The 56,592-nt window shown below is 62.6% G+C and carries 55 protein-coding genes, 1 pseudogene and 1 riboswitch (2 of these 57 only partly in view); of the genes and pseudogenes, 28 read left to right on the forward strand and 28 right to left on the reverse strand.

Annotated features, from left to right (window positions below):
* Nucleotides 1-509, forward strand: the 3' portion of a protein-coding gene (locus V1288_RS22000) for a TetR/AcrR family transcriptional regulator (protein WP_334359041.1). Its footprint begins 226 nt before the window's first position; the window shows 509 of its 735 coding nt (coding positions 227-735); its start codon lies beyond the left edge, outside the window; it ends in the stop codon at nt 507-509.
* 74 nt (nt 510-583) lie between these two features.
* Here the strand turns inward: V1288_RS22000 and V1288_RS22005 are convergent, their stop codons facing one another.
* Nucleotides 584-919 (reverse strand): hypothetical protein, encoded by a 336-nt coding sequence (locus V1288_RS22005; protein ID WP_334359042.1) that lies wholly within the window; start codon nt 917-919, stop codon nt 584-586.
* A 110-nt stretch (nt 920-1,029) separates the two neighbouring features.
* The gene (locus V1288_RS22010) at nt 1,030-1,623 is read right to left on the reverse strand and encodes a hypothetical protein (protein WP_334359043.1); all 594 of its coding nucleotides are present in this window, start codon (nt 1,621-1,623) and stop codon (nt 1,030-1,032) included.
* Nucleotides 1,624-1,806: 183 nt separating this feature from the next.
* Here V1288_RS22010 and V1288_RS22015 point away from each other — a divergent pair, with 183 nt between their 5' ends.
* On the forward strand, nt 1,807-2,649 hold the full coding sequence (locus V1288_RS22015; RefSeq protein ID WP_334359044.1) for an SET domain-containing protein: 843 nt from the start codon (nt 1,807-1,809) through the stop codon (nt 2,647-2,649).
* 42 nt (nt 2,650-2,691) lie between these two features.
* On the opposite strand, the gene V1288_RS22020 is transcribed toward V1288_RS22015, so the two are convergent.
* The 4 genes from V1288_RS22020 to V1288_RS22035 all read right to left on the reverse strand — a co-directional run bounded on the left by V1288_RS22020 (nt 2,692) and on the right by V1288_RS22035 (nt 5,062).
* Nucleotides 2,692-3,606 carry a haloalkane dehalogenase gene (locus tag V1288_RS22020; protein WP_334359045.1) on the reverse strand — a complete coding sequence of 305 codons (915 nt, stop codon included), beginning with the start codon at nt 3,604-3,606 and terminating at the stop codon, nt 2,692-2,694.
* On the reverse strand, nt 3,603-4,196 hold the full coding sequence (locus V1288_RS22025) for a TetR/AcrR family transcriptional regulator (RefSeq protein ID WP_334359046.1): 594 nt from the start codon (nt 4,194-4,196) through the stop codon (nt 3,603-3,605). The genes V1288_RS22020 and V1288_RS22025 overlap by 4 nt, the downstream gene beginning before the upstream one ends.
* A gap of 117 nt (nt 4,197-4,313) precedes the next feature.
* On the reverse strand, nt 4,314-4,637 hold the full coding sequence (locus tag V1288_RS22030; protein WP_334359047.1) for a DUF6522 family protein: 324 nt from the start codon (nt 4,635-4,637) through the stop codon (nt 4,314-4,316).
* Complete coding sequence (locus tag V1288_RS22035; RefSeq protein WP_334359048.1) at nt 4,634-5,062, reverse strand: RrF2 family transcriptional regulator; 429 nt, start codon at nt 5,060-5,062, stop codon at nt 4,634-4,636. Before V1288_RS22035 ends, V1288_RS22030 begins: the two co-directional genes overlap by 4 nt.
* 87 nt (nt 5,063-5,149) lie before the next feature.
* Here V1288_RS22035 and V1288_RS22040 point away from each other — a divergent pair, with 87 nt between their 5' ends.
* Both V1288_RS22040 and V1288_RS22045 read left to right on the forward strand, forming a co-directional pair.
* Complete coding sequence (locus V1288_RS22040; RefSeq protein WP_334359049.1) at nt 5,150-5,620, forward strand: group III truncated hemoglobin; 471 nt, start codon at nt 5,150-5,152, stop codon at nt 5,618-5,620.
* Nucleotides 5,620-5,754: a hypothetical protein gene (locus V1288_RS22045; RefSeq protein WP_334359050.1), complete on the forward strand. Its 135-nt coding sequence runs from the start codon at nt 5,620-5,622 to the stop codon at nt 5,752-5,754. Before V1288_RS22040 ends, V1288_RS22045 begins: the two co-directional genes overlap by 1 nt.
* A 105-nt stretch (nt 5,755-5,859) precedes the next feature.
* On the opposite strand, the gene V1288_RS22050 is transcribed toward V1288_RS22045, so the two are convergent.
* Nucleotides 5,860-6,258, reverse strand: a complete 399-nt coding sequence (locus V1288_RS22050) for a hypothetical protein (RefSeq protein ID WP_334359051.1) — start codon at nt 6,256-6,258, stop codon at nt 5,860-5,862.
* Nucleotides 6,259-6,300: 42 nt separating this feature from the next.
* The gene (locus V1288_RS22055) at nt 6,301-6,522 is read right to left on the reverse strand and encodes a hypothetical protein (protein WP_334359052.1); all 222 of its coding nucleotides are present in this window, start codon (nt 6,520-6,522) and stop codon (nt 6,301-6,303) included.
* 100 nt (nt 6,523-6,622) lie between these two features.
* On the opposite strand from V1288_RS22055, the gene V1288_RS22060 reads away from it, so the two are divergent.
* Nucleotides 6,623-7,447 (forward strand): helix-turn-helix domain-containing protein, encoded by an 825-nt coding sequence (locus V1288_RS22060; protein WP_334359053.1) that lies wholly within the window; start codon nt 6,623-6,625, stop codon nt 7,445-7,447.
* 144 nt (nt 7,448-7,591) lie between these two features.
* Here the strand turns inward: V1288_RS22060 and V1288_RS22065 are convergent, their stop codons facing one another.
* A complete protein-coding gene (locus V1288_RS22065) occupies nt 7,592-8,029 on the reverse strand; it encodes a MarR family winged helix-turn-helix transcriptional regulator (RefSeq protein ID WP_108519843.1) in 438 nt (145 codons plus the stop codon).
* A gap of 172 nt (nt 8,030-8,201) precedes the next feature.
* Here V1288_RS22065 and V1288_RS22070 point away from each other — a divergent pair, with 172 nt between their 5' ends.
* From V1288_RS22070 to V1288_RS22110, 9 genes are all read left to right on the forward strand, one after another.
* Complete coding sequence (locus V1288_RS22070; RefSeq protein ID WP_334359054.1) at nt 8,202-9,380, forward strand: substrate-binding domain-containing protein; 1,179 nt, start codon at nt 8,202-8,204, stop codon at nt 9,378-9,380.
* 146 nt (nt 9,381-9,526) lie between these two features.
* Nucleotides 9,527-11,041 (forward strand): amidase, encoded by a 1,515-nt coding sequence (locus V1288_RS22075; RefSeq protein WP_334359055.1) that lies wholly within the window; start codon nt 9,527-9,529, stop codon nt 11,039-11,041.
* Between the two features lie 49 nt (nt 11,042-11,090).
* A complete protein-coding gene (locus tag V1288_RS22080) occupies nt 11,091-11,948 on the forward strand; it encodes a branched-chain amino acid ABC transporter permease (protein ID WP_334359056.1) in 858 nt (285 codons plus the stop codon).
* 3 nt (nt 11,949-11,951) lie between these two features.
* Nucleotides 11,952-13,172, forward strand: coding sequence for a substrate-binding protein (locus V1288_RS22085; RefSeq protein ID WP_334359057.1), 1,221 nt, complete (start codon nt 11,952-11,954; stop codon nt 13,170-13,172).
* Nucleotides 13,173-13,244: 72 nt separating this feature from the next.
* Nucleotides 13,245-14,294, forward strand: a complete 1,050-nt coding sequence (locus V1288_RS22090; protein ID WP_334359058.1) for a branched-chain amino acid ABC transporter permease — start codon at nt 13,245-13,247, stop codon at nt 14,292-14,294.
* Nucleotides 14,281-15,015, forward strand: a complete 735-nt coding sequence (locus tag V1288_RS22095; RefSeq protein WP_334359059.1) for an ABC transporter ATP-binding protein — start codon at nt 14,281-14,283, stop codon at nt 15,013-15,015. The genes V1288_RS22090 and V1288_RS22095 overlap by 14 nt, the downstream gene beginning before the upstream one ends.
* Complete coding sequence (locus V1288_RS22100; protein ID WP_334359060.1) at nt 15,008-15,712, forward strand: ABC transporter ATP-binding protein; 705 nt, start codon at nt 15,008-15,010, stop codon at nt 15,710-15,712. Before V1288_RS22095 ends, V1288_RS22100 begins: the two co-directional genes overlap by 8 nt.
* 196 nt (nt 15,713-15,908) lie before the next feature.
* Nucleotides 15,909-16,574, forward strand: a complete 666-nt coding sequence (locus tag V1288_RS22105; RefSeq protein WP_334359061.1) for a DsbA family oxidoreductase — start codon at nt 15,909-15,911, stop codon at nt 16,572-16,574.
* 76 nt (nt 16,575-16,650) lie between these two features.
* On the forward strand, nt 16,651-17,289 hold the full coding sequence (locus V1288_RS22110) for an NIPSNAP family protein (protein ID WP_334359062.1): 639 nt from the start codon (nt 16,651-16,653) through the stop codon (nt 17,287-17,289).
* A 538-nt stretch (nt 17,290-17,827) separates the two neighbouring features.
* Here the strand turns inward: V1288_RS22110 and V1288_RS22115 are convergent.
* The 5 genes from V1288_RS22115 to V1288_RS22135 form a co-directional block, all read right to left on the reverse strand.
* Complete coding sequence (locus tag V1288_RS22115; RefSeq protein WP_334359063.1) at nt 17,828-18,982, reverse strand: IS110 family transposase; 1,155 nt, start codon at nt 18,980-18,982, stop codon at nt 17,828-17,830.
* 85 nt (nt 18,983-19,067) lie between these two features.
* Entirely contained in the window at nt 19,068-20,012 is a 945-nt protein-coding gene (locus V1288_RS22120) for a cupin-like domain-containing protein (protein WP_334359064.1), read from the reverse strand.
* Nucleotides 20,013-21,209 (reverse strand): GNAT family N-acetyltransferase, encoded by a 1,197-nt coding sequence (locus V1288_RS22125; RefSeq protein ID WP_334359065.1) that lies wholly within the window; start codon nt 21,207-21,209, stop codon nt 20,013-20,015.
* A gap of 175 nt (nt 21,210-21,384) precedes the next feature.
* Nucleotides 21,385-24,081 (reverse strand): EAL domain-containing protein, encoded by a 2,697-nt coding sequence (locus tag V1288_RS22130; RefSeq protein WP_334361368.1) that lies wholly within the window; start codon nt 24,079-24,081, stop codon nt 21,385-21,387.
* A gap of 107 nt (nt 24,082-24,188) precedes the next feature.
* Nucleotides 24,189-25,259 (reverse strand): FecR family protein, encoded by a 1,071-nt coding sequence (locus V1288_RS22135; protein ID WP_334359066.1) that lies wholly within the window; start codon nt 25,257-25,259, stop codon nt 24,189-24,191.
* A 223-nt stretch (nt 25,260-25,482) separates the two neighbouring features.
* Between V1288_RS22135 and V1288_RS22140 the strand changes: the two genes are divergently transcribed.
* Entirely contained in the window at nt 25,483-27,183 is a 1,701-nt protein-coding gene (locus tag V1288_RS22140) for a ShlB/FhaC/HecB family hemolysin secretion/activation protein (RefSeq protein ID WP_334359067.1), read from the forward strand.
* 130 nt (nt 27,184-27,313) lie between these two features.
* On the opposite strand, the gene V1288_RS22145 is transcribed toward V1288_RS22140, so the two are convergent.
* The gene (locus V1288_RS22145; protein WP_334359068.1) at nt 27,314-27,523 is read right to left on the reverse strand and encodes a hypothetical protein; all 210 of its coding nucleotides are present in this window, start codon (nt 27,521-27,523) and stop codon (nt 27,314-27,316) included.
* 316 nt (nt 27,524-27,839) lie between these two features.
* Between V1288_RS22145 and V1288_RS22150 the strand changes: the two genes are divergently transcribed.
* The 3 genes from V1288_RS22150 (at nt 27,840) to V1288_RS22160 (ending at nt 30,706) form a co-directional block, all read left to right on the forward strand.
* Nucleotides 27,840-28,960 (forward strand): IS630 family transposase gene (locus tag V1288_RS22150; RefSeq protein WP_334359069.1). Its coding sequence is split into 2 segments (ribosomal slippage): nt 27,840-28,044 and nt 28,044-28,960, totalling 1,122 coding nucleotides; the frame shifts between segments, so codons are not numbered across the junction.
* 566 nt (nt 28,961-29,526) lie between these two features.
* Nucleotides 29,527-29,784, forward strand: coding sequence for a hypothetical protein (locus tag V1288_RS22155; protein ID WP_334359070.1), 258 nt, complete (start codon nt 29,527-29,529; stop codon nt 29,782-29,784).
* Nucleotides 29,785-29,818: 34 nt separating this feature from the next.
* Nucleotides 29,819-30,706, forward strand: a complete 888-nt coding sequence (locus tag V1288_RS22160) for a calcium-binding protein (protein WP_334359071.1) — start codon at nt 29,819-29,821, stop codon at nt 30,704-30,706.
* 21 nt (nt 30,707-30,727) lie between these two features.
* Here the strand turns inward: V1288_RS22160 and V1288_RS22165 are convergent, their stop codons facing one another.
* Nucleotides 30,728-31,114 carry a hypothetical protein gene (locus tag V1288_RS22165; RefSeq protein ID WP_334359072.1) on the reverse strand — a complete coding sequence of 129 codons (387 nt, stop codon included), beginning with the start codon at nt 31,112-31,114 and terminating at the stop codon, nt 30,728-30,730.
* A gap of 238 nt (nt 31,115-31,352) precedes the next feature.
* Between V1288_RS22165 and V1288_RS22170 the strand changes: the two genes are divergently transcribed.
* The 3 genes from V1288_RS22170 to V1288_RS22180 all read left to right on the forward strand — a co-directional run bounded on the left by V1288_RS22170 (nt 31,353) and on the right by V1288_RS22180 (nt 36,450).
* Complete coding sequence (locus V1288_RS22170; RefSeq protein ID WP_334359073.1) at nt 31,353-32,792, forward strand: caspase family protein; 1,440 nt, start codon at nt 31,353-31,355, stop codon at nt 32,790-32,792.
* A 54-nt stretch (nt 32,793-32,846) separates the two neighbouring features.
* On the forward strand, nt 32,847-34,886 hold the full coding sequence (locus tag V1288_RS22175) for a pyrroloquinoline quinone-dependent dehydrogenase (RefSeq protein WP_334359074.1): 2,040 nt from the start codon (nt 32,847-32,849) through the stop codon (nt 34,884-34,886).
* Nucleotides 34,887-36,273: 1,387 nt separating this feature from the next.
* Nucleotides 36,274-36,450, forward strand: a complete 177-nt coding sequence (locus V1288_RS22180; RefSeq protein ID WP_334359075.1) for a hypothetical protein — start codon at nt 36,274-36,276, stop codon at nt 36,448-36,450.
* Between the two features lie 107 nt (nt 36,451-36,557).
* Here the strand turns inward: V1288_RS22180 and V1288_RS22185 are convergent, their stop codons facing one another.
* On the reverse strand, nt 36,558-36,689 hold the full coding sequence (locus V1288_RS22185; RefSeq protein WP_334359076.1) for a hypothetical protein: 132 nt from the start codon (nt 36,687-36,689) through the stop codon (nt 36,558-36,560).
* Between the two features lie 112 nt (nt 36,690-36,801).
* The gene (locus tag V1288_RS22190) at nt 36,802-37,263 is read right to left on the reverse strand and encodes a PaaI family thioesterase (protein ID WP_334359077.1); all 462 of its coding nucleotides are present in this window, start codon (nt 37,261-37,263) and stop codon (nt 36,802-36,804) included.
* A gap of 235 nt (nt 37,264-37,498) precedes the next feature.
* Between V1288_RS22190 and V1288_RS22195 the strand changes: the two genes are divergently transcribed.
* The 3 genes from V1288_RS22195 to V1288_RS22205 all read left to right on the forward strand — a co-directional run bounded on the left by V1288_RS22195 (nt 37,499) and on the right by V1288_RS22205 (nt 38,659).
* Nucleotides 37,499-37,783, forward strand: a complete 285-nt coding sequence (locus tag V1288_RS22195) for a hypothetical protein (RefSeq protein ID WP_334359078.1) — start codon at nt 37,499-37,501, stop codon at nt 37,781-37,783.
* Between the two features lie 79 nt (nt 37,784-37,862).
* A complete protein-coding gene (locus tag V1288_RS22200; protein ID WP_334359079.1) occupies nt 37,863-38,093 on the forward strand; it encodes a hypothetical protein in 231 nt (76 codons plus the stop codon).
* A 230-nt stretch (nt 38,094-38,323) separates the two neighbouring features.
* A complete protein-coding gene (locus V1288_RS22205) occupies nt 38,324-38,659 on the forward strand; it encodes a PilZ domain-containing protein (protein WP_334359080.1) in 336 nt (111 codons plus the stop codon).
* 138 nt (nt 38,660-38,797) lie between these two features.
* On the opposite strand, the gene V1288_RS22210 is transcribed toward V1288_RS22205, so the two are convergent.
* The 4 genes from V1288_RS22210 to V1288_RS22225 all read right to left on the reverse strand — a co-directional run bounded on the left by V1288_RS22210 (nt 38,798) and on the right by V1288_RS22225 (nt 40,846).
* Nucleotides 38,798-38,977 (reverse strand): hypothetical protein, encoded by a 180-nt coding sequence (locus tag V1288_RS22210; protein ID WP_334359081.1) that lies wholly within the window; start codon nt 38,975-38,977, stop codon nt 38,798-38,800.
* 862 nt (nt 38,978-39,839) lie between these two features.
* Nucleotides 39,840-40,019 (reverse strand): hypothetical protein, encoded by a 180-nt coding sequence (locus V1288_RS22215; RefSeq protein WP_334359082.1) that lies wholly within the window; start codon nt 40,017-40,019, stop codon nt 39,840-39,842.
* A 226-nt stretch (nt 40,020-40,245) separates the two neighbouring features.
* Entirely contained in the window at nt 40,246-40,398 is a 153-nt protein-coding gene (locus tag V1288_RS22220; protein ID WP_334359083.1) for a hypothetical protein, read from the reverse strand.
* Between the two features lie 250 nt (nt 40,399-40,648).
* Entirely contained in the window at nt 40,649-40,846 is a 198-nt protein-coding gene (locus tag V1288_RS22225) for a hypothetical protein (protein ID WP_334359084.1), read from the reverse strand.
* 486 nt (nt 40,847-41,332) lie between these two features.
* On the opposite strand from V1288_RS22225, the gene recA reads away from it, so the two are divergent.
* Nucleotides 41,333-42,424, forward strand: a complete 1,092-nt coding sequence (gene recA / locus V1288_RS22230; RefSeq protein ID WP_057848592.1) for a recombinase RecA — start codon at nt 41,333-41,335, stop codon at nt 42,422-42,424.
* A 203-nt stretch (nt 42,425-42,627) separates the two neighbouring features.
* Here recA and gcvP read toward each other — a convergent pair whose 3' ends face one another.
* The 3 genes from gcvP to gcvT form a co-directional block, all read right to left on the reverse strand.
* On the reverse strand, nt 42,628-45,501 hold the full coding sequence (gcvP, locus tag V1288_RS22235) for an aminomethyl-transferring glycine dehydrogenase (RefSeq protein ID WP_334359085.1): 2,874 nt from the start codon (nt 45,499-45,501) through the stop codon (nt 42,628-42,630).
* 182 nt (nt 45,502-45,683) lie between these two features.
* Nucleotides 45,684-46,049: a glycine cleavage system protein GcvH gene (gene gcvH, locus V1288_RS22240; RefSeq protein WP_334359086.1), complete on the reverse strand. Its 366-nt coding sequence runs from the start codon at nt 46,047-46,049 to the stop codon at nt 45,684-45,686.
* 9 nt (nt 46,050-46,058) lie between these two features.
* On the reverse strand, nt 46,059-47,204 hold the full coding sequence (gcvT, locus tag V1288_RS22245; RefSeq protein WP_334359087.1) for a glycine cleavage system aminomethyltransferase GcvT: 1,146 nt from the start codon (nt 47,202-47,204) through the stop codon (nt 46,059-46,061).
* 138 nt (nt 47,205-47,342) lie between these two features.
* A riboswitch (glycine riboswitch) is annotated at nt 47,343-47,433 on the reverse strand.
* 212 nt (nt 47,434-47,645) lie between these two features.
* Between gcvT and alaS the strand changes: the two genes are divergently transcribed.
* Nucleotides 47,646-50,321: an alanine--tRNA ligase gene (gene alaS / locus V1288_RS22250; RefSeq protein ID WP_334359088.1), complete on the forward strand. Its 2,676-nt coding sequence runs from the start codon at nt 47,646-47,648 to the stop codon at nt 50,319-50,321.
* A gap of 1,714 nt (nt 50,322-52,035) precedes the next feature.
* Here alaS and V1288_RS22255 read toward each other — a convergent pair.
* Nucleotides 52,036-52,476, reverse strand: coding sequence for a hypothetical protein (locus V1288_RS22255; RefSeq protein WP_334359089.1), 441 nt, complete (start codon nt 52,474-52,476; stop codon nt 52,036-52,038).
* A gap of 331 nt (nt 52,477-52,807) precedes the next feature.
* Between V1288_RS22255 and V1288_RS22260 the strand changes: the two genes are divergently transcribed.
* Nucleotides 52,808-53,500 carry a response regulator transcription factor gene (locus tag V1288_RS22260; protein WP_334359090.1) on the forward strand — a complete coding sequence of 231 codons (693 nt, stop codon included), beginning with the start codon at nt 52,808-52,810 and terminating at the stop codon, nt 53,498-53,500.
* A 430-nt stretch (nt 53,501-53,930) separates the two neighbouring features.
* Nucleotides 53,931-54,866, forward strand: a pseudogene (locus V1288_RS22265) (sensor histidine kinase); the annotation flags it as partial.
* A 97-nt stretch (nt 54,867-54,963) separates the two neighbouring features.
* Here the strand turns inward: V1288_RS22265 and V1288_RS22270 are convergent.
* A complete protein-coding gene (locus V1288_RS22270; protein WP_334359092.1) occupies nt 54,964-55,470 on the reverse strand; it encodes a DUF3455 domain-containing protein in 507 nt (168 codons plus the stop codon).
* Between the two features lie 49 nt (nt 55,471-55,519).
* Nucleotides 55,520-56,592 carry the 3' portion of an NADP-dependent isocitrate dehydrogenase gene (locus V1288_RS22275; RefSeq protein WP_334359093.1) on the reverse strand. Its footprint extends 139 nt past the window's final position, so 1,073 of the gene's 1,212 nt are visible here — the last part of the coding sequence; its start codon lies off the right edge, out of view; it ends in the stop codon at nt 55,520-55,522.

Here is a 56,592-nt window from a genome sequence, read left to right on the forward strand (position 1 = left end):
TATCGCATGCCGCGCCGACCCATCATTTCGGCGACCTCACCGGGCTACTGAGCGAACTCGCCGCCATTGGCTTCCGCCGCTTCAATGCCGCCATGACGGCCGCAGGCGAGAGTGAAACGCACCCCCTGATGAAGGCGATGGCGCGCGCCAAGGCCTACGTCGCCTATGCGCAGGCGCGTCCCGGCATGTACGGGCTGATGTTCCGCACCGAGCGGCTCGACATGACGCGGCCCTCGCTGCACGAGGCGGCGACCGCCTCGTTCCAGGGACTGGCGACCGCGGCGAGCCTCAGCCGCAACGAAAAACTCACCGGCGAGGCGCTGGAGTCGCTGTCGCTCGACCAGGCGGCGGCGATTGCGCGGGCGTGGTCGCTGGTGCACGGCTTCACCATGCTGCTGCTCGATGGACGGCTGAAGGATATTTTGCACCGGCTGCCGGAAGGCACCGGCGTCGACCAACTGCTACATGCGATGCTGCTCTCGACCGTCGCGCGGCCGCCGGCGCCGTAGGACGGCGGTTTGGGGGCGAGTTCGCTCACGCCGGAATGGACCCTGCGCGGCGACGGCTGCGGCTGGCGTGCCGCTCAGCAACCCCTGCAAATCTTGGTTTGCCGCGCGAGCCTTGCGTCGGCTTCCGCGTCTTCGTTGGGCTGCCGCGTCCAATCGTCATACCGCGCTTTGGCGTCCGATTGGGGCGGGGCGCCATTCAGCGGGCCGAGAATGATCTCGCGGTTGCGGGCTGTTCTTCGCTTTTGCGGCCGATTTTCCTCGCTCGGCGCGTCATTTGCTGTCGGTGGTTCACCCAACCCGTCCCAGGCGATCGGCGCGCCGGCCGTCTGCGTCGAGCAGCCGGTGCCGGAGGCGCAGCAGCCGGTGAGGGCCGTGCCGGCGATGAGGAGAGCCAGAAGTTTGGTTTGCATTACTGCCCCGCGTGACGCCGCCGTGAATATCATGACCTGATAAGGTTTAAGCACTCAAGCTTCAACCTTTGACGTTAATACGGCGAAAACGCGCCGGGTCGCCGGCTTCATCAGCGCTTCGCCAGGCTCGCGGCCGTGCCCTTTTCGCCGACCACTTTCACTTCGTCCTTCCCGCACTTGAAATCACGCGCAAATTCGTCCGCGGCCTGGCGCGCAAGCTCGTTGGCATTGCGGTTGGCCTGGCCGTCGATATAGGCGACATGGCAGACCGCACCCGGCGGTAGCCGCGTCACGGCGAGCATCGGTTTCGAGGTCGGGCTTCCGGACTTGTCCGGGTCGTTGTTGTCGGCGATCAGCCAGCGCTGAATGATCGCGAACGGCCTGCCGTCCATTGCGCGCCATTCGATGGTGTGCGCGGTGGAATTGAAGGGGGCAAACCAAGTCTCCGCGGCCGGCTCCTTGGCGGCGGCTGCTTGGTTGGGCCCGACAGAGACGGTCTGGCGCAGGTCCTCCTCGCTGATCAGCACCACCAGCCCGGATTTGCCGGGGCATACCTGAGTCGAGCTGCCGTTGGGGTCTCGGGGCTTGTCGATGGTGCGGCAGTCCTTCGGCGCTGATGACGTGTAGCTGCTGCTGAATGTTTGGGCGTCGGCCGGTGAAATCGGGCCAAACGCAGCCGCCAATAGGGTCGTGGCGGCCGGCATTATGAGTTGCCGATGGGAGACGCGTTTCGTCTGCATTTCTCGCATGGAACCTCCAGGATCAGACGTGTGCAATCTGGGGAAGGTTCATGGCAAAGGTGCGAAACACCTGACATTGCCGCGGAATCGTCCTAGAAGGGCGGCTTCGCAATTCTCCTTCAGAAGCGTGCAGTTCATTCAATCGTCATGGCCTCCATACCCTCGAATAAACCCTATCGCGTCGGCCGTTCGCGCACCGGACTTGGCCTCTTTGCCACCAAGCCGATCAAGAAGGGCACCAAGATCATCCGCTATTTTGGACCGCTTCTGGATTCGAAGAAGAAGAAAGACGACGCGATCGAGAACAAGTACCTGTTCGAGCTGAATGACCGCTGGACCATCGACGGCTCGGTGCGCAAGAACATCGCCCGCTATATCAACCACGCCTGCAAGCCGAACGCGGAATCCGACGTTCGCCCACGCAAGCGCAAGGTGTTCATCCGCGCCATCAAGAACATCGAGCCGGGCGAGGAGATCAACTACGATTACGGTACCGACTACTTCAAAGCCTATCTGAAGCCGATCGGCTGCAAATGCACGGCCTGCGAGAAGAAGCGCAAGAAGCAGCGCGCGGAAGCGCGGGCTGAAAAGGCCCGCCTGAAGGCCAAGGCCGAGCGCAAGGCGCTGAAAAAGGCGGAGAAGCTCGCCAAGGGACAGCAGAAGGCGGAAGCCAAGCTGAAGGAAAAATTGAAGGAAAAGGCGGGGCGGAAGTCGAAAAAGAAGCTCAAGCTGAACGGCCATTCCCTCGATGGCAAGGCCCGCAATGGCAAGGCCCGCAATGGCAAGGCCCTCAACGGCAAGGCCCGCGCCAACAAGTCCCGCGCCGATGTGTCCCTTAATGGCAAGCACCTGACCCGCAACGGCCGCGTCGGGGTTGCCGGCAAAAAATCGAACGCCAGGAAGCCGCCGATTTCTGTGCCTGCGCCGGTCCTCGCGCCTGCAGCTCAGCCCGCTGCAATATCCCTTGAGGCTCAGCCCACCGCTATCTGAAGTCTCATCCACCAGCCTTGTGCAGGGCTGCCCGCGCGCCGTTCAAGCCGCGTTTCCTTGCCGCTGTCCGCTTTCGATTCTGGCGATCCAGGCCGCGGTGGTTTTGCCGATCGTCTCGGGATGATCCTCCTGGAGATAATGGGCGCCCGCGCCGAGGCGCACCAATTCGCAATCGTGCAAGCCGGAAGCAAAACGCTCGGCAAAGCCGGGCGAGACGAGGGCGCCGGGATCCCCGGCGAAAAGCAGCTTTGGATAATGGGAAGATGCCAACGCCGCATGCGCCTGCTCGAGGCTGGCATAGACGTCTGCCGGCTCGCCCGCGATCGGCAGTTCGTTCGGCAGCCGCCAGGTCGGGCGCCGCGATTCCGGAGAGGGGAACGGCGCGCGGTAGACGGCCATCTCTTCCTCGCTCAGCTTTCGCAGGATGGAGCCCGGCAATATCCGTTCAACGAAGGCGTTGCCGTTGAGGATCATCTGTTCGCCTTCGCCCGGCGTCCTGAACTTACGAAATGTTTCGCGCGCGGCCGGCACCTGATGGAAGTCATCCCACGTCGGCATCGGCCGGATAAATTCCATGAAGGCGAGCCCGCGGACGAAGTCCGGCCGGCGCGCCGCCAGATGGAAGGCCAGCGCCGTTCCCCAATCCTGCGCCACGAGATAGGCCGACCTGATATCGGTAGCAGTGATGAAAGCGTCGAGATAACGGACCTGATCCTCGAAGCGGTAGTCAATGTCGGGCTTGCCGGATTGGCCGTAGCCGATCAGATCCGGGGCGATGCATCGCGCCACCGGTGCGACGAACGGGATGATGTTGCGCCAGATGTAGGACGACGTGGGATTGCCGTGCAGGAAAAGGGCGACCGCGGCCCCCGGCCGGCCCATCTCGCGATAGGCCATCGTCGAATCGAGTACGGATCGTTGTGGCAGCGTGAAGTCGGCGATCATCGTGGTCGTCATTTGCCGGGCTCCTTGAAAACGGTTGCGAAGGCGATCCGCTTGAATCGTTGCAGCGGCTCTGCGGTACGCGTGACTTTCATGCGGAGGATTGCGCCTTCCCAGGAGGCAAGGAGGAAATCGGCAAGTTCGTCAGGCGCGAAGGTGTTATCGATCTCGCCGCTGGTCTGGGCTTCGTGGATGCAGGCGGCGAAGAGGCCACGCCATTCCATGAAAATGGCAACCAGGCGCTCTCGCAGCATCTCGCTGACCGGCGCGGCCTCGAGACTGAAGTCGCCAATGAGACAACCGCGCGCGAACTCGTCCGCTTCGAGGCGCTCCGTGATGATGTCGAGATATCGCATCAGGCGTTGACGCGGCGATTGACCGATATTGTCCAGAGCCCCGGCCACAAGCGCCTTGGTGTGATCGAAATAGCGGTCGAGGACCTCGCCGGCGAAGGCCTCCTTCGAGCGGAAATGGTTGGTGAAGGAGCCTTGCGGGGCGTCCGCCTCGAGCACGATGTCGCGCACACCGGCGCCGACATAGCCCTTGCGGAACATGACCTTGAGGCCTGCGTCGAGAATGCTGTCGCGATGGGATGCCTTCGCCATGAGCAATCAATACGTACGTACGTATTATTTGTCAAGGTAGTTTTTCGGACCGAACGAAGGTTGTCCGATTTTCTGAAGGTTGTCCGATTTTCTTGTGTCGGGGTAGTTTCGAGTGTTTTAGCCGCCGGGCATCCGCACCGATTTCGGCAGCGCTGAATCGCCGAAGTCGACCGCCGAGCGTTGAATGATCGCGCCGGTTTCGTCGATCACGACGCGAAACCGCCGGTGTTCGGAGAAGAAGGTCAGGCGATGCCGGCCAGCGTCGGCGTCGACCCCGCGCTCGGCAAGGCTCGTGATCCTGCCCGCGCGCATCTCTTGCTGCAGCAGGGCAGGCGCCAGGCCGAGACCTTCGGCGACGATGGCGGCATCGATCTGCACAGTGCCATTTTCGAACGCGATCGGTTTCATGCGCTGCACCTGATGCTTCGTGGCGACGGTCATGCGGGCGCCGGGCGCCGCCGGGCCGTCGCTGGATAGGCGCATTCCGCCAGCGTGGTGGCGTCGAGTTCGCGCATGAAGGCTTCGCGGGCGGCGGCGAGTTTTGCTTTCAGCCGGCAGCGCGGCTTTAGCACGCAATTGCCGCCATCCTCGCGAAAACATTCGACCAGCGGCGGCCCTTCCAGGGCGCGCACCACCTCGCCGATCGTGATTGACTGGGCGGGGCGGGCCAGCGTGAAGCCGCCACCGACGCCGCGCTGGGTCGTGATGAAGCCGCTGTCGGCGAGGTCGCGCACCACCTTGGCCAGATGGTTGCGGGAAATGCCGAACTCGGCCGCAATTTCATTGGTTGCGAACGAGCGACCGGGGTCGCCCGCCAGCCGCATCAAGGCGCGCAACGCGAAATCCGTGAACGACGTCAGGCGCATGGGAGCTCTCTTGAAAGATCTGCTTGCAAAACATCTATAGCCGTCTAAATAGGCATTTGAAATACCTATTTAAGGGCAGGCCGATAAATGGAAGCGATCGTGGCAGGGCCGGCGCGGCGTGAGCGGTTGACAGCCGAAATCATGGAGCGGACGGGCATCGACGAGGCGATGATCGAGCGCCTGGTGCGCGGCTTCTACGCCAAGGTTCGCGAAGATGCGGTGCTGGGGCCGATCTTCGAGGCCCGCATCAGGGATTGGGAGCCGCATCTGGCGCAGATGTGCGCGTTCTGGTCGTCGGTCGCGCTGATGACGGCGCGCTACCACGGCACGCCGATGGCCAAGCATCTGCCGCTGCCGGTCGACGCGCGGCATTTCGACCGCTGGCTCGAACTGTTCGAGCAAACCGCCCGCGAGATCTGCCCGCCCGAGGCGGAAGCGCATTTCGTGGAACGGGCGCGGCGCATCGCATCAAGCCTCGAACTCGGCATCGCCGGCGCCCACGGCGTCATGCTCGGTAACGGGGAACGATTTCGGCGCAATCAAACAGGAGCAGTGTGATGGCTTATCGCGTGCATGTCGTGACCAACAAGGAACAGGCCGATCCCTATTCCGGCAGCAGCCTGGTGCCGATGCTCGTGATCGGGCTGGTGCTGACCTTTGCGGGGATGATCGCGGCGTTGATGCTGAGCTGAGGCTCTTTCCCCCGTCGTTGCGAGGAGCGAAGCGACGAAGCAATCCGTCTATCCGCTATGCCGCGATATGGATTGCTTCGCTTCGCTCGCAATGACGGTTGAAGCTTATGCCGTTACCGTCTCGCCGCTCTTGCGCAGGCCGATATACTGCAACTCGGCAAACACGCCGGTCGCAATCGCCTGCGCGACGACGAGGACCTGGCCGAGCAGGTTCGGGCTCACCGCGCCGGAGAACAGCAGCGCGATGCTGCCCAGCGTCCATGTGGCGTTGCCCACGATTACGAGCAATACCAGCGCCTTCGCCGCCGTCGACCGCGTGCCGAGCCAGCCGACCAGCGCGGTATAGGCGATCAGGAACAGGCCGGTCTCCCGCAGCAACGCTTCCGGCAGGTTGAGGAACGGCGCCAGCATGCCGGCGCCGAGCGTAAGCCCGACGGCCGATACGCCGCTGAAGATAGCGTCGGCGAGGAGGGCGCGGCTCAGGAATGTTGATGGACGGATCATAACAGTTCTCCTTTGCTTGGGGGACTTTGCGTGAGACAGGGATCAGCGCTGCAGCAGCGACCGGAGTTGACGCATCAGCCGCACCGGACAGAGCGCCTTGCCGACCTTGTTCTCGATCGTCTGCACCTGCGCGAACACGAAGACGCCGGTGTCGTGCACCAACGGCTGCGGCATGTTCAGCGAACGCGCTAGTAACCAGGTAGCCAGATTGACCACCCAGGGGACCACGGCGGCGACGAGGCGGAAGAGGGAAAGCATCAGCATGGGTCATCTCCTGTGCCCCCAAAATGACCCGGCCCGTGACCCGTTTCGATTACCTCGGACGTAATGGAATGGGTGAAATTCGCATGGTAGGTTTTCCACCATGAACGCACATGCTTCCGCGGCGCGAGCCGAACGAACCCAGCCCGTCCATATCGGGGATCACCTGCGCGAATGGCGTCAGCGCCGCCATCTGAGCCAGCTCGATCTGGCGGGAGATGCCGAGATATCTGCCCGTCATCTCAGTTTTGTGGAGACCGGCCGCGCCGCGCCGTCGCGCGAAATGGTGCTGAAGCTCGCTGAGCGATTGGAGGTTCCCTTGCGTGAACGCAACGTGCTGCTGGTCGCGGCGGGGTTTGCCCCGGCCTTTCCGCAGCGCTCGCTCGACGATCCCGCGCTCAAATCAGCCCGTCAGGCGATCGATCTCGTGCTCAAGGCCCACGAGCCCAATCCGGCGCTGGCCTATGACCGGCACTGGAATCTGGTGACGGCCAACCGCATGGTGGCGCCGCTGCTCGAAGGCATACCGCCGCATCTGCTCGGGCAGCCCTTCAACATTTTGCGTCTGGCCTTTCATCCCGAGGGGCTGGCGCCGCACACGGTCAATCTCGCCGAATGGAGCGCGCATCTCCTGGAGCGGCTGCACCGGCAGTGCGAGGCGACGGCCGATCCCGAACTGCTAAAGCTGTATCAGGAATTGAAAGCCTATCGAATGCCGGCGCGTTCGGGTCCGGTCTCGGCCGATAATGTCGCGATTCCATTCAAGCTGCGGAGCGCGAGCGGAGAGGTGCTGAGCTTCATCTCGACCACCATGGTATTCGGTACGCCGGTCGATATCACGCTGCAGGAGCTGGCGCTGGAGACCTTCTTTCCCGCCGACGATCTGACCGCCGAGCGGATGCGGCAGATGGCGGCAAAGCTGCCGTAGGATGGGTGGCGCGACTTGTCCGCCGTAGCTAATCAACGAGCGAAGGCGGAAGCGATACCCATCAATACTGGGTACCGGCTCGCGCAAAGAAAACGCGTCAAACAAAAAATGGAGCGCGGTTCTGATGATTAATCAGAACCGTGGTCAGTTCGCCTTCTCGATCAGGCTTTCCAGCAGGCGTTTCAATTCAGCCGTGGCCTTGTCGCCGTAATTCTCGGCGATAAAGGCTTCCTGGCTCAGCGCCAGCGAGTTCAGGCGCTGGGTCAGTGCCTTGCCGCGATCGGAGGAGAACATCAAAACCTTGCGCCGGTCGTCGGCGTCCTGGACCCGGTAGACGAGCGCATCGGACACCATTCGGTCGACCATCTTGGTCAGGGTCGGGTGATTAAGCAGTACCGCCTCGGCGAGTTCGCCCATCGAATGGCCCTTGCCATCCGAAAGCACCTTCAGAATACGCCATTGCTCGACCGGCACGCCTTCCTTGCGAAACCGCGCATCGAGCTGACGATTGATCTCCCGGTTCGCCTGCGCAAGCAGATAAGCCAGATGCTCGGTGATGGGTTTGCTGGGCGATTTGGCCAAGGGTTTGAACTTCATAACGGGGGTTGGATGAATATTTAGCGCTCTTGCTTGTTCTATATGCATGGGAATCGTTGAATATTCAATATTTTCCACTAGGATATTTTTTGTTGCCGATCACCTTGCCGATGGTAGTCTGATCGCGCCGGACTAAAGAAGCTGAAAGGAGAGCGAATTGCTCTCGCTAACGCAATTTGGAAAGTTCGGCGCGCCGTTCATGCCGCCGGAATGGCTGCTCAGGGGATCCCCGGAGTTCGGTTCGAGAAGCTCCGGGCCATCGCCGCGCCTGTTTCGTGAGCGCCGCGACCGCAGGAAATTGCGCATTGCCAATTTTGTCGGACTGTCGGGTCCGTCGGGAATCTGGGGGCCGGCCTCCATCAACAGTACGCTGCTGGGCGTTTCCGAGATCAACCGCCGCGGCGGCATTCTGGGCCGTGAGATTGAAGTCGCGTTCCATGACACCGGCGGCGATATCAACGACGTGACGCAGACGGCTTGCGACATTGTCGCGTCCGAAGACGCAGACCTCGTGATGGGCTCGCATATCAGCGCGGTCAGGGTGGCGTTGCGCAAGGTCGTCGCCGGACAAATTCCCTACCTTTACACGCCGGTATATGAGGGCGGCGAGCGAACGCCCGGCGTCATGGCCATCGGCGAGACGCCGCGCGCGCAATGGCGCCCGGCCATCGAGTGGCTCGCCAACACCAGGCACGCGTCGAACTGGTATCTGATCGGCAGCGACTATGTCTGGCCATGGCTCTCGCACAAGGCGATCAAGAAATACATCGCGGATGCCGGCGGGCGTGTCGTCGGCGAAGAATTCGTGCCCATCGGCGAGCACAGTCACAGCGCCCAGCTCGCGCGGATCCAGGCCGCCAAGCCCGATGTGGTTCTGATCACGTTGATCGGCGCCGACAGCGTCGTCTTCAACCGTACCTTTGGCGAGCAGGGGCTCGGCTCCCGAATGCTCCGTCTGGCCGGCGCGATGGACGAGACCGTGCTGCTCGGGATCGGCGCTGACAATACCGAAAACCTGTTCTGCGCGTCCGGCTATTTCATTGACACGGCCTCCCGCGACAACGATGCCTTCCGCAGCCAATACGAGGCGTCGTTCGGTCGCCACGCACCGCCGCTCGGCTCAATCGCACAATCGAACTACGAAGGGCTGCGGTTTCTGGAAACGATCGCGTCGCGCGCAGGATCGCTGGCAAGGAAGCCGCTACTCTCGGCTGCCGCGAATGTGGACTATCAGGGCGCGCGAGGCACCATTGGCATCCGGCGCGGCAGTGCCAGCATGCCGATCTATCTTGCGGCGGCCAACGGGCTCGACTTTCGTTTGATCAAACAATTCTGACGGCCGCACGTATCGCTTCAGCAAAAGGAAGGTTGCGAAATAATACTTGAAAAGGAAAACATTTCCGTTTCTAGTGATGTGAACGGGACCGGCCTTTCATCCGGCAACTTGCCCACAAGCATTCAGAAGAAACAGGAGAAACCATCGTGACAGTAGCGCTTCCAACCCCCGATCAACTGCGCGCGGTGGCCGACCAATGCGGCCTGGCATTGACCGACGAGGATGTCGTCTCGTTCCGCGGATTGATGCAGGGCTCCGTCGATGCCTATAACGCCGTGGCTGCGATGCCCGACGAAGTCCCGATCGTCAAATACCCGCGGACGCCGGGCTATCGGCCTGGCCCGGAGGAAAATCCGCGCAACGCCTGGTACCGCAAATCGACCGTCAAGGGTTCCGCGAGCGGCAAGCTGAAAGGCAAGGTCGTGGCGCTGAAGGACAACATCATGCTGGCCGGGGTGCCGATGATGAACGGCTCCGCGACGCTCGAAGGCTACGTGCCGGATTTCGACGCCACCATCGTCACACGCATGCTCGATGCCGGCGCCGAGATTGCCGGCAAGACCCATTGCGAGTCGTTTTGCATATCCGGCGGTAGCCACACCAATTCGACCGGGCCCGTCCACAATCCCCACAAGATGGGTTACTCCGCCGGTGGATCGTCCTCGGGGAGTGCGGTCGTTGTCGCTCTCGGCGAGGTCGATATGGCGATCGGTGGCGACCAGGGCGGATCGATCCGGATGCCGTCCTCGTTCAGCGGCACCTACGGCATGAAGCCGACCTGGGGACTGGTGCCCTATACCGGCGTCATGCCGATCGAAATCTTCGTCGATCATACCGGGCCGATGACCGCGAGCGTTGCCGACAACGCCCTGCTGCTCGAAGTGCTCGCCGGGGACGACGGCTATGATCCGCGGATCAAGGCACCCACGGTGCAGGAATATACCAAGGCGCTTGGCGGCGGCGTCAAGGGCATGAAAATCGCCATCGTCAAGGAAGGTTTTGAGCAGGTTGGCGCCGAACCCGCTGTCAACGAAAGCGTGCGGGAAGCGGCAAAGCGACTCGCGAGCCTCGGCGCCACCGTCGAGGAAGTCTCGATCCCGATGCACATGGTGGGACCGGCAATCTGGACACCGATCGGAGCGGAGGGCATCGCGCAGACCATGATGTTTGGCGACGGCTATGGTCTCAGCCGTTCGGACCTCTACTCGACGTCGCTGATGGATTTTCACCGCGGGTGGCGCGGGCAGGCGGACTCGCTCTCGGAAACGACAAAACTTTTTCTGATGCTTGGCGTCTACATCAACAATAATTTCGGTCCGCGTTACTACGGGAAGGCCGTTAACATCTCCCGTCGCCTGACTGCGGCCTATGACAAGGTGCTGGAGAGCTATGATCTGCTCCTGATGCCGACCACGCCGATGAAGGCGACGCCGTTGCCTGCGCCGGGCGCTCCCCGCGAGGAGGTGTGCGCGCGGGCGTTCGAGATGATCACCAACACCGCGCCGTTCGACATCACGCACCACCCGGCGATGTCGCTGCCGTGCGGCATGGCGGACGGACTTCCCGTCGGCCTGATGCTGGTCGGCCGGCATTTCGATGAAATGACCATCTATCGCGCGGCACATGCCTTCGAGCAGTCCGGCGACTGGAAGAAAATGTAGGCAGCCGAACGCCGCAGGGGACTGGTGACAAGGGTGCTGGTGATGCCACATGGATAATCTGTTCGTCGCACTGTTCGAGATCCTGAGTTTCGGCGCGATCGTCGTCCTGGTCGTGCTGGGGCTCGGGATTATCGCCAGCATGATGGGTATCTTCAATTTCGCCCAGGGCGAGTTCGTCCTGCTTGGCGCCTATGTCACCTATATCGTCTACAGCGCGGGCCTGCCGGTCTGGCTTGGAATGCTGGCTGCGCCCTTTGTCGTCGGCGCTCTGGGGTTTGTCCTGGAGCGGAGCATCGTCCGGCGATTTTACGCCGCACCCGTCGTGGCGATGCTCGGTACCTACGCACTCGGGCTCATCATCCGCGAGATCGTCCGCGGTTTGATCGGCGGGTTGTACCTGTCGGTCCCGGAGCCGCTCGGCGGTTCGGTCAGTATCGGAACCATGCATTTTTCCACCTGGCGGCTTGTCATCATTCTCATTACCGCACTCGTGATGATCGGCAGCTATCTGCTGCTGGCGCGCACTGCCTTCGGGTTGCGAATTCGGGCGTCGCTGGAAAATCCTGCGCTCGCCCGCGCATCCGGCATTTCGACCAACGCGATCTATGGCGCGACGTTTGCGTTCGGCGCCGCACTCGCAGGCCTTGCGGGTGCGCTGATCGTGCCGGTGTTCTCGCTATTTGCCGATCTCGGCCTGCGCTTCCTGATTCAGGGGTTCGTCGCCGTCATGGTCGGCGGGGTCGGCTCGTTCGCAGGGCCGGTGGCGGGCGCCGGTGTGATCGGAACGCTCGCCGCAGCGCTGCCATGGATCATTCCGCCTGTGATCGCCGACGTCCTCGTGTTCGTTCTCGCCATCATCTTCATCAAGTTTAGGCCGCAAGGCCTGATTTCAACAAAGGGGATTTAGTACATGTTCAACGACCGCAGCCATCTCAGTCGCCGGCGATTTCTCTCCAACCTCGCTTTTGCCAGTACCGCCATTGCCACAGGCGTCGGCAGTTGGGTCGTCCGCCCCGACTGGGCGAACGCGGCTTCGGATCCGATCAAGGTTGGCATCGCGACCGACTTGACCGGTCCGATCGGCTACGCCGGCAATGCGGACGCGAATGTCGCGAAAATGGTGATCAAGGAGATCAACGACGCCGGTGGACTGCTTGGTCGGCCGCTGGAACTGTTCATTGAGGACACCGCGTCGAATGAATCCGTCGCCGTCGGCAACGTCCGCAAGCTGATTCAGCGCGACAAGGTCGATCTGGTGTTGGGAGGTATCACCAGTTCGATGCGCAACGCCATCAAGGACGTGATCGTCGCGCGCGGCAAGACGCTCTACATTTATCCGCAGCTATACGAGGGCAAGGAATGCACGCCCTACCTGTTCTGCACCGGCCCGACGCCAGCGCAGCAGTGCGACGAATTCATTCCCTGGCTGATCAAGAACGGCGGCAAGAGGTTCGCGCTGCCGAGCGCCAACTATGTATGGCCGCACACCCTCAACGTCTATGCACGCAAGGTGATCGAGGCCAATGGCGGCGAAGTCATCTTCGAGGAATACTACCCGCTCGACCAGATCGATTTCAGTGCCACTGTAAACCGGGTCATTTCCAACAAGGTCGATGTGGTGTTCAACACCGTAATCCCGCCGGGGGTAGGGCCGTTCTTCAAGCAGCTTTACGAGGCGGGATTTCTGAAGAATGGCGGCCGGCTGTCGTGCGTCTACTACGACGAGAACACGCTCAACATCAACCAGGCCGCCGAGATCGAAGGCCTTGCGAGTTGCCTCGATTATTTCAAGGCGCTGACGCCGGAAGATCCGTTCAGCGCCAAGCTTCAGGCAACCTATGAAAAGCAATTCCCGGGCACATTCCTGTTTGCCGCGGGAAGTGCCGCGACCGGGACCTATCGTGGCCTCAAACTATGGGAAGCAGCCGTCAAGGAAGCCGGCAAGGTCGATCGCGACGCGGTTGCGGCTGCGCTGGACCATGCAAAGATCGCCGAAGGTCCCGGCGGGCCTGCGGAAATGGTTCCCGGCAAACGGCATTGCAAGATGAAGATGTATACGGCGGTTGCCAAGGGCGGCAATTATGAGATCGTTGCGCGCAGCGCCGGCCTCGTCGATCCCAAAGAATGCTAACGCAATGCTGAGCGTCCTGCAGCGGCGGCAACCTGCCGCTGCGAACCCTGGAGCGGATTTACTGGCAATTTGATGACAGAAACGACACAGACGACCGCCTTGAGGATTCCGCTTCGCGTGAGCCGCTCGCGCCAATTGCAAGTGCTGCCGATCATCGAAATCGTGGTGCTGGTGATCGGTGCGTTGCTGCCGCTCGTCCTCAAAGACTACCTGACGGTCTATGCGACCCGGGTCCTGATCCTGTGCCTGTTTGCGCTCTCGTTCGATCTGGTGTGGGGATATGCCGGGATCATGAGTTTCGGGCAGGCCGTGTTCTTTGGCACCGCCGGATATGGCGTTGCGCTGCTTGCCCGCGATCTCGGCGTGACCTCGATCCTGCTCGTATTGCCGGCCGGTCTGCTGATCGGGCTGGCATTCGCGCTGCTGCTTGGCGGCTTTCTTCTGCTCGGCCGCCATCCGTCCAGCGTGATTTTTGTTTCGCTGGGCACGCTCACCGGCTCATACGCGGCGGATCGCGTGGCGCGGGGCTGGTATTATCTGGGAGGCCAGAACGGCATTCCATCAATCCCGCCGATGTCGCTCGGCAGCTACGATATCACCGAGGGGCCGGTCTATTATTATCTGGCGCTCGGCATTCTCGTGCTGGTCTATCTCCTGTGTCGCTTTCTGGTGCGATCGCAGTTCGGGCTTGCGTTGGCAGGCCTGCGCGAGAACGAGCAGCGGATCGCCTTCTTCGGCTATCAGGTGCAACGCCTCAAGGCGATCATCTTCTCCTTCGCCGGCGCCATCGCAGGGCTAGCAGGCAGCCTTTATGCCTTTCATGAAGGTTTTGTCTGGCCCAACATGCTGGGCGTGGTGATGTCGACGCAGGTGGTCCTCTACGTGTTGTTCGGCGGCTCCGGCACGCTGATCGGAGCCGTGATCGGAACGGTCGCGATCGAGGCGGTCAGTTTCTGGCTATCGAACAGCTATCAGGACATCTGGCCGATCATCCTCGGCGCATTGTTGCTGCTTGTCATCCTGTTTCGCCCCGCCGGCCTGATCAGCCTGATCCTCAGCGAGCGCGAGCGTGTCGGAAATTTCGGCCGGCCGCCCGGGAAGGGTGATCATGGCTCTTCTTGAGGCGCGAGGCCTAATCAAGGTATTCGGCAAGCTGACAGCCCTGAACGGTGCCGATCTCACGGTCGCGGAGAGCGAATTCCACGGCTTGATCGGGCCCAACGGCTCGGGCAAGAGCACGCTGATGAAATGCGTCGCCGGTGCGGAAATCCCGACATCAGGCACGGTGACGTTTGGCGGCCGCGATATCTCGCAAGCTTCTCCTGCCGAGCGGGCGCGGGCCGGCATGAGCCTCAAGTTCCAGATCACCAGCGTGCTGCCGGCATTGACGTTGTACGACAACATTTTGCTGGCGCTGCAGGCTCAGACGTCGCTCCCCCGGCTGGTGTTCTCGCGCTCCCGCGGGATCCTGCACGACCGCGCCATGGCCATGCTCGAGCAATTCCGTCTGGTGGACCGGGCGGCGGATCCAGCCTCCACACTCTCCCACGGCCAGCAGCAATGGCTTGAAATCGCGATGGCGCTGGCGCCCGAGCCAAGGCTCCTGCTGCTGGACGAACCGACCGGCGGCATGAGCCTCGAGGAACGGCGGGTTACCGGTGAATTGCTGCAGCCGATCAAGCAGCGCTGCTCCCTCGTCATCGTCGAGCACGACCTCGACTTCATCCGCGATATCTGCGACCGGCTGACCGTACTCGATCAGGGAAGCGTACTCGATACCGGTTCGGTGCAGCACATTCAGTCGAGTGCCCGGGTTCAGGAGGTCTATCTCCGCCGTGCCTAACGAGGACAGCTATCTCGATATCCAGAATGTTGACGCGGGCTACGGCCGCAGCCAGGTGCTGTTCGGTGTCACGCTCGGCGTTCCCTGGCGCGGCGGCGTCGCCATCCTTGGCCGCAACGGCGCCGGCAAGACCACCTTGATGAAGGCGATCGTCGGAGAATTGCCGCTGCTGGGCGGCTCCGTAAGCCTCGACGCGCGCAGTGTCGGACAGTTGCCAACGGAGAAGCGCATTCGCCTCGGGTTGGGATACGTGCCCCAGGAGCACTCCGTGTTCGGAAGGCTTTCGGTGCGGGACAATCTAGCCGTCGGCGCGCTAACCAACCGGGACAGCCAGGCCGTCAATCGCGTGCTGGAGATATTTCCAAAGCTCGGTCAGCGGATGGATCAGGTCGCCGGCACCCTGTCCGGCGGCGAACGCAAGATGCTCGCGATCGGCCGCGCCTTGTTGTCGGACCCGCGGGTATTGTTGCTGGATGAGCCGACCGAAGGCGTCTGGATCGGTGTGATCGAGGAAATCACCGAACGTCTGATCCTGCTGACCAGGCAGATCGCCGTCGTGATCGTGGAACAGCATCTCGATCTCGCGCTGCGCGTCGCAGATCGGGCCTTTGTGCTCGATCGCGGAAGAGTCGCGCTCACAGGATCGGCGCAGGAGGTTCGCAATGATCCCAGGCTGTTGCAGTATCTGACACCTTAATCCCCGCGGTTAGTAGCGCCGTCGTGGCGCTGCCCTGCAGTATGTCCGGCGACCAGGCCCGCCGGCATGCTCGGTGGCGCGAAACAGGGCCTTCCGGCCTGAAAATGCCGGTAGTGATACGAGACATGCGGCGATTGCCCTTGTCTCCTCGCCCGATCAGACTACCTTCCGGGCATCATTCTGCGAGGAGACCCCGATGAGCACCCTGAAACCCCTCAAGATCGACATCGTCTCCGACGTGGTCTGCCCGTGGTGCTACATCGGCAAACGCCGGATCGAGAATGCCTTGGCCTTGGTGCCCGACGTTCCCGTCGAAGTGCGCTGGCGGCCGTTCTTCCTCAATTCCTGGGTGCCGCGCGAGGGCATCAGCCGCGACGAATATCTCACCGCCAAATTCGGTTCGGTCGAGGCCTATAAGGGCATTGCCGGCCGCGTCGTCGCCGCCGCAGGCGAAGAGGGGCTGACCTACCGGCCCGAACTGGTGAAGCGCCAGCCCAACACCATCGATTGCCACCGCCTGATCCACTGGGCGGATGCGCAGGGCAAATCAGCCGAAATGAAGCAGCGGCTGATGGAATTGTATTTCCGCGATGGCGGCGACCTGACCGACGTCAACGTGCTGGTGCAGGCCGCGGCCGATGTCGGCCTCGACGCGGACGATGTGCGCGGGCGGCTTGCCACCGACGAGGATGTCGCGCTGATTTCGGGGCAGGCGCAGGAGGCCTCCGACAAGGGCATCTCGGGCGTCCCCACTTTCGTCTTCGCGCAGAAATACGCCGTCTCCGGCGCGCAGCCTGCCGAGCAGCTCGCCCGCGCCATCCGTCAGGTCTCCGGCGAAATCAACGCCCAGGCGGCGGAGTAGGGCGCGGCTGCTCGTCGTGCCCGGCCTTGACGATCGGACCGAAATCATCGGCAACAATAATCTTTGGGGAGGCATCATGATCTATGAACTGCGCACCTACACCGTAAAGCCGGGTACGGTTGGCGACATGATCAAGGCCGCGAGCACGGTGTCGCGCGACATCCGCAAGGACGATTACGGCAAGCTCGAAGGCTATTGGTCCACCGAGATCGGGCCGCTCAATCAGGTCCTGCACATGTGGAGCTACAACAGTTTCGACGAGCGCGCGCGGATGCGGGCCGAACTGGCGAAGAACCCGCGCTGGACCGGCGAGTACGTGCCGCTGATCCGGCCCCTGCTGGTTCGGCAGGACGTCCGCCTGATGAACGCGGTGAGGCCGCCAGTTGCGCCGGCATCGACGGGCAATGTCTACGAACTTCGCAACTATCGCGGCAAGCCTGCCGGCGGCCTGAAGCAGTGGCTCGACGCGTTCACCGCGGTGCTGCCGGAGCGTGAGAAATATTCAAAGATCGTAGGCCTCTGGACGACCGAAGCGGGGCAGCCGAACGAGGCTTGCCACATCTGGGCCTATCCGAGCCTGAACGCCCGCGCCGAAGCCCGCGGCAACGCGATGAAGGATCCAGCCTGGCAGGAATTTCTCGGCAAGGGGCCGGGCTTCCTTGAGGAGATGCACTCGACCATCATGCTGCCGGCACCGCATTCGCCGCTGCAGTAAGGCATTGATGTAGCCCGGGATTACGGCGTCTCTCTTGACCGGCCCCGGGTTGCGCTGCGCTTCACCCGGGCTTGTATGGGGTAGTAGTTGTCAAGGGGATTGATCGATCAGGGCATGGCTTTGCCTTTGGCATGTTCGGTGGAGGGCGATGCGCCCTTTGATCCCGATGGATAGCCGCTGCGCCGGACGCAGCCACCGTCAAGGTTGGCCGCAGGCCACCGCCGGAGGCGGCGCGGAGCGGCCTTGACGGTGGCGAGGCCGGAGCAAAGCTTTCGGATCGGGACGTTTCGAGGCGCGCGATTGACGGCTTGACGTGATGTCCGGGACTGGGCCGTGACGTCGTTATGCGGCCAACACCGCATCAACTTGTATCCGGTCGGGTGTGGTGGCCCGAACCCTGATCTTTCATGCACGGGTGAAGGTAAGGCCCAGAAGAGACGGGACCCATCTACGAAAGCGGAATCCGAAGACCCAAGCCCGGGTTCGGTCACACGTCTGTCCTGGGTCACGTCGGTCGTCATTGGCGCACCGGCGTTGCTTAAAAGCTCGGACGCATGACGGCGCCGCTCGGCACGAGGCCGGTCTCCAGATAGCGCCAGAGGGCCACCATCAGCTTGCGCGCCAGCGCCACGATGGCGATCTTGCGGATGCGGCCCTTGAGGTTACCAACCCGCTCGCGGAACCAGCGGCTCAGCTCGGTGTCGGGCTGATGCCTCAGCCACAGCCAGGCGAGCTCGATTGCGGTGGTTCGCGCACGGCGGTTGCCAGCTTTGCTGATGCCCTGTTGTCGACGGCGGGCGCCGCTGTCGTAGGGCACGTCGGTTAGTCCGACGCAGCTGCCGAGCTGACGGCGGTTCTTAAAGTCACGGTAGAAGACCTCGTTGGCCAGGAGCTGGGCGATGTGCGGGCCAATCGCCTTGAGTTGGGCAAGCTGAACCGCCTTCGCCTCTGCCGAGTCCTTTGCCGGGGTCCGATGCGCGGCCGCATTCGCTGCCTCGAGCCCCTTGATCTGCTTGTGTACCAATACCAGCCGCTCATGCTCGCGACGGATCTCGTCCTTCAGCCGTGGCGGCAGAACGCGGCCATCGCCGGTACGCATCGCATCCAGACTCGCCAAGAAGCCCGGCTTCAGGGGCATGACATCGCGGATGCCCTGGCCATGCAGCAGCCCCTTGATCCGGTTGCTGTGCCCGGTGCGCTCCTGCAGCAGCCGCTCGCGCTCGCGCGTACGCCGCTTGCGATCCTCGTCCTCAGGCGTGGGAACCCGAACCATGCTGCAAACCCGCGGTTCGCCGCGCAGGTAAGCCAGAAACGAGCGCATCAACTGCGCCAAGTCGATCCGATCGGTCTTGGCCCGCCGTGCCCGCCGGTTCACCTCGATGCTCGACGCATCGATCTCGTGATTGAGCACCTCGTTGTCGGCCAGCCAGCGGTGCAGCCAATGACCGTCGAGACCGGCTTCATAGCACGACAGAATACGAACCAGCTTCCCCGTCTGCTTCGCCTTCGATCGAGCCTTGACCAGCAAAGCTGCCAACGCCGCCAAGTCGCCACCGTCAATCCGGTAACGGCTCATCTTCTCGGTACCGGGCAGCATGATGCCTAGCTGCCATTTCGCCTTGCTCAGTTCGAAAGCAACGTAAACTGTGGCATACTTGCAGCCGGCGGGTGTGTCAGCGTGATCTGTGCACATCGTGGATCCTCTGGGTGAGTGGGTGGTCGCAAACTCAACTTACCCCCTGACCACCTGCCACCCCATAGGATCTACGCTGCTGCGGCTACGCTCCCTTCAAGTAATAGTTCGCCTGCTTGCCGAGCGCGATCCGCCGCAGCACGCGGCGCATCGCCATCGAGACGCGCAGCGGCTTGATGGCCTTCGTCACCGTGCGATAGAACGCGAGCTTGAGCGCATCGAGCACCGGCTGCTTGCCCGGCGCCTGTTGCGGCATACCGATCCCGCGCAGCATCGAATTGAAGAAGTGCAGATCGTTCAGCCGCCGCACTTCGCGTGTTTTCCAGGTGATCGCCATCGAGATCGAGAAGGAACCTGCGGTGCGCACCCAATGCGGCCATTGATAGGGCACGTAGCAGCCGTCGCCCGCGAACAGGTGGAATTCCGTGCCCCGCGGCGCAAAGCTCTCGTCATATTTCAGGTTGCGATGCTTGGTCATCGACCGCTCGATTTCGTCGTCGGAGACGATCGAACGATCGGTATTGTCAAAAATCGTGAAGAATTTTTCGCCGTGGATGTGCACGAAGAAATTGTCTTCGCTATCGAGATGGAACGGCGTGGTGGAGTTCGGCGAGGACACGAACAGAAAGCCCTCGACCTGCTCGAAGCCGGCATCGAGCAGGCTGTTGAAGCCGCGCGCGCGGGCAACCGACAGCAGAGTGTCCTCGAGCAGGCGGCGATACTCCGGCGAATTCTCCACGCGCTTGAGCACCATCCAGGCGCCGGCGGTTTCGATACTCTTCACCACTTCGACCGGATCGAGGTCGACGGTGGGAATCGCATCCGGATCCTGGCTGATCGCGACCTTGCCGGAATTGTACTCGATCAGATCGCGCGGCAATTCGGCGGCGAGCTGCGCGATGCGGGGCAGCGTCAGCAGCGGATGACCGGCGAGCCTGTGGCGGATCGCGAACGGCTTCAGCGGAAAGTCGCGACGAAGCGCGTCCTGATCGGCCGTAATCACGGGCGCGATGGCGGTGAGCGTATTCATTTAGGATTTCTCCTGCCGGGCTCGGACGAAATGAACGATGCGGCGTACCGGCTCGCGGATCGCGCCGCGCACGCCGAGCGCGGCGCGGATCAGCGACACGAGCGGATCGCGCCGTCGCAGCGGGATCAAGACGTCGCCGATCGCAAGGCGTCCGCGCCAGACCGGGTTGATCATGGGATGGTCGGGGGCCGCGGTGGAATCGACCAGCCGAATGGCCGGATCGGCGCAGAGATGCCGGGTCAATTCCAGCGTCAGTTGCACGCCCGGCGAAAATTTTGCAAAGCGCTCGTCGACGCCGAGCTTGAAGTAGAAGGCGCGGTCCTGATGGCGCAGTACGATGGCGGCAGCCACCGGCGTCTCTCCGGCCCGCAGCGTCACGAGCTCGCACTGGCCGGTCTCGGCCAGCGCCGAGGTAGCGCGGCGAATGAAGGCCGTATCGCCGTCGTCCTGGCCGAGTGCGGTGCCGCGCTGGCCTTTCCACCCGCTGGCTTCCAGCATCAGGAATGTCTCAATCGCGGCAGCAACGTCGGCAGGCGTCCGCGCCACGTCGAAGTGGACAGCGCCGTGTTCGGCGAGGCGATTGCGCTGACGGCGCAATTCTTTCAGTTTCTTGGCGCCCAGTGCATCGCGGAGCATTTCGTCGGCGTCGCAAGTGGCGTCAAGGCAGGCGCGGACGTGCGATTGCAGCACCACGGGCCGCATGCCGCCGCGATGCAGCACTTCGGTAAAGGCCTTCATGGCTGCGCCATCAAGCGAGGTGGCGCGGAAGATCAACGCATGCGCGCCGGCTCGCCGGGCGCGCCGCATCAGGCTCATCACGGCTTCCTCGGCCATGTCGCGATCGAGCAGCGGCGTGCAAAGGGTGCCGTAGGGATCGGCGCTGACCAAGGCGGGCAGCGGGATTTTGTAGGCCCGCCACATCGAGATCACAGGCATCAGGCCGATCAGGGTGGATGCGTCGCGCCACGCGCCGAGCGCGGCTGCATCGAGGCGGCCTCGCGCCGAAGCGTTCACCGCCAATTCCCATTCAGGCAGGTAATAGCCGTTAGGCTCGGCAGCGCGCTCGGAAAGCGCGCGCCAATGGCCTGCGGAAACGTCGGCGAGCGGCGTCAGCGCCCTGCCGGCGCTTGGCGCGTGTGCGTTCGCAGCCTTGCTCGATGCACGGCGAGCCGTCGATGTGTCGGCAATGTCAGCCACTTCCCCTAGTCCCCGTTCGCGATTTATGTGGCCGACGACACCATGAGGGTGCCGCCTGACCGTCGCGTTCACAAGGCAACGGTAATGGAAAGAGATGGAAAATAGCGTTGTTACGAAGCTCGGATTCGAGCAGTCGTGTTAACGGATCGTTCAGCCTGATCAGGCCGCTCAGGCGTCACGCCACCTCGGCGGTGGCGGGGATAGCAAGGAATTTGGCTTCGAAATCGCGAGCCGGCATCGGCCGTCCGAAGAAGTAGCCTTGTCCCTCTTCGCAGCCCATCCTGACCAGGAAGTCGGCCGTTGCCCGATCCTCGATGCCTTCAGCGATGACGGACAGGCCCAACTGCTTGCTGAGCCCGATGGTCGAATTGACGATCGCTGCGTCATCGGGATTGGCCAGCAATCCGAACACGAAGGAGCGGTCGATCTTCAGCCCGTCGAGCGGGAATTTCTTCAGATAGCTCAAGCTGGCAAATCCGGTGCCGAAATCATCGAAGACGAGACGAACGCCAAGCTCCTGAATCTCAAGGAACGTATTCAGCGCGCCCTGCTCGTCGTGGAGCAGGATGTCTTCGGTGACTTCGAGCTCGAGGCTGGTTGGACTCAAACCGGTGCTGGCGAGCACCTGCGCGACCGAGATAGCGAGGTCACCGGACTCGAACTGCGAGGGCGAAAGATTGACTCCGATGCGGAGCTTGTGTCCCGCGCGTTCCCAGGCGGCGCCCTTGGCGCAAGCGGTTTGGAGAACCCATTCGGCGATCCGCTCGGAAATCGGAGAGGTGTTGACGACCGGCATGAATTCCGCCGGCGAAACCAGGCCGCGCTCGGGATGACGCCAGCGGATCAGGGCTTCGGCGCCGATCAATCGGCCGTCGGCCAGATGAAATTGTGGCTGGTAGAACAATTCGAACTCATGGCGTTCCGCCGCCAGCGCCAGTTCCGCTTCCAGCGTCAGGCGCGTCTCCAGTTCGCGGCGGATCGAATCTTCGAACAGCACGTAGCCGCCGCGGTTGGTCGCCTTGGCGCGGCTCAGCGCCAGATGGGCGTTGCTGAGAAGCTCGTCCGCCGTTCGTCCATCGCCCGGGCTAATGGCGGCTCCAATGCTAACCTTGACGCGGAGGTGGCGGCTTCCGGCCAGCAGCGGCGCGTCGAAGCTGTCGCCGATCCGCTCGGCGAAGCGGCTGAGGTTTTCGCTGATGTCGTGCGTCGGAACTGCGATCGCGAATTCGTCTCCGCTCAAACGAGCGACCAGACCGGCCGGCGGAAGGACGCCCGCCAATCGCTGCGAAATGGCGCGAAGCACCAGATCCCCACAAGTGGTGCCGAGCATATCGTTGATCTGCTGGAAGCCGTCGATGCCGATCACAAGCAGTGCCACGTTGCGGCAGTTTACTTCGGCCGCGGAAATTTTCGCCTCAAGTTGGGCATGAAGCGTGTTGCGGTTGATGAGGCCCGTCAGCGTGTCGTGTTCGGCGAGGTATCGAATTCTCTCGGCTTCGCGCTTGCGCACCGAAATGTCGCGCAGGATCGCACCGAACTGAAAGCCGTCGGTGCCCTGCCAGCCGGAGAAACTGGCTTCGACCGGAAACACCTCGCCATTGCGGCGGCGTCCGTCGAACTCGACCACCGACCCGGCCGCGAGACGTGCGCCGTCCCTGGCAGAGAATGATGACGTGGCAACGGTCTCGTCACGTGCGCAAATCTCGTCGAACGAGCGGCCGATCATCTCCTCGGGCAGATAGCCGAAGATCGCGGTCGCGCCGGGATTCCACACTGTGATCAGGTAGTTGGAATCGGTGCAGATCAGGCCGTCGCCGAGCGACATCGCCACGCGCTGAAAGCGACTCTCGGCGACCCTGCCGAGCAGATCGCGGATGTCGATTTCGTCGAGTGCGATGGCGGCGATGTAGACGATGATGGCGATCTGGAACAGCGATGTATCGAGGATGAGCGGGAACGCCGCCTGCAGGGCAAACGCGCCTGTCTCGATGGCGACCGAAGTTGTGGCGAGAAGTGCCACTCTGCTGCCGGCGGAAAGGCGGCGCCATGAGATCAGTATGATCAAGGCGAGCAAGGCGAGGCCGGCCAGCGTGACGACGGGCGAGGTCCATTGCAGCGCGCGGTTCTGCAGCAGCGATTCCGCGGCCAGCGTCTGCAGCACGGGGCCGGACACGATCGCGCCGTTCGGGACGCTGAAGCGATCGCCGAGTTCGAGCGCCGTGCCGCCGATGACAACCTTCTTGCCCTGCAGTTTTTGCAGTGTAGCCGGGTCGCCGCGCAGGACGTCGGCAAAGGAGACTTTGGGGATGCCCGCAGTCCGGATGCTGAAGTCGATCAGAAACGGCGTGCGTTTTTCGGCGTATTGGCCGGCGAGCACGGCAGCCATCGAGGGCACGAATTTGCCGTCCAGCTTTTCGCCGAACGGATAACGGCGGACGAGGCCGTCGGGTCCGACCTCGACATTGACGACCGCCTGCCAGGAATGTTCGGCGAATTGCGGCAACGGGCGATTGACGTGAAGCGTCGTCCTGTCGGTGCGGGGCTGCTGGAAGGAGGGCAGCACGACCGACCCGCCGGCGCTCTGCAGGGCTTCGGCAAAGTTTCGGTCCGACGACGCGTCGGAGGGTGTGGAGAAGTCGACGTCGAGCGCGATGTCCTGGACGTCCGCCTTCTGAAGCTGCCGGATCAGCTCGGCGTGGAGCAGGCGCGGCCATGGCCAGACGCCGATCCTGTCGATCGACGATGCGTCGATCGCGATCACCACAATGTCGCCTGAGGCTTGTCGCGACTGCCAGGCGAACCGCAGGTCGGCCAATGCGTGGCGAAGCGAGCTATGCCAGCCGCCCGCCAGGACGATTGCCAACGCAATCATCACGAAAATATGTGGCCGATACTGTTTCACGTGGGCACCATTCTGGTGGTTGGAAATGTGGTGTCGCTGCGCCTGATGGCTGTTAGCGGTGCAATTGACGCCGCAAACTAGTTCCTGCCACGGCCGTTGCCATTTCCATTGCCGTTATTGGCATGGCCGCTTCCGTTGCCATGACCATTGCCGTTGGCCCCGTTTCCATTGCCGTTACTGTTGCCATTTCCATTTGCGCCGCCACCTGAGCCACTGACGGCCGCAATCGTGCTGCTTACGCTTGACGCGGCGCTGGTACTGTTCTCCGCGTTGCCGTCTCCGGAACCGGGACCCCAGATCGTGTCCTTTTTCGCGGCGTTGCGGGCACCGCCATGCGCTGCCGACTTGTCGTGGGCGAGGCCGTTGGTCACGCGGTGGACGTTCAACCGGACTTCACCGATCGATGACGAGATGCGGGTGACGCCAAGCCTTGCGGGCTGCGCGCTGGTATGCCGCAACGGCTGGACGCCCTGTCCATTCGCGGCGTGGCGGATCGCGGTAAAGCCTCCGCGCGGCACCGGAACGCGCTCGACCGACGGCGCGCGCGGCTTGCCTTGCTCGATCGGGGCGAGGGTGCCCGAACCGCCCAGCGAAAGGCCGGTTTTGCCGGTGGCGAACGCCGTTGCATGTTGGCCCGCCATCACCTGGGCGATCTGACCCGACTTGAAATCTGCGACCTCAACCTGACCGCGGACCACGTCGACGGTGGTCTTGCCTGCGTTGACGGTGACGCGGAACTGCGTGCCCTTCACCACGGCTGCGAGGTAGGGAGTCTCGACCTCGAAATGCTTGACGTTGCGCTTCTCGACGTCGAGCAGGATCGAGCCGGCCTGCTGCACGATCGTCGTCGAAAGGCCTTCCTTTTTCTGCGCGGGCATGCCGACAACCGAGTTCGGTGCGACCAGGATCATTTCCTCGCCGCGCTTCAGGAGGACGCGTCCGGTACGGCCAGTGCGAACGGTATCGCCGGGCTTCAATACGTCTTCCTGTTTCAGCGATGCCTGCTGCACGCCGCTGCCGGTGAGCCATACCTCGCCCGAGGACTTATGGACCGTCCAGTCGCTGCCGTCGGCAGCGAACGCGGCGGAAGCCATCGCCAGGATGAACGCTGCCGCGAGGGCTCGTGAGACGTGAGGGATCGCACGCATGAAACTCTCTCCGATTGCCGCTTTATCCCGAAGGCTTACCGGCAATGTTTCAACATTGAGTGAGCGAAAGTCGTGCATTGCAGGAGACGCATTAACCATTCGTTCACCATAAATTTCTATTAAAAATCATATGGCTAGCGGTTTCTCTCACAGGCATCGGTTCCTCTCCGTAGATGTACGGACGAGCACACGCCCAACAGTCGTCGTCCGATATTGCCTGCTGATGGTTAGCCTCGGGCTGGGCACCATCGGCTGCCTTCCGGCACAAGCGCAGCATGCGAACCAGCCGGGCTATGATCCGCGGCAGATCGAAAAACGTTTCGACGACCAGCAATCGAGCCAGGGCGCCAACGGGCAGCCCCGGTTGCCGACGCTGCAATTCGCCCGGCCGGAGGGGCAGGGGGATTCCAAGCCGCTGTTCGTGCTTCGGCACGTCGCGATCACCGGCGCGGTCGCGATACCGCAGGAGCGGCTGGTGACGACGTATCAACCCTATATCGGGAAAAAGGTATCGCAGGCCGACCTCGCGGCCATCTCGGCTGCGGTCAGCGACGTCTATCGCGCCGAAGGCTTTCACCTCAGCCGGGCGATCGTTCCGCCGCAGGACATCCAGGGCGGCCAGCTTCGCATTCAAGTCATCGAAGGCAGCATCACCGAGCTGACGTTGAAGGAAGACGGCGCCGAACAGTTCGGCGTCCGGCCGATGCTCGATGCCGTGATGGCCGAACAGCCCTCGCGGCTCGCGACGCTCGAACGGCAATTGCTGCTGATCAACGGGCGGCCCGGCGTGCGGATCGAGGACACCGCGATCGAGGAGATCGGCGCCGCCAGCGGCCATTTTCGCCTGATCCTTTCGCTGAAGACCTGGCACGTCTTCACCTCGTTCGGCGTCGACAATCTGGGATCTTCGTCGGTCGGACCGTGGCAAAGCTATGGGACGGCGGCGTTCAACTCTTATCTCGCGCCCGGCGATTCCCTGGTGTTGAATCTGTCGACCACGCCCGGCGATCCGCGGCAGCTCGCATTCGGCCGTCTGGCCTACGACGTGCCTGTCGGCACCGACGGCGCGCGCATCGGCGCGTCGGGCTACTACAGCGAGGTTTGGCCCGGCGATTACCGCCATCTCTACAGCGACAACATCAAGACCTATTCGTTCGAAATTCGCGGCAGCGTCGCTCCGCTGCAATCGCAGAAATCGAGCCTGACACTCACCGCGGCTGCCGGATTCACCAATTCCACCGAAAACGATGTGTTCGGCCCGATCTACGCCGACCACATCCGCACCGCCAGCCTCACGTCGGACTACCGGTTGCAGGACAATTTCGGCGGCACCAACTATCTGACGGTGAATTATCGTCAGGGTCTCGACATTTTCGGCGCCTCGCACCGCGGCGACGACGATCTGTCGCGCGAGGGGGCGTCCGGCAAATTCTCCGCGCTGAATTTCTGGTTCACGCGCTACCAGACGCTGTCGGATGCATGGTCGCTGAAAATTGCCTCGGCTGCCCAGATAGCGTCCGGCCCGCTGTTCACCTCGCAGCAGTTCTATCTCGGCGGCATCGCGTTCGGGCGCGGCTATGGCAGCGCCGAGATCAGCGGCGACAACGGCCTCGCGGGCTCGCTCGAACTGCGCTTCGACCAGAAGACGAACCTGCAATATCTGAGCGGCTACCAGCTCTACGGCTTCGTCGACAGCGGTGTCGCCTGGAATGACGGCTACCGCCTGAGCGACGGCCTTTCGCTCACATCGGCGGGCGGCGGCGTTCGCCTCTTCCTTGCCGACGGCCTGCAGGCCGACATCGGCGCCGCCGCGCCGCTCACCTATCGCGCGCCCGACAACCCCACCCGCGGCGCGCGGGTGCTGTTCTCGCTGACCAGCGCGCTGAAGCTCTGCCCGGTGCGGGCGACGACGCGGTGTTTGTAGAGGCGTGATCTCCGGGTGAAAGCTTTGCCCATTTTCCGAGGGAAAATCGACTGGTACTTGCAGTAGCGTAAGCAAGCGAACCTTCGCGCGCCCCCGAGGGCGGCAAGGCCGAGGCTGCCCGTCACCACTATCACAGCGGCAGCTTTCCGTTGCGTTTGCGATGATCCGATGAAGGCAGGAACAGTTTGCCGTCGATCGCAAGCTTCGGCAGGTCGGCGGAATTGCTGATGACGTGGAAATAGTTGAGCGGGTTTGCGGTGGGAATTTCGAGATTCTGTCCCTTGCTCTGTCCGTTGGCGCCGTTGAAGACGATGTCCTGATCGCGAAATCGCAAAGTCATAATCCTCCCGCGGCCGCTCTTTTTCGGCAGCCATCGGGGGCATAGTAGAGCCAAGTCCCCGGCATGTATCGGCCCTAGTGGCTCTGCACAGTGATTATGACGGGTTGCGTTCGGCGATCAGATTAGCTCCGGGAGGAGTTTGGGATCAACGAGGACCTCGATGCTGCGCGGGGTTCTTGGCTGTCTCCTCAGCCGCGTGTAGAGGTGGATAAAGGCCAGGTATTGCCCCTGCGTGGGCGTGAAGGGTTTTGCCGAAGGACTCACGCCGGCCATCCGATTCAGTTGTTTGTGCGTGCCTCGAACATGGAGGCACGCCATGAATGTACGCTATCGGGTCGACCTCAGCCAAATCGAGCGCACGGAACTCAGGGCGCTGCTCAGCAGCGGCAAGCATGCGTCGCGCAAGCTCAAGCGAGCACAGATCTTGCTGGCTGCTGATGCCGGTGCCGGCGACGAGGAGATCGCAAGGAGCGTCGGCGTGGGCGGCTCGACGGTGTACCGGATCAAGCGCCGCTTCGTGGAGGCAATCTGGAACGGGCGCTGAGCGACGAGCCGCGTCCCGGGGCGGAACGCAAACTCACGGTCAAGGAAGAAGCCCTGCTGGTAGCGACGGCCTGCGCCAGTCCCCCGGAAGGCCGCGCCCGCTGGACGCTCGATCTGCTGGCAGGCGCGATGGTCAAGCTCACCGAACACAAGAGCCTGTCGCACGAGACCGTTCGGCGGCGCCTGGCCGAAAATGGCCTCAAGCCCTGGCGCAAGGACATGTGGTGCATTCCGCAGGTCGATGGCGAATACGTCGCCCGCATGGAGGATGTCCTCGACCTCTACGCCGAGGCGCCCGATCCCAAGCGGCCGGTGGTGTGCTTCGACGAAAGCCCGGTGCAGCTTATCGGCGAGGCGCGTCAGCCCATCCCGGCCAGGCCGGGTCAGCTCGAACGTTACGATTACGAGTATCGTCGCAATGGCACGGTCAATCTCTTTGTCCTCCTCGACGTGCATCGGCCCTGGCGCAAGGTCAAAGTCACCGAACGGCGAGCGGCGGAAGACTATGCCCGATGCATGCACGACCTCGTCGACATCCATTATCCCGACGCCGAGATCATCCGGGTCGTTCAAGACAATCTATCGACCCACTCCGCCGGTGCCCTGTATCAGGCGTTCTCGCCCGCCGAGGCCAGGCGGATTTTGCGACGGCTCGAGTTCCACTACACCCCCAGGCACGCAAGCTGGCTCAACATGGTCGAGATCGAGATCGGCGTCCTGCGCGGCCAGTGCCTGGATCGCAGGATCGACAATCCCAAGCGACTGCGCCGCGAAATCGCCGCTTGGGAACGGAAGCGAAATGCTGCCCGCTCCCGCATCAAATGGATGTTCACAACAGACAAGGCCCGGGCCAAAATGGGCCGCGCCTATCCCGCGACTTCCAAAGAGTCATAATCACTGTGCAGAGCCACTAGTTGGATTTATTTTTCGCTGAGAGCGAGCGAGCATGTCTGGACTAAACCAAAAAAATGAGGCGTTTTGAGTCGCTTCTGCAATCGGTGTCGTGAAGAATGCGTAGGAGTGGGCCAACTAGCAACGAGAAACTCACAAAAATTGTATTCAAACTTGATCGGTAGAAAAAATCCATTGCAACGTTAGGAAGTGCCAGTTACAAATCACAGTTAGTCGTTGAGTCCCCAGTGACAGACTCTTGCAATACTTGGAGTCCCTTGTGATCCACGATTCCGGCCTCTCGCCGCGTAGCCAAGGGTCGAGTGAACATGCCCATGCGAACCTGGCGTGTCGGTTGCCGTTAGCTTGCCGACGGCATGAATCGTCGGACAGGAGCTCTTTCGCTAAGATAGCGGACTTTCCAACTGATCCTTCGATTTGCTCAGGCTGTACTGATCATTCCCGGCGGCTGAAGATGTCGGCCACGCATGATGACAGGCTGTCCGCAGCTAATTGTACGTTCTGCTTGGCGCGGCTGCGAAATTCGGACTGTCGATCATTGGGGGGGCATGAGTCGTTACCTCATCATAGCAATCCCCGTGTTGCTCTTGACTCCCTTCACGGCATACGTCGCGGCGAAAGTTGTGTGGACCGCAATTCGCGTGAAGGCGGTGTTAATCGGCGGCCGGAGATATGCCTTTGCCGATCGGCCGGGGTTTGTCAGCTTTGTTGTCGCTGTCTGGCTGTTGCTAACGATGGCGATGCTGCTTGCCTCGGTTGCGCTCCTCAGTGAGCTACCATCAATCATAAACCAGAACATCAATTAGCGCGAAACTAAGGGGCGGAAAGCGGTTCGCGGATTTGAACGCCAGTGATTTCTCGCTAGAGCGCCGCGGCAACGATCTTGTCGTCAATGTCCTGAGTTCAGGCCACGCCATCACGGTCAAGTCGCAGTTCACGTCCCCGACAGATTTTTGGGGGATCGAACAAATTCAATTCGCTGATGGCACCGCTTTGAACAAGGCCGAGATAAAGGCCGCCGCATGGTACCGCGGCACAGCAGGCAACGAGAGCATTAGTGGCAGCTCCGGCGATGACACCTTTGATGGCAAGGGCGGCAATGACATCCTGACCGGCTATGGTGGCAGCGACACCTACATCTATGGCGTTGGCTCCGGCAACGATGTGGTGTCTGAACACGGCGCCGATGCCGGAACCGATGTCGTCAAGCTGGTTGGGCTCAACGCCTCGGACGTCGAATTCAGCCGCTCGGGCAACGATCTCAATATCCAGATCATCGCGACAGGCGAGCGGCTCAAGGTTGGAAACCAGTTCAATGGCGCCTATGGCGTCGAACAGGTTGCCTTTGCCGATGGCTCTGCCTGGGACCGTACTCAAATCGGCAATGCGGCATGGTTTCGCGGTACGTCAGGTAACGATTCCATCTCGGGGACGTCCGGCAACGATACGATCCTCGGCGGAGCGGGTAACGACACGATGTCAGGCGGCTCAGGCAGTGATACCTTCGTGTTCCGCGCTAATCTCGGTCAGGACGTCATCACGGATTTTACCGTCGGCAGCGACGTGTTGGCGACACAGGATGGTATCTTCGCGGATGCAACGACTGCGCTCGCGGCCGCCACGGCTTCGGGGAACGATACGTTGATCACCATCGACGCTAATAGCAGCATACTGTTGAAAAACGTCGCGCTTGCCAATCTGCACACGGATGACTTCCATATCGTCTGAGGGGGCGCATGGTCCGCACCCTCACACCGGCTCGTAGCTCTCGGTGGTGCAGGCATCCTCGGCTTCGATCTTTTGGCGATCGGCGATCACGCCGCCGGAAATCTCGACACGGTAGGTCTGCGTGCCCAGCGGTTTGCCGGTCACCGAAATCACTTCGGCCTTGACGCATGCGGTCCAGCCCGGTCCGCGCAGGTTGGGGCGCGGCTCGGAAACGCGAACATTGGTCGGTTGCGAGGCCGCCGTGAACACCGCGTCCAGCTTCTCCTTCAGCAGGTGCTTGATGTCGGGCGGCGGCTCGAGTGCGGGCGGCTCGGGTGCCTTGGCGCGCATGAACTCGGGCACCGGCGAGCGGACGTCGGCAAAGCCGCAACCCGCAAGCGTCAGCGCTGCGCCCACAACCAGCGCCACATGATTCACGATCCGCCGCATCGGAGGGTGTTTTACCCCGAACACGCCGCGCCAGAACAGGGCCTGTTGCCCAGATAACGATCCCGATACTGTGATTGACATCACTGCGCGGGACTTGGGCCTGCGACAAGATCCTTTGAATCGAGCCCTTGTCACGCCTCACAACGCGCCGCCGGCTTGAACCTTTGGCTCCGGGGCCATGACCAATCCGTAGCCTGCATTGCCGGGAGGTGGCATCATGTTCCGTGACACGCTGCTCAAGCTGATGATTCCCGCTGCGGTTCTTCTGGGAACGCAGTCGGCCTCTGCCGAAAATCGCCTCGCGCTGGTGATCGGCCAGTCCGCCTATCGCTCGGTGCCGGCGCTGCCCAATCCGGCCAATGACGCCAGGGCGGTCACGCAATTGCTGACCGATTCCGGCTTCGAGGTTTCGACCGCGGCCGATCTTTCGCAAGGCCAGATGCGGGAGGCGGTCAGCGACTTCGCGGGCAAGGTCGCGGCCAAGGGCGCCGACACCGTGGCCCTGGTGTTTTATGCCGGCCACGGGCTGCAGATCGACGGTGAGAACTTTCTGGTCCCGATCGATATCGATCCCAAGCGGGAAGCCGACATTCCGATCCAGGCGGTGCGCCTCAACGACATCCTGAACACGCTGACGTCGGTGCCGAGCAAGATGCGCATCCTGATGCTCGACGCCTGCCGCAACAATCCGTTCCCGGATCTCAAGACCGCCGGCAGCGGGCTTGCCATTATCGACGCGAAGGTCGGCGCTCCCGGCACCTTCCTGTCGTTCTCGACGTCGCCGGGCGCAGTCGCGGAAGACGGCTCCGGCTCCAACAGCCCGTATACGAACGCGCTGCTGTCGGCCGGCAAGGAACAGAACATTCCGATCGAGGAGACCTTCAAGCGGGTGCGGCTTGCGGTGAACAAGGTCACCGAAGGGCGGCAGACCCCGTGGGACAGCTCCTCGCTGACCGAGGATTTCCGCTTTTCCGGCGTGTCGGTCGCCGGGCCGAAGCTTGCGGCAGCTCCGAAGAAGACGGTCGCGGAGTGGACGCGTGATCTGAAGGGCAAGCCGGTCGAGGCGGCGAACGAGCTGATCGTGGCCGACGGCACCGACGAAGCGTATGAGGCCTTTGCCGGCCTCTTCCCGCAGACGGCGCTCGGACGGCTGGCGCGCGACTGGCTGGTTCGGCACCGGCGCATGGTGGCATGGAATGAGGCCGTGCTCATCAACACCGCTTCCGGATATCGCTCGTTCCTGGCGAAATTTCCCGACAGCGATCTCAGCGCGACCGCGCGCAAGCTGGAACAGCGGCTGCGCAACCGCCCCGAGTTCACGCCGGCGGTTGCCGCCGCCAACGCCGCCGTGCCGCAAAACGTTGCGCTGACCGGGCCGATGTGCCCCTGCAACGTGCAACCGGCGCCGCAGCAGCCGCTGAAAGTCAATGTCCCGGTCAGGCGCGTCGAACCGGATCCGCCGAAGAAGCGGGGCGATCACAAGCCGCCGCGCCGGCGCGAGTCGGATGATGACGTCGTGGTCGTTCGCCGTCCGCCCCCGCGCGAAGTGTACGAGCCGCCGCCGCCCCCGCCGGTCAGCATCGGCATCGGCATCGGTCTCGGCGGATTCGGCGGCGGCCGCGGCGGCCACTATGGCGGCGACCGGGGTAGATACTGAGGTGGCGATAGGGTAATCGATCCCGCAAGCGTTGCGTTGCGCTTGCGGGGCAAGATGCGAAATCCGGTTCGTCTGTTCACTTTCATCGTTGCCATCTTCTGCACCGGCATCGCGCTTCCGGCTTCCGCCTGGGAGCATTGGGGTGGCGATCGCGGCGGATCGCGGTTTTCGCCGCTCGGCCAGATCACGCCTGATAATGTCGGCAATCTCGTTCGCGCCTGGGAGTTTCGCACCGGCGATCTCGGCAGCCGCGCGCCCGAGGTGATGAAGCGGACCAAGTTTCAGGCCACGCCACTGTTGGTCGAAGACAGCCTGATCCTCTGCTCGCCGTTCAACGAAGTGATCGCGCTCGATCCCGGCAGCGGCGCGCAGAAGTGGCGGTACGATCCGAAGATCTCCACCGCGCAGCGCCCGGCCAACCGCTACACTTGCCGCGGGGTGGCCTATTGGGTCGACGACAAGGCGACCGGGACGGTTGCCTGCCGCGCGCGAATCTTCATGGGCACCAACGATGCGCGCGTGATTGCGCTCGACGCAAGGTCCGGGATTCCCTGCGCCGATTTCGGCGTCAATGGCGAGATCAGGATCGAGATCGGCACGCCGCTGGAATGGCCCGGCGAATTCCAGATCACATCGGCGCCCGTGATTGCCCGCGACACCGTGATCGTCGGCTCTGCGATCGCGGACAACCGCCGCGTCGAGGCGCCGGCCGGTACGGTGCGCGCCTTCGATGCGCGAACCGGGCGTCCGCGCTGGGACTTCGATCCGCTGGTGCATAGCGGTGTCACTGCCGGCCACGCCAATGTCTGGGCGCCGATGTCGGTGGACGAGGAGCGCGGCCTGGTGTTCTTGCCGACGTCTTCGCCGAGCCCGGATTTTTGGGGCGGCAAGCGGCCCGGCAACAACGACTACGCCAATTCGGTCGTGGCGCTGCGCGCCGAGACCGGCGAGCGGGTCTGGTCGTATCAGACCGTGCATCACGACGTCTGGGATTACGATTTGCCGGCGCAGCCGACGCTTTCGCGGATCGATACCGGCGAAGGCCGGCGCGACGTCGTGATCCAGCCGACCAAGCAGGGCTTTGTGTTCGTGCTCGACCGCGATACCGGCAAGCCGGTATGGCCGGTGGAGGAACGCGCCGCGCCGCAGGGCGGCACCGAAGGCGAGCAGCTCTCGCCGACGCAGCCGTTTCCAACCCACGTACCGCCGCTGCTGTCGCAACGAATTTCGGCCGACGATGTGTTCGGCCTGATTCCATTCTGGGAGCGCGGGGCCTGCCGCGCGCAGGTCGCGTCGGCGCGAAACGACGGCCTCTATACGCCGCCGTCGACGCAAGGCACCGTGGTGTTTCCGATGACCGGCGGCGGCGTGAATTGGGGTGGCGCCGCCTTCGATCCGGTCAACCAGATCCTTTACGCCAACACGACGCGGGCGATCCATATCGTCAAACTGCTTCCGCGTGCCGCCGTGGCCGATGGGTTCAACCCGCCGCCCGGTCACGATTTTGGACGGCAGCAGGGTACGCCCTTTGCCATGACGCGCGCGGTCGCGTTGTCGCCTTTGGGCCTGTTGTGCAACAAGCCGCCTTGGGGCGAGATGGTCGCGGTCGATCTGAAGGCCGGGAAGATTCTCTGGCGCTCGAGGGTCGGCACCACGGAAGACCGCGCGCCGCTCGGCATCGCTTTGCCCTTCGGCACGCCGCTCGTCAGCGGCGTCGCGATCACCGCCGGTGGTCTCGTCTTCACCGGCGCGATGGATGCTTATTTGCGCGCCTTCGACGCGCGATCGGGGCGGGAGCTGTGGCAGGGCCGGCTGCCGGTGCCGGGCGTTGCCAATCCCATGACCTATCTGTGGAAGGGCGAGCAATATGTCGCGATCGGCGCCGGCGGTCATTCGGAGTCGGGCACGACGATCGGCGACAGTGTGGTGGCGTTCCGCCTGGCGCGGCCCGGGGAAGCGCCCTCGCTATGGTCGCGCACCATCGACCGGCCCGGCGGGCGCTTCATGAGCGGGGCGATCGCAATCGGGCTTGTGGTCGTGTTGATGGCGATGCTGGTGTGGCGCTGGCGGCGGCGCTGGGTGGTCAAGGTGTAGATGCGCTAGTGCGTTCGCAGGGACGACACGGGGATGGATTTCGGATTCAACTCTCAAACAGCTCTCTGCTGTCATTGTCCGGCTTGACCGGACGATCCAGTACGCTGCGGCTTCTCCGCGTCATTGCGAGCGAAGCGAAGCAATCCATTCTTTCTTTATGCCGGGACATGGATTGCTTCGCGGAGCCTGTCATCGGGCAGCGCTTCGCGCCGACCCGTTGGCTCGCAATGACGGTGGATACAGTTTCGCGATCTCGCGGCGCATCTCGCCCGAGCTTTGCATCTTCTTTTGCCCTCTTCGTAACTAGAGGGCGCAGGGAAGACCGGGTGCTTGCTGCACCCGCGGTCTCGCGTGCGATTTGCGCAAACAAAACTGCACACGAGCATACAGGGCAGCGGGAGCATTCCGGCCTTCCCTGCGCAATGGCTTTACGGCTTACTTCGTGCTCTCCCCGGAGAACGGCTCTGTTGCCTCCGTCGCCAGCGAGATACTTCCCGCCAACTTAACGCCAGCACCGCGGCGCCCGAACCACACGACTTCGCCGTACGCGTCCGGCGCGTACGTCTGGCGCGCCCTCAGCGTCCATCGCATCTCACCGCGCGTTCGTGACGATCGCGAGCGCCCCTCAATCGGGTGAGACGGGCGGAGTTATGCGACTGATTTGGGTGAGAACGAAAGCAGAATATTTTTGCAAAGGAGACTGGACAGGTTTTGACTGATTTGCCCGACAAGTGGTTTTTGTCGCGGTTGTGCATCAAGATTGCGCTTGCGCGCAAAGCAAATCAGTTCGCAGTCCGTATGTATTGGTGGGCACGGCGCGAAGCGCGCCTTTCCCTGCGTCTTCATCTCCCAGGCATGACGTCGGCGATCCAACACTCTGCTCATCCGCGGATGAACAGGGCTCGCGTCACTATCCGAGCGCCGGCTCTGCATACAACGGGGGCTGCGTCCGATCACGACAAGGCGCATCTCACCCTCTGGGCGAAGGGATGTTTCTTGATCTGTTCCAGGTTGTGCCCTGTTCTAATTCACGATGGGTGCAGCCTTGTTTGCGACGCCGGTGGCCTGTTGAAATTGTGACTGGCCCAGTTTGATTTGTGTCGGCTGCCAGACAGACGAAATGCGAACTGACGGTCTGTAATTTCCAGGGGGCTTGGGAGGGATTCATCCATGGCTCAGCAGCGTAGACGCGTCAAACACACGGCGACCTTTGAAGAACGCTTAGCGCAAGAGGCCCAAAAATTTAAGGAAGCGGCCGACAAAGAGCTGCCAGGCAGCATGGCGCGCGAACTTCTTTTGAGACGCGTCCGGCAAGCTGAGACGGCATCTTTCATGAACCAACGACTAACTTCCCCCGGCTTGCGGTCGCCGAAATAGCGTCGCACCCATGCACGCTTATCGGGCTTACCTGATTGGCTGGGACGGCCACATCGTCCATCGCGTAGATATTGAATGCGACGATGACGAAGCCGCCAAGGCGCGCGCCAAATTGCTCGTGGACGGTCACGACGTAGAACTATGGGACGGCGCGCGGAAGATCGCGGAGTTCAAGACAGCGCAGTAAGACCGCCTCGGTTGGCGGCGCCAATTGGTCCAGCCAATTGGTCCAAATGCAGAGCCAGCCTATCGAACATCTCGCGGAAGGTTACTTTGACGACGGCCGCTTGTTTCCTAGAACGCCCGGCGCCGCGGCGGCGGACCGGCCTGTGGGTGGCGCGCCCGGGTGAGGAGTTCGAAGATTGCGATCACCGCGGCGCAAGCGATGATAGTGATTGTCGCCATCACGAAAACAGTTTTGAACATGGTTCGCTCCTGACACACTATTGACGCCAAGACGCCAGACGAATCGGGTTCCGGCAAGACCAGAGAACTACGGGGGTCGGGCCGCCGTGCGATGGCGGATTACGATCCCGCTCTACAGCATTGCGAACGCGCTCGAGACCATCGCCACCGCCTTGTTGTCGGTGGCGGAAAGCAGCGTGACGCGGCCGAAGCTCATGGTGCGCCCGAGGCGGACCACGCGCGCATCGGCCAGCACGTCGGAAGCTGCGACCGCGCGCATGAAATGCGTGGTCTGGTCGACCGTCGTCATCGGTCGATAGCCGCGGTTGGCGGCGAGGTTGGCGATCACCATCGCGGTGTCGGCAAAGGCCATCAGTGCCTGGCCCGAGACCGTGCCGCCATTGCGGCACAGCCGCTCCGAGAACGGCAGGCGCAGGATCGCGCCCGGCTGCCAGTCGGCGGCATCGGGTGATGGCGCAATGTCAAAGCGCTCGATCGAGAGGTTGAGATCCATCACCCAGGGCGCAAATACCTCGCCAAGCACGCGCTTTGCTTCCGCGATGCCGAATTCCGCTGCTGGTGGCTGTTGCTGCATGAACGCCCGTTTCCTTAGCCGATAGTGTTTGCAGGCCGTATTGTAGTGGTCATTGCGGCGAAGGGAACAGCCGCGGCGGGCCACAATACGGCCCGAAATCCTGTAAGTCGGGCCAGGCTTTGCATGTGCGTCCCGCGCGTCCCACCAAAAGCGGGGGCCCCGTGCTTGGCGAGGCGGTTGGGCCGGTGGTATCCTTCCTGAAAACGCAATGTCAGCGTCCCAAAAGGAGAACGTCATGAGAATGCTGAGCGCGGCCGCTGTGGTGGTGTTGTTGACGGCGCCGGCCTACGCGCAGACCCCAAACATCAACCTGATGCCGGAGTTCCAGTCCAAATCGCCGGAAGAGAAAGAGCAGGATGCGGTCAAGGACAAGGCCTATAAGGAATCCTTGAAGAAGATTCCCGACGCCAAGGCCTCTTCCGATCCCTGGGGAACCGTGCGCAGCACCGACGGTCCCAAGGACTCGGCGAAGGCCGCAGCGGCGCCCAGGAAGAGCAAGACCGGCAGCAACAGCCAGTAAACGCTCCACCAAGCCGCGAGTAGGATTCCTTCGCCGCAACCCCTATATTCGACCTGTCGTCCTGGTCTGGAGTTACGACATGGTCTTTCGCCCGCGCGATCTCGCGAGCCGGATGGCCGGCCGGCGCAAGCCGGACGATGGCTATCTGCGCGAGACCTTCACGCTGCCGCGCGACAAAGCGAGGGCGAGGGCACGCGACTTCCTCAACCGCTATCCCAAGGCGGCCTATATGAGCTCGGTCGAAAGCTGGCGCGAGCTACCCGGCGGCGACATCGAATTCACGATGCGCCGGCTTGCCAGCGCCGATTAGAGCAACTCTGGATTCTTGTTTTGACGCGTTTTCTGCGCAGATAAGTCTACGCAATCTGCGCAAACTTGATTGCTATGCGACCGGTGCCCACCCCCGGATCAAGTCCGAGGGCATGCTTCGCTCGAAAACACTATTGGGTCCCACGAAATCACCAACACCTCGATTTTTGCCGAATTCCGATAACTCGGTATTCAGGTATTCCCGCCTAGATTCCCCGCGCAGGAGAAATCATGGCGAGAGACCGCAGAGATCTGGGTGCCCGCAAGTTCGTTCGGGTCGATTTGCGCAAGCCGGGCTTCCTGATTCCAGCGCCGGATGCGCCATGGATCGAGTGTTACATCCTCGATATTTCCGAGAACGGCGCCTGCCTCGACGTGGGCGATCTCGCAGTACCAAAGGTGTTCGGCCTGTCGCTGACTGCGGGCGGCGAGGTGCGGCGGGTATGCACGCTGATCTGGCGCAGGGGCGAATTGGTCGGCGTCCGGTTCGTCTCCGCCCGGGAGCTGCGCAAGGGCGTCGCGCCGACCGGTGAACCGGAGGCCGCTACCAAAAAGGCGCACGCCTAGAGCCTTATTGGTTCTGATCAGAACCGGGGAGCGCTTTAATCCGTATCCTGCAGTGTTTGCGCAAATGTTCGGCCTTAACCTGCTGTAATTGCTTGATATTTTTCAGATGAGAGATCGGCGGAAGAATCCAGCGGCGGGCTACTCCCGCTCTGCCTTTTTCAGCTCCCGATCGATCCGAAGCTGGACCCGCCGGATCGCCAGCAGATTGAGCTTGGCTTCGGTCTTGCCCGCGACGACCCTCTCGCCGATGCGGAATTGCCATTTCCAAATGCCCGGAGCGACCGCCGTCACGGTGAATTCAACGCCCTTGTAGATCATATAAAATCCCGCTGCGGCGCGACCGCCTCAATAATAATCAAACAACTATAGAAAGCCGGCCAGCCTGATCAGCGTAAATTCTATGAAAGTCTCCCGAATGCCTTCGCCATAACGGGAGCGGAACCGCAAAGTTCCATGGGGAATACCTTTGCCGCGGAGCGTACGGCCAAATCCCGCTTGCTTGCTGGAGTTCTAAACCTCGCGCGTGCGGCCAAGGTTCGCGACAGTCCCGTTGCCGCGCGCGCAAAAAAGCGCTGCGCCGCGCAAGCGGAGTATGGTCCGCTTGGCGGCGCAGGCCTATTCCCCGAGTGATGCAATGTCCCAGGCAAAGTTTTGTCTGGATGGAATGAAAAAGGTTCAACGCCGCGCGTAACGAATTGCCGGATAGTTTGTGCCTGAAACGGGGCTTTGCAGCGGACGTACCTGCTCGCGAGGGCGGGGTGTCCTCCCGATTTCCCCGTCATCGGCGACCTCGCTGCATAGCTCCATGTGGCGGGGTCGTTTGGCTGCGCGGCGCGTGCGGCCTATTCCTGGCGCGTCGGATAAGGTTGCCGCGGCGGAATGTGGGGTCGCGACGGCGCGTCCGGCCGGACCGGCTGCGGCACCCTGGACGGATCCGGCGTGCGGCTGAGGCTCAAGGGCCGTGTGAGGAGAGGGGCGCCATGCTGCTGAGGCGTCAGCAGGATGGGTTCGTGGGGGACGACAACCTGTATATGCATGCCGCAAGAGATAGCGCGGGCGCCTTGACGGACGGTTCAGGTGAAACCGCAAGCACGCCTAAAATTGTAGGCGACCTCACCCGCATCTGCAGAGGGACTGATAAACGATGAGGCCGCCCTGTCCGGCGGCCTCATCGCGAGAGCTAGCCTTCCGGCTGCTCTACATCAGGCGCCCGGGGGCTGGCGTCCGGCGCCTCTTCACTCCTGGCCGAAAGGTCGGCGGCCTTTTCGAGAAAGCCCGCGGCGACATCCGGATCCGTGGTGGCCATTGCAAACTTGAGAAAGGTTGCCGCTTGTTCCGTTAGATATTTCTTGCCCGGCACAATCTGGTTCCCCATTACTACCCGTTACTAAATCAGCCACTATCAGCCGCTCCCGGTGCGATTACGCATTGCGGCGAGATCCGTTCCGAAAGAAAAGCACAAAAGTGAGCTCAAGGCGGCCGGGCGGCGCGGCCGGATGTTCAGCCCGATCTTGTGCGCGCTGCGTCGAGGCCGAACGAGACGCCAGTTCCGGAAAGCCGGGCTACTCCTCCGGCGAGGCCCTCGCCTAACTGTGAAGGTCAGCCTTGTGCACGGGGATTTGCAGTTCTGCCGCCCGCTCCTGCCGCTCCTTCTTGGCGAATTCGCGCTCGCGCTGTTCGAAGGCGGCCAGTTCCTTTTGCGCCGCCTCAAGAAAGCGGTCGCGTGGTGTTATTGCCAATTGAGTGTGTCCCGTCAATTACGCACCCCGTCGATTGACCCCAGGGCCCGATCATATTTAAGCCCTCGGGGCCGGGGAAGGTCTGCAGGCCGTAAAACTACGGAATTATGAAATCCGGAAAAACCAGCAGATTTGAGGGGGATACTGGGCCGAATTTCGCGTGCCCAAGGATGGCGAACGGGTAAATCATGAGCGCTCTCCACCAGTGTAACCACTGACGTCACGCCGCGAGCATTCGTTCCGGGCGGTCTCACTCTGGCGACTTCAAGCCTGGCGAGGAAATCCACTGGTCGATGTGGGCGGCGGTATCCGCCTGACGGGCTTTTCGCAGCAGCTCCTCGCGTTCCTGCCCGGGAGGTTTGGTCCGGGCTTCCTGCCGCAGTCGCTCAGCTTCCTTCGTCAGCCGATCAGGAAAAGTCAGGGTATTCTTGAAACGGTGTCGCTGCATGGTTCGCTCCTGTGGAAAGGGCGGAAGCGCGAACGGTCTCTCTGTCACCGATGGGCAGCCGAGGTCCGGCGGTGATGGGAACAATTTGCGCCCGGGAACTTCCGAGCGCGAGTCATTTATTCGCGAGCGGAAAATGATGAGGCCGCCAACTGAGGCGGCCTTACTTCGCGTGCGACCCGGTGCGTCGTGCGCTCCATGCCCTAACTACCGTCAAGACGGGCAGCGGCCATAGCAAGGCTCTTATCCAGTGCAGTGTCCAATATCGTGCGCGTGCGCTCATGGTTGGAAACATAATCCAAAAGAGGGCCGCTGTGAAAACCAGATGGCACCCGAGGCCGGAAACAGGCCAAGTACCCTCTTTATAAAAAGAACATATTGCGAACATGGAACAAACGTGGTACGAAAATTCCTATACGCCGATCGAATCCTGAACCTGCCATCGTCCGTTTGTCCCGCTCGCGAATCCCCGCCATAAGGAGCACATCTATGTCCGCCACTGCCCTGCGTATCGTTGAAGGATCCTCCATGGATAAGACCAAGGCCCTGTCTGCCGCGCTCTCCCAGATCGAGCGCCAGTTCGGCAAGGGCTCGGTGATGAAGCTGGGCAAGAACGACCGCTCGATGGATGTCGAGACCATTTCGTCGGGCTCGCTCGGGCTCGACATTGCGCTCGGCGTCGGCGGCCTGCCGAAGGGGCGGGTGGTCGAAATCTACGGGCCGGAATCGTCGGGCAAGACCACGCTGGCGCTGCACACGGTGGCCGAAGGACAGAAGAAGGGCGGCATCTGCGCCTTCATCGACGCCGAACATGCGCTCGATCCGGTCTATGCGCGCAAGCTCGGCGTCAACATCGACGAACTCCTGATCTCGCAGCCCGATACTGGCGAGCAGGCTTTGGAAATCTGCGACACCTTGGTGCGTTCCGGCGCGGTCGACGTGCTGGTGGTCGATTCGGTGGCGGCGCTGGTGCCGAAGGCCGAACTCGAGGGCGAGATGGGCGACGCGCTGCCGGGTCTGCAGGCGCGGTTGATGAGCCAGGCGCTGCGCAAGCTCACCGCCTCGATCAACAAGTCCAACACCATGGTGATCTTCATCAACCAGATCCGCATGAAGATCGGCGTGATGTACGGCTCGCCGGAAACCACCACCGGCGGCAACGCGCTGAAATTTTACGCCTCCGTCCGCCTCGACATCCGCCGCATCGGCGCGATCAAGGAGCGCGACGAAGTGGTCGGCAACACCACCCGCGTCAAGGTGGTGAAGAACAAGCTGGCGCCGCCCTTCAAGCAGGTCGAGTTCGACATCATGTATGGCGAGGGCGTCTCCAAGATGGGCGAGATCCTCGACCTCGGCGTCAAGGCCGGCATTGTCGAGAAATCCGGCGCCTGGTTCTCCTATGACAGCCAGCGGCTGGGCCAAGGCCGCGAGAACTCAAAAGCGTTCCTCAAGGCCAATCCCGACATGGTCGCCAAGATCGAGACGGCGATCCGCCAAAACTCCGGCCTGATCGCCGAGCAGATCCTGGCCGGTCCCGCCGAGCGCGACGCCGACGGCGAGGAGCCGGCGGGCGACGAATAAGTTTCCGACGCTTCAGGCCGATAAGGTTTGAAACGCGACAGGCGGGTGCTGCGGACGTTGAGTTGCCGACGTTCTCAGCGCCCGTTCTGTTTTGCGTTGCGCCGTAGCGCCGTGGCCGTAGGATAGGTAGAGCGCAGCGAAACCCATCAGAAGTCGGACGGCAAAAGAGATGGGTATCGCTTCGCTCGGCCCATCCTACGAAGTTATTCCGCGGCTTGCGCGTAGTCCGCGACCGGCGGGCACGAGCACACCAGATTGCGGTCGCCATAGACGTTGTCGACGCGGCCGACCGGACACCAGTATTTGTCGGTGCGTGAGACGCCGTCGGGGAAGCAACCCGTGGCGCGGCTATAGGCGCGGTTCCACGCATCATCGACAATGTCGTGCACGGTGTGCGGGGCGTGGCGCAAGGGCGAGGCTTCGACCTTCCAGCGGCCGATCTCGATCTCCGTGATCTCGCTTCGGATCGCGATCATGGCGTCGCAGAAGCGATCCAGCTCCGCCTTCGATTCCGATTCGGTCGGCTCGATCATCAGCGTGCCCGGCACCGGGAAACTCATGGTCGGCGCGTGGAAGCCGTAGTCGATCAGGCGCTTGGCGATATCGTCGACGGTGACGCCGCTGGTAGTTTTGAGCGGGCGCGGATCGACGATGCATTCATGCGCGACGCGGCCCTTGGCATTCCGGTAGAGCACCGGGAAATGCGGATCGAGGCGGCTTGCGATGTAATTGGCGTTGAGGATTGCGATCTCGGTAGCGCGCCGCAATCCCTCGCCCGACATCATCAGGATGTAAATGTAGGAAATCGTCAGGATCGACGCTGATCCGAACGGCGCCGCCGACACCGGTCCGACCGGATGCGCCGTCGTGCCGTCGGTTGCGGGATGGCCGGGCAGGTAGGGTGCAAGATGGGCCTTGACGCCGATCGGGCCCATGCCCGGGCCGCCGCCGCCATGCGGGATACAGAAGGTCTTGTGCAGATTGAGGTGCGAGACGTCGGCGCCGTAATCGCCGGGCCGCGACAGGCCGACCTGCGCGTTCATGTTGGCACCGTCCAGATAGACCTGGCCGCCATGGCCGTGAACGATGTCGCAGATCTCGCTGATGTGCTCCTCGAACACGCCGTGCGTCGAGGGATAGGTGATCATGACGGCGGCGAGGTTTTTGGAGTGCTTCTCCGCCTTGGCGCGGAGGTCGTCGACGTCGACGTCGCCGCGCGCGTCGCAGGCGGTCACCACCACCTCCATGCCGGCCATATGGGCGGAAGCCGGATTGGTGCCGTGCGCGGAGGAGGGGATCAGGCACACCTTGCGGTGCGGCTCGCCGCGCGCGGCATGATAGGCGCGGATCGCGAGCAGCCCGGCATATTCGCCCTGGGCGCCGGAATTGGGCTGCAGCGAGACCGCGTCATAGCCTGTCATGTCGCACAGCGCTTTCTCAAGCCGCCTGAACAACACATGATAGCCCCTGGCCTGCTCGGATGGCGCGAACGGATGCAGATTGCCGAACTCAGGCCACGTCAGCGGAATCATCTCCGTGGTCGCGTTCAGCTTCATGGTGCAGGAGCCGAGCGGAATCATGGCGCGGTCGAGCGCGAGGTCGCGGTCCGAGAGCTTGCGCATGTAGCGCAACAGCTCGGTCTCGGAGCGGTGCGCGTGGAACACGGGATGGGTGAGGAAGGCGCTGTCGCGCTTCAGTTCCGCCGGCAGCGTCTCGCGCGTGCTGACCTCCATATCGGCATAGGACAGCTTGCCGCCGAATGCGCGCCACACCGCTTCGACGGTCGCTTGTGTCGTGGTCTCGTCCAGCGCGATGCCCAGCCGGCCTTCACCGATGCGCAGATTGATTGCTTCAGCATGGGCCCGGACGACGATCTCGCTTTGTCTGGTACCCACATCCACCGTCACGGTGTCGAAGAAGATCTCGCTCTTCAATGCAAAGCCAAGCTGGCGCAAGCCCGCCGCCAGCACCGCTGCGCGCCGGTGCACGGTCCGCGCAATGTGTGTCAGCCCTTCCGGGCCGTGATAGACCGCGTACATCGAGGCGATCACCGCCAGCAGCACCTGCGCGGTGCAGATGTTGGAGGTGGCCTTTTCGCGGCGGATATGCTGCTCGCGGGTTTGCAGCGCCAGCCGATAGGCCGGCTGCCCGCGCGAATCCACCGACAGGCCGACAATGCGGCCGGGCAGCGAACGCTTCAGCGCGTCGCGCACCGACATGTAAGCCGCATGCGGGCCGCCATAGCCCATCGGCACGCCAAAGCGCTGCGCCGATCCGATGGCGATATCGGCGCCGAGTTCGCCGGGCGAGGCGATCAGCGTCAGCGCCAGCAGATCGGCCGCAACGACGGCGAGCGCGCCCTTGGCGTGCAGCGCTGCAATCGCGGGCCGCAGATCTCGCACCGCGCCTGATGTGCCGGGATATTGCAGCAAGCCGCCGAACACTTCCGCCTTGTCGAGATCGGTGAGGGGATCGCCGACGATCAAATTCCAGCCGAGCGGCTCCGCGCGGGTACGCAGCACGGTGAGCGTCTGCGGATGCACGTCCGCATCGACGAAGAACGATTTTGTCTTCACCTGCGAGGCGCGTTCGGCGAGCGCCATGGCCTCTGCGGCCGCTGTGCCTTCATCAAGCAGCGAGGCATTGGCGACGTCGAGCCCGGTCAGATCGCAGATCATGGTCTGGAAGTTGAACAGCGCCTCCAGCCGGCCCTGGCTGATCTCGGGCTGATACGGCGTGTAGGCCGTGTACCAGGCCGGGTTTTCGAGAATATTGCGCTGGATCACGGCGGGCAGGATGGTACCGGAATAGCCTTGGCCGATCAGCGAGGTGAACACTTCGTTTTGCGCGGCCAGCTCGCGCATATGCGCCAGCGCCTCGGTTTCGCTGAGCGCTGGCCCGAGATCGAGCGGCGCCTTCTGCCGGATCGAGGACGGCAGCGTCTGCCCCATCAGCTCGTCAAGGCTGTTCGCGCCGACGCTGTTCAGCATCGCTGCGATGTCGCGGGGCGAGGGGCCGATATGACGGCGCACGAAATCGGTGGCGGCTTCAGTGGTGGTTTTCAGCGGCGCGTTCATGGGTCTTTCCTCGTCGCATAGCGGGGTGCAGTTACTCCGTCATGCCCGGCCTTGTGCCGGGCATCCACGTCTTGCTTTGGCGCCAAACAAGGCGTGGATGGCCGGGCATAGGCGAGCGGAAGCGACGCCGTCCTTCAGACGGCTATGCCCGGCCATGACGGCCGAGATGTTGCCTGCAGCATTCAAGCCGTGTGTGCCTTGTAAGCGGCCTCATCCATCAGGCCGCCGAGTTCGCTTTTGTCCGCAATCTTGAGCTTGAAGAACCAGGCCTTGCCACCTGCGTCGGAATTCACCAGCGCAGGTTCGGCGGCGAGCGCCTCGTTGACCTCGACCACCTCGCCGGAAATCGGTGCGTAGACGTCGGAGGCGGCCTTGACCGATTCGACCACCGCGGCGGCTTCGGCCTTTTTCAGCGTGCGGCCGACCTTGGGCAGTTCGACGAACACGACATCGCCAAGCTGCGACTGCGCATAGTCGGTGACCCCGATGGTGGCGACATCGCCCTCGATGCGGAGCCATTCATGGTCTGATGTGAACAATGTCGTCATGAAACTTCCTCAGCGTTTATAGGTGTTGGGAACGAAGGGCATGGCGGCGACCTGCAGCGGCAGGCGCTGGCCGCGCACTTCCGCAAAAACCTGCGTGCCGTTGGCGGACAGCGATGTCGGCAGATAGCCCATCGCCACCGGCGCATTGAGGCTCGGGCCGAAGCCGCCCGACGTGACTTTTCCGATGGCTTCGCTTGAAGCAACATCCGCGAACAACAACGCGCCCTCGCGTACCGGCGCGCGCCCCTCGGCACGCAGGCCGATGCGGCGGCGCGCGGCGCCTTTTTCAAACTGCGGGAGAATCTTGTCGGCGCCGGGAAATCCGCCGGCGCGGGCGCCACCCGTGCGGCGGCTCTTCTGCACCGACCATTCCAGCGCGCCCTCGACCGGCGTCGTCGTAGTGTCGATGTCGTGGCCGTAAAGGCAGAGCCCGGCTTCCAGGCGCAGGCTGTCGCGCGCGCCAAGCCCGATCGGCAGCACGTCAGGATTTTCCAGAAGCGCCGTGACCAGCACTTCGGCTTGTGCGGCCGGCACCGAAATCTCAAACCCGTCCTCGCCGGTATAGCCGGAGCGCGACACGAAGCAGTCGAATCCGGCTACCTGGCGCGGGCCGGTATCCATGAAGCGCATCGCTGATACGTCAGCCCCAAGTTTCGCCAGCGCCGATTCCGCTTTCGGGCCCTGCAGCGCGATCAGCGCGCGATCAGCCAGCGAATCGATGATGCAGCTATCGGAGAGGTGCGCGCGCAGATGCGCCTCGTCCCCGGCCTTGCAGGCGGCGTTGACAACCAGAAACAGATGGTCGCCGAAATTCGCCACCATCAGATCGTCGAGAATGCCGCCGTCTTCATTGGTGAACTGCGCGTAGCGCTGGCGTCCCGGCGCAACCGCCACGATATCCTGCGGCACCAGCCGCTCCAGCGCCAGCGCGGCATCGGCAACCTGGCCTGATTTGGGACGCAGCGCGAGCTGGCCCATATGCGAGACGTCGAACAGGCCGGCGGCGCTTCTTGTGTGCAGATGCTCCTTCAGCACACCGGCCGGGTATTGTACCGGCATCTCGTAGCCCGCGAAGGGAACCAGCTTGCCGCCGCGCGCCACATGGAGCGCGTGTAATGGGGTGCGTTTCAGAGAGGATTCGTCGCGTGCCAGCATCCGTCAGGCCCTCATGGGTTCCGGAGACCAGCCCCCGAAAACCCAAAGAAAGCCCCATCTGTCGCTGTGCCTGAGAGTATTATCCCGTCGGCGGACACCCCTCGGCCAAAGGCCTTCGGTGTCTCTTTCCAGATGCTAGTTCGTCACGCGGTCCGTTTGCCTGAGAGTTTCCGGGGCGGTTGCTCCTTCGGCGCCGGCGCTGAAGCCGATCTCTCCCGACGTGACGTCTTACAGATAAGAGGGAAACACAGCCCTGCCAAGCCTGTCAACGCAGCCGCAGCATTATCAACGGGATGTGCGTGCCCATCTTGTGTGCTGCGGCAAGCCTATGATCCGCCTGCACAGTTTCTGGACACCGCAGGCCGCCTTGTCTAAAAGCGTTCCGCCGGAAGATTAAGGTTAGTTGCAACCGGACCCGGCCCTATTTCCGATTGGATGAACATGAGCGGCGTCAACGAGATCAGGTCGAAATTTTTGGATTTCTTTGCGGAAAACGGCCACGAGATCGTGCCGTCGTCGCCGCTCGTGCCGCGCAACGACCCGACGTTGATGTTCACCAATGCCGGCATGGTGCAGTTCAAGAACGTCTTCACCGGCGTCGAGAAGCGACCCTACCAGCGCGCCACCACCTCGCAGAAATGCGTGCGCGCCGGCGGCAAGCATAACGACCTCGACAATGTCGGTTACACCGCGCGGCATCACACGTTTTTCGAGATGCTCGGCAATTTCTCGTTCGGCGACTACTTCAAGGATCGCGCGATCGAGCTCGCCTGGAAGCTGGTGACGAAGGAATTCGGCCTGCCGAAGGACAAGCTTACGGCGACCGTCTATATCGACGATGACGAGGCGTTCAATCTCTGGAAGAAGATCGCGGGCCTTCCGGAATCGCGCATCATCCGCATCGCCGGATCGGATAATTTCTGGCAGATGGGCGATACCGGTCCGTGCGGCCCGTGCTCGGAAATCTTCTACGACCACGGCGACAAGATCTGGGGCGGTCCTCCGGGCTCAGCCGAGCAGGACGGCGACCGCTTCATCGAGATCTGGAATCTCGTGTTCATGCAGTTCGAGCAGCTCGAAGGCGGCGTGCGCAATCCGCTGCCGAAACCCTCGATCGACACCGGCGCGGGGCTGGAACGTGTCGCGGCCGTTCTGCAGGGCAAGCACGACAATTACGACATCGACCTGTTTGTTGCCCTGATCCGCGCGATCTCGGAATTGACCGGCGCCGATCCGCAAGGCGAGCAGAAGGCCTCGCTGCGCGTGATCGCCGACCATCTGCGCGCCTCATCGTTCCTGATTTCCGATGGCGTGCTACCCTCGAACGAAGGCCGCGGCTATGTGCTGCGCCGGATCATGCGCCGCGCCATGCGCCATGCGCAGCTTCTCGGCGCGCGAGAACCGCTGATGCATCGCCTGGTCTGGGCGCTGGTGCGCGAGATGGGCCAGGCCTATCCGGAACTGGTGCGCGCCGAGAAGCTGATCGAGGAAACGTTGCGGCTGGAAGAGACCCGCTTCCGCAAGACGCTGGAGCGGGGGCTTTCGATCCTCGACGAAAAGAGCAGCGCCCTGAAGAAGGGCGACATGTTCGACGGCGATACCGCGTTCACGCTGTACGACACCTACGGCTTCCCGCTCGACCTCACGCAGGACGCGTTGAAGTCGCGCGGCATCAGCGTCGATCAAGCCGCGTTTTCGGATGCGATGGAGAAGCAGAAAGCCAAGGCGCGCGCGTCGTGGTCGGGAAGCGGCGATACCGCCAGCGAGAACGTCTGGTTCCCGTTGCGCGAAAAACTCGGCGCCACCGAATTCCTCGGCTACGACACCGAGAGCGCCGAAGGCGTGGTGACCGCGCTGGTGAAGGACGGCAAGGATACCGACGGCCTGAAAGCCGGCGAGAGCGGCGCGATCGTGCTGAACCAGACGCCGTTTTACGCGGAGTCTGGTGGCCAGGTCGGCGACACCGGCCTGCTGACCGGCGAGGGCGTCAAGTTCCGCGTGTCAGATACGCAAAAGAAGGCCGGCGATCTCTTCGTGCATCTGGGCCAAGTGGAGCAGGGCACGCTGAAGGTCGGCACTCCGTTGCAGCTCGAAGTCGATCACATCAGGCGGTCATCGATCCGCGCCCATCACTCGGCAACGCATCTGTTGCATGAGGCGCTACGGCAGGTGCTTGGCGACCACATTGCCCAGCGCGGCTCGCTGGTGGCGCCGGATCGGCTGCGTTTCGACTTCGTGCATCCGAAGCCGATTACGGCGGAAGAGCTCGCGCGCGTCGAGGATATCGCGAACGAAGTCGTGCTCGAGAACGACGAGGTTACGACACGGCTGATGGCGGTCGACGACGCCCGCGAAGCCGGCGCCCGCGCCCTGTTCGGCGAGAAATACGGCGATGAGGTCCGCGTGGTCTCGATGGGCAAGCAGGATCGCGCTCATGGGCAGAATGCGCTCGGCTGGTCGGTCGAATTGTGCGGCGGCACCCATGTGCGCCGCACCGGCGATATCGGGCTCATTTCAGTGACCGGCGAAGGCGCGGTGGCCTCAGGCGTACGGCGCATCGAGGCGCTGACCGGGCGCCATGCCCGCAAGCACGCCAACGACACGATGGCGATCGCGAAGACCGCGGCTTTCGAGCTGCGCACTTCGGTCGACGACATGCCGGCGCGGATTGCGGCGCTGATGGAAGAGCGCAAGAAGCTCGAGCGCGATCTGTCCGATGCGCGCAAGAAGCTCGCAATGGGTGGCGGCGCGACCAACGGGGCTGCGGCAGCCGGCGGTGTCCGCGAAGCGGGCGGCGTCAAGCTGCTCGCCCGCGCGGTCGAGGGCGTCGAGACCAAGGACCTCAAAAGCCTGGTCGATGACGGCAAGAAGCAGATCGGCTCCGGCGTCGTCGCGATCGTCGGCGTCACCGAGGACGGCAAGGCCGGCCTCGTCGTCGGCGTCACCGCCGATCTCACGGCGCGCTTCAACGCGGTCGAACTGGTGCGCAAGGGCTCGGAGGCGCTCGGCGGCAAGGGCGGCGGCGGCCGGCCCGACATGGCTCAGGCCGGCGGCCCCGATGGCGCCAAAGCCAACGCGGCGCTGTCGGCGATCGAACAGGCGATGGCGAGCGCCTGAAGCGCAGACAAGCCGGCGCGTGGATTCATAAGCACGTAACAAGGCCAGAATGCTGGCTCGACCCGGTCGCAGGCGCCGGGATTGGAGTCGCGCGTGTGAACGCGAAGCTCGGTGAGCTCGAAATAAATGGTCTCTGAACTGCTCGTTCGGCCGGCATTCACATCAACTCTTTAGAGTCTCCATCCAGGAACTGATTAGTGCCCGTAGACGGAGTGGCCAGCCGTGGAACTGACTCCGCGCCGCTCGGTTATCTGCGCAGGGACACACGCGCAATGGAGGGGACATCTTGAAGAAGTTTCTTATTCCGGTGGCAGCCGCAGCAATCGCCGCTGCCTGCGCTCAGACAGAATTTATGTAGTGCAAGACACCTCCACGAGGAAAAGCGTCATCGTGGACTAGAGGTTGACCACCACCAGTGTGGTTGTTGACGACGGCAAGGTGTTCAAGCCGCGCACCGAAGCCTGAGACCGGGATGAAGCAGACATCGCCGAAGCGGCCTCTCTATTCACCCGTACATACCAACTGGAGGATCAGGAAATGTTGAAATCAATGCGCAACTATGCGTTCGGCGCCGCGGCGGCGGCAGCTCTTTTTGTAATTCCGATCTCGGCCTTTTCCCAATCCATTGAGGTTGGACCGGGAGGCGTCCGAGTGTACGACGGTCGAGGGGGACAATGCGAGCAACTGCGGCGTGCCTGCGAAAACAAGGACGCGCTGGGGGAGCGGGGCGAAGGAAATTGCCGCAGATACCGTGAGACCTGCCAAAGGCCAGTTCGGAGGGATGTGTGCGCCGAGTTGAGACAAGCCTGCCTCAACAAGGACGAGTTGGGCGAACGCGGCGAAGGAAACTGCCGCAGATATCGCGAGACGTGCAGAGGTCGCTTCTAAAGGTCGCCATTTTTGGTGTCGCAGAGTGGTCCGGCATCGCCCGGCACCGCCCCCGCGCACCGGTCATCACGGGAGGCCGCCTTGGTTGGCGGCCTCGTCCATGGTGATGCTGTAGAGAATCCACGGTGACCCAACCCTCGATGGTGCGGCGGACCTTGTGGGCATCGTTGATGGCGGCATTCCTGCAGGCAACCCGATCGCTGGACTTACGCGACAGCCGGCTTTTGGCATTCGGGCGAGAGAGGTGCCGGGATGATCTGGTGGATGATAAAGCGACCTCTATTTGCGTCGATCGTCTTTGGCGCTTCGGTCTGCGCGGCTTCGGCCCAGGACGCCAAGGTTTCAGTCGATATGATCGGAATAGGGAGCATGAGTTGCGCTCACTGGCGGTCTACGGAAGAGCATCTGTTGGAGGGGACGGTCTGGATTCACGGCTTCTGGACGGGACTTAATTACGTTGCCGCGGCGAGTGGCCAAACACAGCCGCGAATCAGCATGTCGTCGATTGTGGCGGAAGTCGAAAAGACATGTGCTCGGAAAGCATCCCAGACGTTGGCCAACGCCGCATGGACGACGTATCTTGGGGCCAAGCGGTAGGAGAAGCGCAACCGTCTGGCGCCTTCCGGTTGCGGATTCCTCAAGGAAAAACGTGAAGACGCCCTGACCTGTCGCAGGAACACGTAACCCGCCGAGTAGGGCGCGCTGCGATAGGTGCCTGCCTTGTCGTTCGTACCCTCGAGTTTTCCACCGACCGTGCTAATTTGCGAAGCGGCGAGACTAACTTCCGTGTCAGAAACTGTCGCATTATTCATTGGAAATCACGGGATCATCTGGCCCTCTTGTTCGTCTTCTTCTCGCGACGGTATCCGTCGCTGCGATTGAACCAGGAGGATTGGCCATGGGCAACAAGCTCCTTAAATGCATCGTCGCAGGTGCGCTTAGCACGTCGCTTGCCTTTGCGGCACCGGCGCTTGCACAGCGTGGCGGCGGCGGCATGGGAGGTGGAGGCGGCATGCACGGCGGCGGCATGGGAGGTGGGGGTGGCATGCACGCCGGCGGCATAGGTGGCGGCGCGGGGGGTGGCGTGCACGCTGGCGGCATGGGAGGAAGTCATTTCGGCGGCATGAGGGGAGGCGCGCATTTCGGCGGCGCCGGTGGCGGCCCGCATTTCAGCGGCAGCCGTTTTGCGGGTGCACCTCTTCATTCCGGGTTCGGATTCCGAGGTGGGCACCGCTTCCATCACGGATTCCATCACCGCTTCCATCATCGCTTTGCGTTCGTCGGCGCGCCGTTCCTTTACGCCTCCTATGATAGCTGCCTGCGCAGGGTATGGACACCCTACGGACTGCGGTGGGTCAACGTCTGCTACGACTACGGCTACTACTAACGCGTCGCGATTGATGTAACGCCAGGCAGGTGGTCGTCGCCAGGCGTCCGGCGAACTCCGGTCCGGCCAGCGACGGCCATCACCCTCGCGCAACGCTGAGATTTCGGTGGAAGTTGGCTCCTCTCGGCTTTCATGGAGGTCGGCCTTGCGCCGCCTGATTTTGCTAAGGTAGATTTACTTTTTTGGGCCAGGCGTTCGGAGACGGAAGACCATGACGGGAGGTCATCGCCGTATCCTGGTCGTTGAGGACGATCCCGAAACCGCCGATCAACTTGTCGAGTCGCTCACGACCAGCGGATATCAGGTGGATTTGGCCGCCAGCGGCAGCGAGGCGCTGAGCCGCGGCGCCGCCAACGACTATGCCGTGATCACGATGGACCGCATGCTTCCGGACATCGACGGCATCGCGGTCATGCGTCAATTGCGCGACGATGGTATTGCCGCTCCGGTCCTGATCATCAGTGCGCTGGGAGAGGTCGACGATCGGGTACGTGGCTTGCGCGCCGGCGGCGATGACTATTTGGTCAAGCCTTTCTCTTTTGTCGAATTGCTGGCGCGCGTCGAGGCGCTTGGCCGGCGGAGCGACACCATCGTCAAGGAAACCATCTTGCGCGTTGGCGATCTCGCGATCGATCTGGTGTCGCGGACAGCAAGCCGGCGCGGCAAGGACATTTCGCTGTTGCCGCGCGAATTTCAGCTTCTCGAGTATCTGGTTCGCAACGAAGGCCGCGTCGTATCCCGGGCCATGCTGCTGCAGCACGTCTGGGATCTTCACTTCGATCCCTCAACAAACATCATCGACGTCTATGTCGGGCGGGTGCGTCGCAAGGTCGACGGCCAGCAGGCCTATCCGCTGATCCACACGGTTCGCGGTATCGGGTACTGTCTCCGTGCTCCTGGTTAAGACCTTAACGTCATCGACTTTCAAGCAAGCGCTGATCGCGATCGGGGCCTTCGGCGTGATCGTGTCTGCCCTTTTCAGCTACGTCTACCTGTCCACTTCGTCCTATGTGCGCAGCCGCTCGGATCGAGCAATCGTGACCGAGTATTTGAGTTTGCAAAGCGCTTACGAGCGATCCGGGCGCGATGGGCTGATCGCCTTGATTCAACAGCGCATCGGCGACAAAAGTTTTGCGGACAACGTCTACATCCTGGCCGATCCTTCGTTGGCCCCGCTCGCTGGCAACCTCAAGGCATGGCCGTCGACGGCCACGGCAGCGCGGGGATGGACAGAGTTTCGCGCGCCGGAATCGTCGCCCAACGCGACCAACCGGCCGCTGCTGCGGGCCATGCTCGGAACGTTTCCAAGCGGCGATCGGCTGCTGGTGGGCAGGGATATCGGCGACCTCGACAGCTTTACCGATCGGATCAAGACGGCTGTCATCTCGGTCGCCGCATTGCTGGTGGTGGTTGCGGGCTTTGCGAGCATTCTGGTGACGCGGCGGACGGTGGGTCGGATTGAATCGATCAACACCGCCAGTCGAGCCATCATGCAAAGCGGCCTGGACCAGCGTATCCCGCTACGCGGCACCAATGACGAATGGGATCGGGTCGCGGAAAACCTCAACCAGATGCTGGACCGCATCGAAACGTTGATGGGCGAAGTCAAGCAGGTGAGCGACAATGTTGCGCACGACCTGCGGACGCCGCTGACGCGAATGCGCGGACGGCTGGAGAAGGCATATCACAGTCAGCGCATTGGCGAGCATGATCAAGTGCTGATCGGCGACACGATCGCCGAGCTCGATGCTGTCTTGCGAATATTCGTGTCAATCACACGGATTGCTCAAATTGAGACCCAGGCACGAAAGGGGGCGTTCCGCACCGTGAATCTGGCCGAAATCGCCGGCGAGGTTGTCGAGTTGTACGATGCCGCGGCCGAACAGGACGGCACCCGTCTGACCGTTGCCGGCGACCGCGAGGTGCTGGTGACCGGCGATCGTGATCTGATCTTTGATGCCGTCGCCAATCTCGTGGACAACGCGCTCAAGCACGGTCGCGCCGGGGGAAGCGTCGTCGTTACGAACGAAAATCTCGATGGCAGGCCGGTCATCTCGATCGCCGATGACGGGCCCGGAATTCCCGCTGACGAACACGAACATGTCTTCAAGCGCTTTTACCGGCTCGAGCAAAGTCGCTACGCGTCGGGAAACGGCCTCGGGCTCAGCCTGGTTGCTGCTGTCGCCCGTCTTCACGATGCGCGGATCGAAATGCTCGACAACTCGCCAGGTCTCAAGCTCAAACTCTGGTTTTCCGCGCCAACCCGTTAGCCCCGAATTAAGTGCCGCATCGGCGTGAGCTCCTGAAGGGCACAGCCTATCAAGCGCGTCTTCGCGCCCGGTGTCCCGGCCATGACGGAAAAAGCGTTCAGCTTTTGCGCAGGAACACGTAATCCGCCGAGTAGGGAGCGTTGCGATAGGTGCCCGGCTTGTCGCAGTCGCCCTCGAGTTTGCCACCGACTGTATTGATCCGCTGCACCGTCGTGACGCCGGAGAGGATGCCGGTGCCGCGTCCGGACGTCACGGTCAGCTTGAGCCAGGGAATATCGTTCGCAGTCGCGCCTGGAGCGTTGCCGGCCGCCTTGCCGACGACTGCGCTAGAGTCGATGTGTTCCCAGTTCGGTCCCGCGTAATGCCGGCCGACAGTCTTGCCGTCGAGCAGTAACGTCGCGATCGGTTCACGGAATGCCCAGGCCAGCTTGCCGTCGGCGCCGGCCTTGCATTCGTAGACCTGCGCGCCTTCGGCATGAAGCGTGAGCACGGTCGTTTCGCCGGGCGCTGCGATGGCATCGGGAAGCGGTGTCTGGGCGGAGGCGCTCAAAACTGACGCCGACGACAAAAGCAGAGCGAGTGCGGTAGTCCGGACAATCGGCATCATCAATCCATGGTGTTGGCCCCGAAGGACCAACACCATTATCAGCCAATTATGCCATCGCCTTGGCGAGGTTGTCCGAAACCTTGTCGAGGAAGCCGGTCGTCGACAGCCAGCGCTGGTCGGCGCCGACCAAAAGCGCGAGGTCCTTGGTCATGTAGCCTTCCTCGACGGTCGCGACGCAGACCTTTTCCAGCGTCTCGGCGAATTTTGCGAGCTGCGGGTTGTTGTCGAGCTTGGCGCGGTGAGACAGGCCACGGGTCCAGGCGAAGATCGACGCGATCGAGTTGGTCGAGGTCTCCTTGCCCTTCTGGTGCTCGCGGTAGTGGCGGGTCACCGTGCCGTGGGCGGCTTCGGCTTCCACCGTCTTGCCGTCGGGCGTCAGCAACACCGAGGTCATCAGGCCGAGCGAGCCGTAGCCTTGGGCAACCGTATCCGACTGCACGTCGCCGTCGTAGTTCTTGCAGGCCCAGACGTAGCCGCCGGACCATTTCAGCGCCGAGGCGACCATGTCGTCGATCAGGCGGTGTTCGTAGGTCAGCCGCTTGGCCTCGAATTCCTTCTTGAATTCGCGGTCGTAGATGTCCTGGAAGATGTCCTTGAAGCGGCCGTCATAGACTTTCAGGATGGTGTTCTTGGTCGAGAGATAGACCGGATAGCCGCGCAGCAGGCCGTAGTTCAGCGAGGCGCGGGCGAAGTCGATGATGGAATCGTCGAGGTTGTACATTTCCATCGCGACGCCGGCGCCGGGCGCCTTGAACACTTCCTTCTCGATCACGGTGCCGTCTTCGCCAACGAATTTCATCGAGAGCGTCCCCTTGCCGGGGAACTTGAAGTCGGTGGCGCGGTACTGGTCGCCATAGGCGTGGCGGCCGATGATGATCGGCTTGGTCCAGCCGGGAACCAGGCGCGGCACGTTCTTGCAGATGATCGGCTCGCGGAAGATCACGCCGCCGAGGATGTTGCGGATGGTGCCGTTCGGCGACTTCCACATTTCCTTCAGGCCGAATTCCTTCACCCGGGCCTCGTCGGGGGTGATGGTGGCGCATTTAACGCCGACGCCGACCTTCTTGATGGCGTTGGCAGCGTCGATGGTAACCTGGTCGTTGGTCTGGTCGCGGTACT

This window comes from Bradyrhizobium sp. AZCC 2176 (assembly GCF_036924645.1).
In the GTDB taxonomy this organism is placed as follows: Bacteria; Pseudomonadota; Alphaproteobacteria; order Rhizobiales; family Xanthobacteraceae; genus Bradyrhizobium.

Bases quoted from the DNA above. Each gene is read 5' to 3' on its own strand.
- V1288_RS22005 (WP_334359042.1), bottom strand. From the start codon at position 919: ATGCAAACCAAACTTCTGGCTCTCCTCATCGCCGGCACGGCCCTCACC.
- V1288_RS22010 (WP_334359043.1), bottom strand. From the start codon at position 1,623: ATGCCGGCCGCCACGACCCTATTGGCGGCTGCGTTTGGCCCGATTTCA.
- V1288_RS22015 (WP_334359044.1), top strand. From the start codon at position 1,807: ATGGCCTCCATACCCTCGAATAAACCCTATCGCGTCGGCCGTTCGCGC.
- V1288_RS22020 (WP_334359045.1), bottom strand. From the start codon at position 3,606: ATGACGACCACGATGATCGCCGACTTCACGCTGCCACAACGATCCGTA.
- V1288_RS22025 (WP_334359046.1), bottom strand. From the start codon at position 4,196: ATGGCGAAGGCATCCCATCGCGACAGCATTCTCGACGCAGGCCTCAAG.
- V1288_RS22030 (WP_334359047.1), bottom strand. From the start codon at position 4,637: ATGACCGTCGCCACGAAGCATCAGGTGCAGCGCATGAAACCGATCGCG.
- V1288_RS22035 (WP_334359048.1), bottom strand. From the start codon at position 5,062: ATGCGCCTGACGTCGTTCACGGATTTCGCGTTGCGCGCCTTGATGCGG.
- V1288_RS22040 (WP_334359049.1), top strand. From the start codon at position 5,150: ATGGAAGCGATCGTGGCAGGGCCGGCGCGGCGTGAGCGGTTGACAGCC.
- V1288_RS22045 (WP_334359050.1), top strand. From the start codon at position 5,620: ATGGCTTATCGCGTGCATGTCGTGACCAACAAGGAACAGGCCGATCCC.
- V1288_RS22050 (WP_334359051.1), bottom strand. From the start codon at position 6,258: ATGATCCGTCCATCAACATTCCTGAGCCGCGCCCTCCTCGCCGACGCT.
- V1288_RS22055 (WP_334359052.1), bottom strand. From the start codon at position 6,522: ATGCTGATGCTTTCCCTCTTCCGCCTCGTCGCCGCCGTGGTCCCCTGG.
- V1288_RS22060 (WP_334359053.1), top strand. From the start codon at position 6,623: ATGAACGCACATGCTTCCGCGGCGCGAGCCGAACGAACCCAGCCCGTC.
- V1288_RS22080 (WP_334359056.1), top strand. From the start codon at position 11,091: ATGGATAATCTGTTCGTCGCACTGTTCGAGATCCTGAGTTTCGGCGCG.
- V1288_RS22085 (WP_334359057.1), top strand. From the start codon at position 11,952: ATGTTCAACGACCGCAGCCATCTCAGTCGCCGGCGATTTCTCTCCAAC.
- V1288_RS22090 (WP_334359058.1), top strand. From the start codon at position 13,245: ATGACAGAAACGACACAGACGACCGCCTTGAGGATTCCGCTTCGCGTG.
- V1288_RS22095 (WP_334359059.1), top strand. From the start codon at position 14,281: ATGGCTCTTCTTGAGGCGCGAGGCCTAATCAAGGTATTCGGCAAGCTG.
- V1288_RS22105 (WP_334359061.1), top strand. From the start codon at position 15,909: ATGAGCACCCTGAAACCCCTCAAGATCGACATCGTCTCCGACGTGGTC.
- V1288_RS22110 (WP_334359062.1), top strand. From the start codon at position 16,651: ATGATCTATGAACTGCGCACCTACACCGTAAAGCCGGGTACGGTTGGC.
- V1288_RS22115 (WP_334359063.1), bottom strand. From the start codon at position 18,982: ATGTGCACAGATCACGCTGACACACCCGCCGGCTGCAAGTATGCCACA.
- V1288_RS22120 (WP_334359064.1), bottom strand. From the start codon at position 20,012: ATGAATACGCTCACCGCCATCGCGCCCGTGATTACGGCCGATCAGGAC.
- V1288_RS22130 (WP_334361368.1), bottom strand. From the start codon at position 24,081: ATGATTGCGTTGGCAATCGTCCTGGCGGGCGGCTGGCATAGCTCGCTT.
- V1288_RS22135 (WP_334359066.1), bottom strand. From the start codon at position 25,259: ATGCGTGCGATCCCTCACGTCTCACGAGCCCTCGCGGCAGCGTTCATC.
- V1288_RS22140 (WP_334359067.1), top strand. From the start codon at position 25,483: ATGGTTAGCCTCGGGCTGGGCACCATCGGCTGCCTTCCGGCACAAGCG.
- V1288_RS22145 (WP_334359068.1), bottom strand. From the start codon at position 27,523: ATGACTTTGCGATTTCGCGATCAGGACATCGTCTTCAACGGCGCCAAC.
- V1288_RS22155 (WP_334359070.1), top strand. From the start codon at position 29,527: ATGAGTCGTTACCTCATCATAGCAATCCCCGTGTTGCTCTTGACTCCC.
- V1288_RS22170 (WP_334359073.1), top strand. From the start codon at position 31,353: ATGTTCCGTGACACGCTGCTCAAGCTGATGATTCCCGCTGCGGTTCTT.
- V1288_RS22175 (WP_334359074.1), top strand. From the start codon at position 32,847: ATGCGAAATCCGGTTCGTCTGTTCACTTTCATCGTTGCCATCTTCTGC.
- V1288_RS22180 (WP_334359075.1), top strand. From the start codon at position 36,274: ATGCACGCTTATCGGGCTTACCTGATTGGCTGGGACGGCCACATCGTC.
- V1288_RS22185 (WP_334359076.1), bottom strand. From the start codon at position 36,689: ATGTTCAAAACTGTTTTCGTGATGGCGACAATCACTATCATCGCTTGC.
- V1288_RS22190 (WP_334359077.1), bottom strand. From the start codon at position 37,263: ATGCAGCAACAGCCACCAGCAGCGGAATTCGGCATCGCGGAAGCAAAG.
- V1288_RS22195 (WP_334359078.1), top strand. From the start codon at position 37,499: ATGAGAATGCTGAGCGCGGCCGCTGTGGTGGTGTTGTTGACGGCGCCG.
- V1288_RS22200 (WP_334359079.1), top strand. From the start codon at position 37,863: ATGGTCTTTCGCCCGCGCGATCTCGCGAGCCGGATGGCCGGCCGGCGC.
- V1288_RS22205 (WP_334359080.1), top strand. From the start codon at position 38,324: ATGGCGAGAGACCGCAGAGATCTGGGTGCCCGCAAGTTCGTTCGGGTC.
- V1288_RS22210 (WP_334359081.1), bottom strand. From the start codon at position 38,977: ATGATCTACAAGGGCGTTGAATTCACCGTGACGGCGGTCGCTCCGGGC.
- V1288_RS22225 (WP_334359084.1), bottom strand. From the start codon at position 40,846: ATGCAGCGACACCGTTTCAAGAATACCCTGACTTTTCCTGATCGGCTG.
- recA (WP_057848592.1), top strand. From the start codon at position 41,333: ATGTCCGCCACTGCCCTGCGTATCGTTGAAGGATCCTCCATGGATAAG.
- gcvP (WP_334359085.1), bottom strand. From the start codon at position 45,501: ATGAACGCGCCGCTGAAAACCACCACTGAAGCCGCCACCGATTTCGTG.
- gcvH (WP_334359086.1), bottom strand. From the start codon at position 46,049: ATGACGACATTGTTCACATCAGACCATGAATGGCTCCGCATCGAGGGC.
- gcvT (WP_334359087.1), bottom strand. From the start codon at position 47,204: ATGCTGGCACGCGACGAATCCTCTCTGAAACGCACCCCATTACACGCG.
- alaS (WP_334359088.1), top strand. From the start codon at position 47,646: ATGAGCGGCGTCAACGAGATCAGGTCGAAATTTTTGGATTTCTTTGCG.
- V1288_RS22255 (WP_334359089.1), bottom strand. From the start codon at position 52,476: ATGATGGAAGCGGTGATGGAATCCGTGATGGAAGCGGTGCCCACCTCG.
- V1288_RS22260 (WP_334359090.1), top strand. From the start codon at position 52,808: ATGACGGGAGGTCATCGCCGTATCCTGGTCGTTGAGGACGATCCCGAA.
- V1288_RS22270 (WP_334359092.1), bottom strand. From the start codon at position 55,470: ATGCCGATTGTCCGGACTACCGCACTCGCTCTGCTTTTGTCGTCGGCG.